The following is a 54,448-nucleotide window of genomic DNA, read 5'->3' on the forward strand; positions in this document are numbered from 1 at the left end:
AGCGCAAACCGGACAGGTAGAGTAAAAATAGGGGTAGAGAAAAGCTTGGGGAAAAGGGCGTCCGGTTAAACGCGGAATGGGTGTCCGGAATCAGCGGAATACGCAGTAGATGGCTTGCTATTCCAATATAGGTCAAACTGTACGGAAATTTCTGGCACGGACTCTCCAAGCATCAGTATATCGAAATCACCAAAATCCACCGAAGTGTTAGCCGCAAAATACTCGTCGCCAATATTCCGTCCGCCTGTGATGACAAAAGCGTTATCAGCAATGAGAGCCTTGTTGTGCATTCGACGATTAACACGATCAAAATCACTGATAAAACCAAATATACGAGCAGAGCGTTCTGCAAATGGATTAAACAGGCGAATGTCGATGTTTGGGTGGCTTGCAAGTTGCGCCATTGACTCATCGTTACGTGACTGCATGTCGTCAAGTAAAATCCGGACACGAACACCGCGCTCTGCAGCTTGGTATAAGGCATAGGTCATGAGCGAACTGGTATTGTCATCGCGATAAATGTAGTACTGCAGGTCTAGACTGTGTTCGGCGCCATAAATAAGCGCCAAGCGCGCTAAAAATGCTTCTTGACCATCGCCCAGCGGATAAAAGCCTGTCAGTTTTGGGTGTTTGTTTATGTACGGGAGTGCCTGGCTAGCAAGTTGTGTTTGGGCGTCGAAAGGTATTGTGTAGCTGGGGAATTTATCAGCTTCGGGTAGGGATGAGCAGCCCCAAAAAGAGAGTAAGCCTAATATAACAGCTAAATAACGAACAAAAATCAACAGATATGCCATAACTTTTCAGTCAGACTCCTTTCTAAATATTATTCGAGATTTTAAGCGGCGTAAGCTTCGTTGACAAATACTATTGATTTTTGAACATAGTAGGATCAGTGAAAAAGCGTTACAAACGATATTGGTTGATTAAAAAGCGATTGGCGATGATTCCAGAGTGTTCTACTGACGGTCACTCAAGGCGGTAGATGAATGCTGTTATGAGCTATTGATCACAAAAAGATACTTTGATGTAAACTTCAATAATTTAATACTATTTGATGCTTTTATTTGATGATTATGCGTTTTTTTCTATATTTCACTTTAAATCCCCCTTCGTGCGGAGCAACTCTCTTTTTTATCGTAATGAAGGGTTAGAGTATGGTGCTTCAAAGGTGTTTCATTGCATATCATGTTGGGTATATTGGAACTAAGCCTTTAATTCACAAAAGAGTAACAACAGTGATAGGTGATGATTTAGACCGTGGTATGTAATTTTAAAAGGAGTTAATGTTATGGCTAAACGAGTATCAAACAAACGTATTAAAGAAATTCTAGATAATGCAAAAGCGAAGAAATAATCCTTAATAGCCTCCGATCAGCGGAGGCTTTTCTTTTCTGTATATCATTACACTACTTGAAACAATGATGCTAGTAGCAAACAGGCCACTCTATAATTAAACCGCTTCATTGTTGTTGGCTGTTGAGATCCCTCAAGTTAATTCTATCTCGACTATGGTGGTGATGGATACACCGAAAGATGAACGAGGCTAAGAGGTAGGGCACGATTAAGTGCCCTAAATAATGGGTGGCGCGGTTATTCGTCACCACCAAAATCAAAGTCGTCGCTACCGCCAAAGAAGCTATCATCGCTGCCAAAGCCATTGTTGGCTAATGTGTCATCGAGTCCCGTATTTTCAAAACCATTGTTATCAAAACCACTGTTCTCAAAGCCGTCATTACCGAAACCTGCATCGCCAAAGCCACTACCACCAAGGTCACTACCACCTAATCCATCAGTGCCAAAACCGCCGGAATTGCCTGTATAGTCTGAGGCAAAGCTTGATGAGTCATCTAAGAAACTACCGCTGTTTTCTTTTGCTCCAGAGTTGGCTAGTGTGTTTTCTGAAAGCATGTCATCCGTAGCTGCATCTTCTGCCGCAGGGTCAGTAGCTGCCATGGTCTCAGCTGCTGGGTCATCATTATTGAATAGCATGTTGCTGATCATATTGCCTGCAACCAGACCAACCGCTACGCTTGCGGCAGTTTGCATAAAGCTACCAAAAGCACTTGGTTGATGAGTTGGTTGAGGCGGTTGAGGGGCAGGGCGGTTACCCCCCATCATTTTGCTTAATGTGCCACGGTTTGCTTCCGTTTTGTGGTGAGCGACACATTTTTCAAGGTATTCATTCTTTTGCTTGAGCTCTTTTAGCGCCATCTCTTGCACAAGAACAGCTTGGGTAAGCTTGTAGATAGCATCATCCTGAGAGCCAATTTCATTGTTGATCAAGCTTTCTGCATCTGTGTCTTTAGATTTGTTTGGGCTTTGCTTGAGCTTGTTGGCGACATTCTGAATCAACTCTTTTTCTTGTGGGGTCATGATTACCTTCTCATTGAGTAGCACATTATTATGCTTTTTATGACCTTCATCCTAGCCTATGGTTCCTGTTTCAATCTGTAACCATAGGTAAATGTTATTGCTGGTTGATTGACTTTTATACAAAAAATCCGGCAAGTAGCCGGATTTTGCATTTAACTGACATTACACTTTTATTGGCGAACACCTTCTACATGCAGTTCGATATCTGCGTAGCTCGATGAGCCCATAACCTGGATACCAAAATCAGCTAATTCAATGCGTGTTGTTCCCGTAAAGCCTGCACGGTAGCCACCCCATGGGTCTTCACCTTCACCGATGAATTTCGCATCAATCGCTAATGGTTTGGTTTGGCCATGTAGGGTCAAATCACCAAAGATCGTCATTTCACCGTTGCCTTTTGGTTCAACTTTGGTTGAGGTAAAAGTCGCGGTAGAAAACTTACCGGCGTCGATGAAGTCTTCGCTGCGTAGGTGCTTGTCACGCTCTGCATGGTTACTATCAAGGCTGGTCGTATCAACATTAACCATCACTTTTGATGCAGACAAATTTTGTGGGTCATAACTAAACGTGCCGTCAAAGGTATTAAAACGCCCTTTGATAAAGCTGTAGCCAAGGTGTTCGACTTTGAAGTTGATTGATGCATGGGCACCTTTGGTGTCGATGGCGTAGTCCGCTGCATTTACAAACCCAGAAACTGATGCCGCAGCCATAAGTCCCATGGCGATGATGTGCTTTTTCATTTACTTTACTCCCAACATTTTTTTTAGAGTGTTGTCTTTATTAATAAAGTGATGTTTAAGTGCCGCAAGGGCATGTAGGCTGGCGAGCCCGATTAGCGTGAAGGCGAGGTAGTAGTGTACCTCACCAGCAATGTCAGCTTGGTTAGGAAACAGTTCGCCCAAAGCAGGTACGGCGAACCAATCAAAAACGTCGATGACGCGACCATCTGCGGTGGAAATGAGATAACCTGAAATAAAAAGACTGAGCAGTAAAAGATATATCAGGCTGTGAGCAATTTTAGCCGCAGCGATCTCCCATGCCTCACCTTCCATGGAAGGCTGCTTCTTTATGTGTTTCCACACCAGTCTGAAAAGAGTCAAAGCCGCGAGGCAGATCCCAACAGACTTATGCCAGTGGGGGACAGGCTTGTACCACTGCGAATAGTAATTAAGATCAACCATCCATAGCCCAACGGCAAACAAGCCAATAACGGTAACTGCTGTCAGCCAGTGAATGAAGATGGATAAGCCATCATATGTTTTTCTTTCCTGGTTCATTTTTGCCTACTCTATGTTACTTATAATGATATTGTAGACACCACTGTCAGGAACATAAGTACTAACAGTTGAACAACAACATCAATTTATTTGAATAACATGCGAGAGAGGGGGGAGTACTGTCGAGGGATAAGGGGATAAGGGGATGAGGGTAGTAATCAGATAGGTGATTAAGCCATTGACAAGAAATAAGCCAATGGCTTCAAAAGCAGGAAATCAGCGAAGAATGTTGTTATCGTGACGCCAGTCCATAATTGTCCACTCGTTCATTTGCGCATGCAATGCTAGAGCGGGATCAGGGTTTACAGCAAAAGGGCGATCGACGGCATCAAGTAAAGGCAAGTCGTTGATAGAGTCGCTGTATCCATAGCTGCCTTTGAAGGCGGTATCTTGTTCGTCAAGCCAAGCTTTCATCCTGATCACCTTTCCATATTGGTAACTGAGCGTACCTGTTGTTTTTCCTGTGAACTTACCATCAACCTGTTCCAGATTGATTGCAATGGCATCGTCGGCGCCTAGCATGTCAGCAATCGGTTTTACCAAGTGCTCACCAGTGGCCGAAATCACCAAAATCTTATCACCTCGGCGTTTGTGCCACTGAATTCGGCTTATGGCATCTTGGTAAAGCGCAGGTTTGATATGGTGTTTAATAAATTCGTCCACCAACACCGAAATGGCTGAGTCATCCATACCGATCATTGGCTTAAGTGTTGCCTGCATGTAGGATTCCATGTCCATCTTGCCTTTGGCATACGCTTGCATCATTTGTTTTTCTTCAACCAGAAGTGTCGAAGGGGCAACACCTTTTTCGACAAGGTAAGCACTCCATAGACTGGCAGAATCAGCCGCAATCAGCGTCTCATCAAGATCGAAAATAGCAAGGTAAGGCATGACGTTAGTTGCAGGGCTATTGGTTACAGAGTTAATGGTTGTCAAACTTCTTTCCTATTATCATTATTTGTTTAAATCATTATCTACTGGCATTCGCTCAGTTTCGATAGAGATTATTCAAGGGTTATGACAGCTAGTTTTCAACTCCGTGTACTTTTTAAGTCAGGTTTTGTATATATCTCGTTTAGAAGGAATGTATGTCAAAAAGCGTTATTGCTAGGGAGAATATATGAAGATGTCTCATTTACTATGAAGTGGATATTCAATTTGCTTGGTTGGTATTACATCTCTTGGCTAACTAGGGTATAACAATGCCATGAAAATACCGAAGAGAATACAGCCTTTAGTTGACGATGGTTTAGTTGACGAGGTGACAAGCCAATTAATGAGTGGCAAAGAGGCTTCAGTGTACATAGTACGCTGTGGTGATACGATCCGTTGCGCTAAGGTGTACAAAGAGACAACTCAACGTAGCTTTAAGAAAGCAGCAGCCTATCGAGAAGGTCGCAAGGTGCGTAATAGTCGTCGAGCACGAGCCATGGAGAAAGGTTCTGGTTTTGGCCGTGAGCAGCAGGAAAAAGTGTGGCAAAGCGCAGAAGTCGATGCTTTGTACAAGCTCGCGGCTGCAGGAGTCCGGGTTCCCGAACCATTTGGCTGCTTTGACGGTGTACTGCTGATGGAGTTGGTCACCGACGAGGAAGGTTATGTGGCTCCAAGGCTGAATGATGTGGTTATGTCAGCAGAGCAAGCGCGTGAAGATCATCAAACTATGATGACCTACGTGGTTAAAATGCTATGCGTTGGTCTAATTCATGGTGACCTGTCTGAGTTTAATGTACTGGTAGATGAAAAAGGTCCTGTGATCATCGATTTACCACAAGCGGTAGACGCCTCCGCCAATAACAATGCAGAGTGGATGTTGGCACGTGATATCAACAATATACGTGATTATTACAGCCAGTTTGCTCCCGAGTTGCAAAATACTGAGTATGCCAAGGAAATTTGGGCTCTGTTTGAGAAAGGCGATTTAACTCCTGAAACGGAGTTAACAGGGAACTTTGAAGAGAGTGACACTGAAGCTGACATTGCAACCATAATGCAAGAAATTGATGCAGCCCGCGACGAAGAGCGATATAGAAGGGAGCGCATTAAAGAAGCCAAAGAAGGTGTAGACGAAAGTAAGTTTAACTGGGCTGAGAGCTAACAAAGTTTGTGTTGATGTTGGTTCAAATGTCTATTTTGTTTTTAGCTTCGAAATCTCACACAAAACGTTTTCATCTCTGTGTCAGCCGATCTTGGCTGACACGGTCTTGTCCTATTCTGACTTGAGCCGATATGCTTACATTGTTATGCATTAAGTTAAATTATTTAAATCGGTCATACAATTCTTCCACCTTCAAAACAGCTGATGTGATCAGCCAGCTTTTGTGTTTGCGGTACTGAATGGGAGACCATCACGATGGTATACCGTGTAGCCAGTTGAATAATAAGCGCCTCGATATGATCGGCGGTTTCAGGATCCAGTGAGGCAGTCGGTTCATCAAGCAGTAAAATTTCGGGATCAAGTACCAGTGTACGGGCCAGACAAAGACGCTGTTGTTGCCCGCCAGAAAGAGAGTGAGCTGGCATGTTAAGGCGATCTTTAACGTCATCCCAGAGTGCGGCATGGTTGAGGGCAGTATACAGTTTTTGCTGTGCAGCCTGTCCTTTTAAGCCACAGACAACGTTAAGCGGTAGTAGTAAGTTCTCTTTAATCGTGCCGGGTAATAACTGTGGGTGCTGAAAAACCATGCCTACTTTCCGTCGTAATTCCGGTAGCCCTTGGGAGGGAATAGCATGAACAGGCCGCGTTTTTCCGTCTAGTAACAGCTCTATTTTCCCTTGTGTTTGGCAATCTTCAAAACAGTCATTGAGTCGATTGAGTGCCCGTAAAAAAGTTGTCTTGCCTGAGCCTGATGTACCGGTAAGTACATGGATTTTATTTTTATAAAAGTTGACGCTCACGTCTGAGATAACGGGCTGGGAACCAAATGATATGGTGAGATTAGATACTTTACCGGCCAATTGGGACGACTGTTTTAACGTCATACTAAATTCTCCATGACGGTTTACGCTGTAAAAGGCCGGCCACTGAAAAAATGGTAGCGGTGAGGCACAAAAGAGTGAGGGCAGCACCAAAGGCCATTTGGAGTTCTGAATCGCTTTGATACTGGGCGCTGTAATAGAATATGGTAAATGGCAGCGCTTCATAACGTTCAAATATCCCCCCGGGCAATCCTGCGTTAGCAACCGCACCTGTCAGCATGATAACCGCAGTGTCTTCAGCGGCTCTTCCCGTCGCAAGCATAACCCCCCCGATGATGCCTTTCGCAGCTTGCGGCAGCAATACAACACGCAAAGTTTGCCAGCGTGACATACCAAGCGAGAGAGCCGTTATTTCAAGTGATGGGGGTAAGGCTTGTAGAGCCGTACGGGTTGCGACTGCTAAGTAGGGAATAATTAGCATCGCGAGGCATACTCCTGATAACACTAAGCAGGTATTGGCTGAAGGAAGTAACCAGTTACGTAGAAATAAGATTAAGGTAAAGCCGAACAGCCCCATCAGAATTGACGGAATACCAGCCAAGATATCAATGCTAAGCGCCAGGATCGTTTTGAACCGTGAACTCGTACTGGTTGCCAGCCAAATCCCGGTTGCTAGCCCGGGTAAAAGTGCGAGAGATAAGGCGCTAGCAACAACTGTCATTGTGCCGATGCAAGCTGGCCAGATCCCGTCCCATATTGGTTCAAGTCCAAGCATCCCTTGAATAGGGTCAGCATCGCCAAAGAAAAGTGAAAGACTGAGGGCTGGGGCACCACGGATGACAATAAATCCAATGAAAAAACTCAGGCATAGCAGCGTTCCGATGGTACAAATAAGGCACCAGAAGTGAAATATCCGTGCCTTCATTTTGCGTCACCTGTATGTGCTTGGATCTGCGCGTGTTCCATTTTTCTGATCAGTAACGTAACAGTGACACTGATCGCGAGTAATACTAAGCCAGCAGCGAAAAGCGAGTTATAAGCAGCGCTGCCATTTTCAGTCGCGAGTACGAGGCCAATATGAGCGGTCAAGGTGCGAATTGAGTCAAATACGCCGGTAGTCAGTTGCGGGGCATTTCCGGCCAGCATTAGTGGAAGCAGGGTATCACCAATTGCTCGGTTAAAGCCCAGCAACGCAGCAGAGGCCATTGCTTTTGTCGTATTGGGCAAGATGATATATAAAATTGTTTGTGTATCGGTAAAGCCCATCGAGGCCGATGTTAGGCGGATCTGATTCTCTAGTGGACGGCAGTGGGTGTCTAACATCATGACCATAACGGGTAAAATTAATAGTACAACCATGATTGCAGCGGCGAGTAGGCTAAAACCAGAGCCACTTCGAAAGGTTTCTCGTATTAATGGTACAAGTAAAAATACAGCGGAAATACCATACACAACTGTCGGGATCCCGGCCATCAGTCGGATAATACGTCGGATCCAAATAGCTATTTTTCGATAACGGCTGAGCAGACAGAACCCCGTGATACCAACCGCAATAGGGAAGGCCAATGTTAATGCCATTAAACCGAGCATCCCGGAACCGATGATCATCGATGAAATGCCATATTGCCCTTGTTCTGGCCGCCAGTTCAGCGATAAAACCTGTGTATCTGTATTAAAGAATACAGGCAAGGCGAACCAGAACAAAAAGCCAAATAGCAACATCATGAATACAAAGACGATGGCAACAAGTACCATGAGTATCCGCTCTGTCGTGATCAGGGATCTCATGGATTAGTTATTTCTTACTGGGATATATCCAGACGCTCGGATAAATTCAGCCCCTTGTGGGCTGTAGATATAATCAATGAGTTCTCGAACTAGCCCTTGAGGCTGGCCTTTGGTATTCATGTAAAGCCGGCGCACAACAGGGTATTCTCCTGATTCACAAGCTTCATTAGTTGGCTGCACATTGTCTAGCGCTGGCGCTTTAACCATGTCATCTATATACCCGACACTGCTGTAGCCAACGGCACCAGGATCGCGTGCGATGGCTGTTTTCATTGCGCCATTAGACGGTACGACATTGGCGTGATTGACTATCGGTGAGTTGTGCAGCAGTTTGTCTACAAAGATGGCGCGGGTGCCACTGGCCTCATCTCGGGTAAATGTGTTGATAATGCGGTCATTTCCACCAAGCTCTTGCCAGTTGGTGATTTTTCCCGCATAGATATCGGCCACCTGTTGCTGGGTTAGTGCCTGAATTGGGTTTGATGGGTTGATGATAATAGCGACACCGTCGATAGCGAAGGGAAAAGAAATTAGTCCGAGATTTACTTCACTGGGTTTCAGCGGCCGACCCGTGTTTCCGATATCAGCCAGCCCTTTTGCCGCTTGCTGGGCACCTACACCGGAGCCCCCACCGGCAATTGTTATACGGATCTCACTGTTGCTCTGCATAACAGCCTTGGCTGCTTGTTTCATTACGGGAATATGCGCGGTTCCTCCGGCGATATTGATTGTTCCGGAAAGCCCTTCGAATCTATCGAGATCAGAAGCTTGTGTGAACGTTGAGGCAAAACACAGGCCACAAAGAAGTAGCTTGCTGAAACCAGGTTTGAGTCGCATAAAATCTCCTTTTTATTGAAACGGAAGCACAGGGAAAGCATTACGGATGAATCCGATGCCGAATACGTAGACTACGCTGACCAATCAGACAAAACAATATGTACCACAAACGAATTTTGACATTACTATTTGATTTAAATCACAATTTTATGGTGGGGAGTGATTGGTGACGGTGGATCACTTCATGATTTCCGGAACTAATCTCAGAGGTTTAATGAACTTGATGTAATGCTTCAGTTTGGGTGTTTTTAAAACAAGTCCATCTGTCATCATCCATGTAAGTAAAGAGGTAAGTATAAAAAAGCGGAGGGGTACAGATTGAGAGGTTTGTCTAAATTGGGAAGGGGGGGAATAAAATCGACGTTCTTGTTGATTTCAAGCAAGTCAATATATCGCTATGGCGAAATTGAGTGATAACTCGTGATGAAACGGCATTGAATCAACATAGTCGTGGAGCGTTCTAACGTTTGTTCCAACAACGGGTATTCATACGAATCGCCCCCAATATTTCAGAGAATGGACTGGTATTCAATAAGCATTTGCGCAGCAGCGCATTAGTCACCATTGGCGCAAGTACCAATGGTGACTAAAAGTCTTTTAATCGGGTTAAGCGATTTGAGACATTTCGCTGAGGATAAATTGTTCTATGCAGCCATCAGTTGCTGCCATGTAATCAGTAAGGTGTTGATTACCCATATGCTGTTGCCATAATTCTCGAGATGTCCAGTTTTCAAAAAACAGGAAGTGGGCTGGGTTCGTGTTGTCTTGATGAAGGTCGTAGTTGATGCAACCTTCTTCGGCACGTGTGATATCAATAAGCTTCAACAACTCTGCTTTTACAAGGTCAATTTTGTCTTCTTTAGCAATAATGTTGGCAACGATAGTTAGCTTGGTCATGTGTCTTCCTCTATTCGAAACTGTGTTTGTTTTATTGATAGCTGTGTTTGGCTATACCGTGTTGATGTAGTGAATATTAGATGGACATTAGGCTTCTGAAAACAGCTCTGCTTTTGATTTATTTTCAAATAATAATTGAGAATGAAGGCTAGGTTTATGCTATCGAGATGAGCGAGCGGAATAATGTTGCGAGTAAGGTGGCAATAAAGGGCTTTAATGCGGCGTCCAAGACAAAAAACAATCTACTCTTAGCCTAACTTTGTGAAATGTAGATGAGATGTATGAGGGGCTGTGATGACTGACAAAAAATACAACATCAAAGTAATGTCAAAGCAGGATTTAGCATTGGCAATTGATTGGGCTGCTGCAGAAGGCTGGAATCCAGGGCTTCACGATATTGAATCATTTTATACAGCGGACCCAACGGGTTTTTTGGTGGGGTATCTAGGTGATGAGCCTATCGCGTCGATTTCAGTGGTTAAATATGACGACAGTTACGGCTTTTTAGGCTTCTACATCGTTAAGCCTGACTATCGAGGCAAAGGTTATGGCTTCAAGTTATGGGAAGCCGGTTTAGCTTATCTGAAAGGTTGTAATGTTGGGTTAGATGGTGTCGTCGAACAGCAAGGAAATTATAAACAATCTGGTTTTAAGCTCGCTTATGGCAATATTCGTTTTGAAGGTAGCGGTGGAGGCGCTAAGCCGGAGGGTATTGGCTTGGTTGACTTGTGTGAACTGCCTTTGAATGAAGTCTTGGACTATGACCACGCCTTTTTTCCTGCTGATAGACAGCGATTTTTACAACACTGGATAAAACAAACCGGTTCATCTGCATTGGGTATTAAGCAGTCGGGCAGGTTGGTTGGGTATGGTGTGATCCGGCCATGCCGCAATGGTTTTAAAATAGGCCCATTGTTTGCTAATGATGCATTATTGGCTGAGGAGCTCTTCCTCGCTTTGAGAGCCAAAGCATCACCGAGTGATAATATTTACCTCGATGTACCGGAAGTTAACTTGCCGGGTGTCGCATTAGCTGAGAAATATAATATGGAGCCAGTGTTTACTACTGCACGGATGTACACGGGTGACATTCCCGCCATTTCGGTGAGTCGTACATACGGGGTAACAACGTTTGAGCTTGGTTAAGTTATTTGCCCAGTTGTAGTGATAAATACAAGGCTGGGCAAATTGTTCTATGTGAATAGGCTGTTTGATTACTGATCTGATGAATGCATTGCTTGCTCAATAGCAACTGCAACCGCGACAGTAGCGCCGACCATAGGGTTGTTACCCATGCCGATCAACCCCATCATCTCAACGTGAGCTGGCACGGAAGATGAACCAGCAAACTGCGCATCGCTGTGCATTCTGCCCATGGTGTCTGTCATACCATACGATGCAGGACCTGCCGCGACATTATCGGGATGCAGAGTACGGCCAGTGCCGCCACCAGAAGCGACAGAGAAATAAGGCTGGCTTTGCTCTAGTCGTTCTTTCTTATATGTACCGGCGACAGGGTGCTGGAAACGTGTTGGGTTGGTAGAGTTGCCCGTAATAGAAATATCCACTTTTTCATAGTGCATGATAGCGACGCCTTCTTGTACATCATCGGCACCATAGCAATTGATCTCACCGCGTGGCCCGTGAGAGAAACGACGTTCAGAGACAATATTGAGTGATCCTGTGTCGTAGTCATACTGGGTTTGGACGTAGTTAAAACCATTAATACGAGAGATTAAATACGCCGCGTCTTTGCCCAAGCCATTTAAGATCACCCTAAGAGGCTGTTGACGGACTTTGTTGGCATTGAGGGCGATTTTGATAGCCCCTTCAGCTGCGGCATAAGATTCATGGCCAGCAAGAAAACAAAAACATTGTGTTTGTTCGCTCAGAAGCCGAGCGGCAAGTTTTCCATGCCCCAAACCGACTTGGCGTTGATCCGCCACTGAGCCTGGAATACAGAATGCTTGAAGGCCTTCCCCTATAAGTTCTGCTGCTTGAGCGGCATTCTTGCTTTCTTCTTTAAGTGCGACGGCTGCACCTAGGACATAGGCCCAAGCGGCATTTTCAAACACGATGGGTTGGGTGTCCTTGACGATGTCGTATGGGTTTACTTTATGTTCTTTACAGAAGCTAAAAGCGTCCTCTAATGAATTGAATCCGTACTGGTTAAGTAGAGGCTGGATTTGGTTGATGCGGCGATCATAGTTTTCAAATAAAGCAGCCATATTGATGTCCTCAGGGATTTATTGGTTTGTGAGTGAGTTGGCTTAACATATTTAGTGACACTGTCACTCTTGATTTAATACAGTGTCAGCAACTATTGATGGCGAGGGTCAATAGTTTTGATCGCCTCATCACAACGGCCATATTGACCTGTAGCTAATTGCATTGCCTCTTCGGCAGGAGTTCCCTTACCGATGGACTCCATCATTTTTCCAAGGTTAACAAAGCTATAACCGATGATTTCATCGTTTTCATCCAGTGCAAGCTGGGTAACGTAGCCTTCGGCCAGTTCCATATAGCGTGGACCTTTGGCTCGGGTACCATAATGGGTACCGATTTGGCTTCGTAGACCCTTTCCTAGATCTTCAAGCCCAGCGCCAATTGGCAAACCGTCTAATGAGAAAGCGGTTTGGGTTCGGCCATACACGTACTGCAAGAAAATCTCACGCATCGCGACGTTGATTGCGTCACATACCAAGTCTGTATTGAGCGCCTCAAGAATGGTTTTTCCGGTGATCAATTCAGAGGCCATTGCCGCTGAATGAGTCATACCTGAACAGCCAATTGTTTCTATTAGTACTTCTTCGATGATGCCATCTTTGACATTGAGGGTGAGTTTGGCAGCGCCTTGTTGAGGAGCACAGGTACCAACGCCATGGCTGACGCCAGAAATTGCGATGACATCTTTGGGGTTAACCCAGCGACCTTCAACAGGAATAGGTGATGATGTGTGCTGTGGCCCTTTTTGAATTGGACACATGTTCTGAACTTCAGTTGAATATTGCATCTTGTTTGCTCACTACTAACGATTGAACGCTTGAGCAAAGAATGGGGGGAGCAGTGATAAACACTAACAACATAGGGCTAGGCACTGCGCAAAGCGAAGTGTCACTTAGGTCCTCGGCCATTCATTGCCGTTGTTGTTAGACGTCATCATCCCCTATGGGGCGGTTAAAGGAGGAGCATCATCTCCCACCAACGAGTAACTCGTTGATGAGGTAACTATACGCCTTTGATGGAAAATTGAACGATCTGAATTGATAATCCTATTTTTCATTTTTGGTAATCGTTTATGGTAAAAGTGAAATGTAAGTGGATATTTCAGTGTTTATCTACAGATCAATTACTTAATTAAAGTCATTAATCATTTCATGGCTCTTTCCATTTGCCCTGACGTAATTTTACAGAAATCGAACATTACTTTTCAGTCGGGGAGGTAATCTAGCGCCATAAAAGAGTGGAGTATAACCATGAAACTACAATTTAGAGCGGAATCAAAGCAATCGGCAGTGTCGGTAAGGCCTTGGAAAAAATCAATCGTTACCGGTATGGTTGCTGTAGCGATTATGTCATTTGGCTTAGCCACACCAAGCGTGGCGGAAGCGAAAGGGCACAAGCATGGGCACAAGCACGGACATCATCACCATAAACATAACCACCATAAAAAACATGTTGTGGTTGTGAAGAAAAAGCCCAAAAAGCATAAGAAAGTTGTGGTCGTACATAAGCGCCCTAAGCACCGCCATTACCATCGTAGCCGCCTTCCGGAAATTGCTACGTTTGCAGTCATCGCTGGTGCCACTTATGCGATTATCGATAACCATTACTACAAGCGACGTGGTGATGACTATGAGTATGTGGCTAAGCCAAGATAAATATAGTAAGAGCCCTGTAAATGAATTGACCCCCAATAGTTGGACACCAATTATTGGGGGTCAATTTAACTGTGGTCTTTATTTATTGGGTTGGTTAAATTACATAGTGTTATGAAGTTGCTATTTTATTTGGCGCATCTAGTTTGCGTGTTTTCATCCAAGCGACGATAGCACCGAGTACAGCAAGCGGGATGATTGGGTCGATCAGTGTGCCGCCTTTACCGAATAACAGGTTCAGCGTCATAATGATGCTTGCACCGATTGCCCAAGCGATGGTTGAGGTCAAGCTCCAGATTTTCAATTGATCAGATAGCTCAGTAATACCCAGGGTACGACTGATGATGTGGAAGTATGAATCGTTGAGATGCGAGAAGCCAACAGGGCCAACGGCACACGCGAGTGCGACAAAAACAGGGTCAAGGCCAAGAGCTTCAACCAGAGGTAATGTCATTGTTGCTGCTACCATCATTGATGCCGTTGCCGAACCTTGGATAAGACGTAGCATAGAAGCGATGGCTAGTGGAACAAGTAGCGGTGGAATACCACTGCTTGCAATCACTTCAGCTACCTGTGGGCCAGCACCAGATGCTTTTAGAACCGCACCCATTGCGCCACCACAACCTGTTACGACAAGGATCAGACCAGTTGTTGATAGGGCATCATCCATTGAGCGAATCATCTCTTTACGGTCGATTTGTGTTGTTAGGCCGTAAAGTGCCATCAGTACACCGATACCCACTGCAACAACAGGGTTACCTACGAGCTCAAGGAATGTGTGGAAGTTGCTGCTGCCTTCGCCAATCAAGGTGTTAGTAAGAATTAGCGCGATTGGTACTAGGATTGGGCCAAATGACAAGAAGTTGCTAGGTAGTTCTTCGTCTTTGGTCTCTTTAACGTTTTCTAGGTTTGCCCAGTCAGCTTCGTTGGTGATCCAGCTCTCGCCGTTTGGTACACGATAATATTCTTTACCCACTTTACGGATGTAGATCAGTGACAACATCATCATCGGGATTGATACAGCCAAGCCCCATAGCATGTATACGCCAAGGTCGACACCAAGGATCCCCGATACCGCAACTGGACCCGGTGTTGGTGGTACTAGTGCGTGAGTGATAAGTAGACCCAATGCCAGCGTCACACCCAAGCCAACTGAAGATTTACCGGTGTTGCGTGAGATAGCACGAACCAGGGAATGTAGCAGCACATAAGCAGAGTCACAAAAAACAGGTATCGCCACAAGTACGCCGGTAAAGCCAAGTGCGAGATCTTCACGTCCTTTACCACAGATCTTGACGAAAGTTTTTGCCATTCGTACAGCAGCGCCTGATTTTTCGAAACATGCACCCATGATCACACCGAAAGCGATAATAAGGCCGATCCCGCCCAAAACGCCACCGAAGCCTGATTTAATGGCGTTAACCAGTTCTGTGGGGGCCATACCTGCAAATAGGCCCATAATTAAACATGCAAGTACCATCGCCAGTGCGACAGGGATACGGGTCTTGATTATCATGACCATCATTGCGGTTATACCAACAATAATGCCTATAATTGCTCCATCCATTTGTCATTCCTTTTAATTGCCTGCTGTGCAGGTTCTATTTCACGTGGATTATAAGGTTTTCAAATTGGCATCTGGGTAATAGATGCTACTAACTGTGTTACTCAGTTCTAATTTCAATAAAATTTTATAGTTATATTTATAGGTAAGGCTGAACCCATTGCAGGCCAGCTTTAGTACCATTTTTAGGGTTATACTCGCACCCGATCCATCCGGTGTAGCCAGATTCATCCAGCACATTGAACAGGTGCGAGTAATTTAACTCTCCTTCAGTTGGCTCATGGCGATTAGGTACTGAAGCTATTTGGACATGGCCGGTGTAGTCAGCTAAATCGCGAATAAGTACGCTTAGATCACCGTCCATTATCTGGGCGTGGTAGAGGTCGAGCTGCAGTTTTACATTAGGGCGATCAACTTGCTTGATAAGCTCTACTGCATCACGCTGGTGTGAAATGAAGTAGCTTGGCATATCACGATCATTCAGGGGCTCAATCATCAGCTCAATACCGTGTTGGGCAAATACATCAGCCGCAAAGCGGATGTTACTGATGAATGTGTCGACGTGTTGTTGGTAGCTGAAGTTGCTATCAACTATTCCTGACATTGCGTGCACTTTTTTGCAGCTCAAAGTAAGGGCATAGTTAAGGGCTGTATCGACACTGGCACGGAACTCATCTTCACGACCCGGAATAGCGGCAAAGCCTCGTTCACCAGCATCCCAGTCCCCCGGAGGCATATTGAAGAGTGCTTGTTCGAAGCTATATTTCTTCAACTCACTAGCCAACACTTCTGCGTCATAGGCGTAAGGGAATAGGTATTCCACGGCTTTGAAGCCAGCACGATGAGCGTGTTCGAAGCGCTCTAAAAAAGGTACTTCGGTAAAAAGCATGGTGAGATTTGCTGCGAATTTAGCCATTACTTGCCTCTCCCTTGTAGGTCTGTGATTTCTTCTTTGCTAAGGTATCGAATTGATTTGCCATCAAGCATTAATGCCAGTTTTGCGGTTTCCTCTAGTTCCTCTGCATTGTCTACAGCATCAATGAGGTCCGTTCCTGTGATGACTGGGCCGTGGTTTGCTAGCAAGAAGGCGCGGTAATCTGCGGCGCGTTTTGCCAACTCTTCGGCAATGCGCGGATCGCCTGGGCGAAGGTATGGGATAACCGGTAATTCACCGATACGCATGACGAAGTAAGGGGTAAATGGCTTAATCGCATTGTTGGTATCTAGCCCTTCCAAACACGACAGTGCCGTCAAGTAAGTTGAATGCAAATGTACTATTGCATTGCACTTATGGTTGTTACGGTAAATTGCCAAATGGAACGCCACTTCTTTTGATGGGCGGTCACCTGAAATGTGGTTGCCATCAATATCAACTACCGATAAACGTTCAGCATCTAGTCGGCCAAATGAAGAGCCGGTTGGTGTGGCCAGGAAGTATCCACTTGGCAGTTTGAGAGAGAGGTTACCTGCACCGCCAGTGGCGTAACCTCGTTCGAACATCGAACGAGCAAGCGTTACCATCTGCTCTCTGAGTTGTTGTTCAGTCATGGTAGAACCCTTGTGCCGTTTCAAAGAAATTAACGTCACCAAAGTTGCCTGATTTCAGTGCCAGTGATAGCGTGCTGTCGATGGCTTTCACCCAAGGCACACCCGGTGCAATCTGAGGGCCGATATGGAAGCCTTTTACCCCAAGGCTTTGTGTGACAACTCCTGATGTTTCCCCGCCGGCCACAATAAAGTTCTGCACGCCATTTTCTTTAAGTTGGTGGGCTAACTGGCTAAAGAACTGCTCAACAGCATGGCTTGATGCCTGAGCTCCGTATTGGGTTTGGATCGCTTTGAGCACTTCAGGTTCTGCGGTGGCGTAAACCATAGGGGCGAAATCTGCATCTAGGTTCTTTAGTACCCACTGAAAGGCTGATTCGCAGTAGTTTTCCTGCTCAAGACAGGCTTTGACATCTAGTGCTAAGTGCGGTGCTTTAGCAGCATAGCTAGCAACTTGCTTGTTGGTCATCACTGAACATGAACCGGATAGAACGACAGTTTTAGCTTGTTGTGGCTTTCCTGCTTCTTTGGCCGATGATTGATCGCTCAAATGTTCCGTCCAGTTTTTAGCAATGCCGGAAGCAAGGCCTGAACCACCAGTGATTAACTTGAGTGATTTTGCAGCTTCTCCCAACGTTTCAAGATGCGATTGGTTGAAAGCATCGACAACGGCGTAACGCTTACCTTTTTGGATTAGGGTTGAAAAACGTTCGGTAACAGGCTGAGCACCTTGTTCGATAGTTTGGTAGTTCACTAAGCCAGTCGCGCCTTGGGATTGAGCATCCATTAAGCGAACAAGGCTTGAATCAGTCATTGGGGTAACTGGGTGATTGCGCATACCTGAATCAGATAGTAGCTCGCCCATTACAAACAGGTGACCGTTGAAGACAGTGCGTCCGTTAACCGGTAGGGCAGGACAGACGATGGTGAAATCTTCGTTTAGTGCATCAAGCAACGCATCAGTAACTGGGCCAATATTGCCTTTTGCTGTACTGTCGAAAGTCGAACAATATTTAAAGTAGAACTGCTGGCAGCCTTGCTGTTGTAACCAGTTCAGAGCCGCAACAGAGGTGTCGATAGCTTCGTGTTCCGGACAAGATCGTGACTTTAAACTGATCACAACCGCATCGGCTTCGATGTCTAGGCTGGTTTCTGGTACACCATTTAGCTGTATGGTTCGCATGCCATTTTCAACCAGAAATCCTGCAATGTCCGTTGCACCGGTAAAATCGTCGGCGATAACTCCTAGTAGCATGATTATTGCTCCTTCTTCGGCAGTTCGATGCCATCGAAAATCTTGATTACGGCGCTGTCATCTTCTTGGCCGAAACCTGCATTGCTGGCACTGGTGAACATATTCAGTGCTGTCGAGGCAAGAGGTAGTGGAAATTTCAGATCTTTGGCGGTATCGGAGACCAAATTAAGATCTTTAACAAAGATATCGACCATAGATGCTGGTGTGTAGTCACCGTCAACAACATGCTTCATACGGTTTTCGAACATCCAGGAGTTCCCCGCTGCATTGGTTACTACCTCATACATTAAATCCAATGGGATATTGGCCCGGGCGGCCAGTGCCATGGCTTCAGCGCCAGCAGCGATGTGAACACCGGCAAGTAGCTGGTGGATGATCTTCACTGTGGCACCCAAGCCGATCTCAGTGCCAATGTTGTAAACCTTACCAGCTGTTGCATCGAGTACTGGTTTGAGCTTGGTAAACGCGGCTTCTGAGCCCGAAGCCATGATAGTCATTTCACCGATGTTGGCTTTTGCTGCACCGCCTGAAACTGGCGCATCAAGCATGATGAGCTGACACTGTTGCAGACCTGCTTCAATGGTTTTTGCATCTTCTGCTGAAATAGTGGCAGATACCATTACTGCAGTGCCGGGCCTGAGTTGTTCTGCAAGTTGGTTATCAAAGAGTACCGCCTTGGCTTGGCGGGCATTCACAACTAATAGCAAGACTGCATCGAGTACTTGGGCGAAGTCAGCACAGTTGTGTGAAACACCTTTTGCACCGGCTTGTTCGAGTTCTTTTAGTGCGTCGGTGCTTAGATCGATACCGTATGTATCAAGGCCTGCACGAATACATGATTTTGCAGCTCCCATGCCCATAGACCCTAATCCAATGACAGCAACTGATTGTACTTGTGGACTTTCCATTTGCCTCTCCGTGTTAATTTTTGTGAATTTCTGTTCGTGTTTGTGATTGTATGATGCTTTTTTGGAAAGGTGAAGACGTGACTTCACACTTTTTAACAGTGAATATGATAAATAGTGTGAATTGTCGATGTGAATATTTGGTTGGATTTTGAGTGAATTAAAGGTGGATTAGTTAATAATCTGAAAAATATGGGAATAATAAAGTGATGTTTTATCAAATGCTCACATTTATTCACAGAGGTGGCCGAGTGGTGCTAAGATGCGTGTAAGCTAACTATATAGAAGAAGCATTATGATTCCGGCAGAACGACAGCGAACTATCCTCTCTTTGTTGGGAAATCAGGCAGTCATCAGCATCAGTGAATTGACTCGCCAACTTGATGTATCACACATGACGATCCGTCGTGATATTGCCAAGTTAGAGTCTGATGGACGAGTAATGTCAGTGTCAGGTGGCGTCCAGTTGACAGAGAGCATTCACAGTGAACTTTCACATGATGTAAAGATAAACCAGCACAGAAATGAAAAGGCCGACATTGGCTTTTATGCGTCACAGTTAATTAAGCCGAACATGACGATTTATCTCGATGCGGGTACCACGACGTTAGAAATAGCCCATCAGTTAAATCATCGAGATGATCTATTAGTGATCACCAATGATTTTGCTATTGCTTACTACCTGATGAACCATGCCGAGTGCAGTATCTACCATACTGGCGGCAAGGTGGATAAGGGGAATCAATCGTGTGTCGGGCAACAAGCGACTCATATACTGCGAGAGATGAACATTGATTTGGCATTTGTTTCTACGTCTTCTTGGAACCAACGCGGGATCTCAACGCCAAGTGAAGAAAAGGTATTGGTGAAAAAAGCCATTATTGCTTCGTCGCAACAAAGTTATCTCGTTAGCGACTCTTCTAAATACGGCAAAGTGGCAACATTCCACGCTATTGATATTGAATGTTTTGACAAAGTGATTACCGACAGTGATTTTCCCACAAGCTGTATTGATGATTTCAATGAGCGTGGTATTACTGTTGATGTTGTTTAACGGGTGTTTTATTTGCATCCCTGTAGTTAAAAGGGATGCAATAATTTCTTATACCTTTGGTTTTCTAGGTAATTAGCCGCTGATAGGCAGGTTGCCATCAGGCTGGAACTGATGGCTTTTTATATAAACAAGACGCATGTCACTAACATATTTAAGCCATTGTCTATACTGATAGTATTCTCTCTTCTTTTCCACCCCAGCTATTTATTGTCGATTGTTTTCATTCACTTTTTAATCATCCTAACTGTATAGATGCGTTAGCATCAATGTATCGATTTTGAGGGGATCATTATGCTTGATTTTGCGAATAGCAGAGCCTTGAAAAGTAAACAGGCTAAAGTGACCACGGCTTCTAACACCATTAAAGATGTCGTTTTAGTGGATCTCGTTGAATTGTATTCTTCATCTGAAATTGAGTTGTTACAACAAGCGCTGCAACTTATTGATAGTGGGAAAAAACGTATTCAATGCTTGAAAGAAAAGAGAAAGCAGGAAGAAAAGCAAAGAGAAAGTGTTGAAAAAACGCTTCACGATGCCGCCTATAGTAAGGCTCTATTAGCGCTTAACGCTATGTCGTTGTCAGAACTGTATATGTTGAGTGTTTGTTTCTCATATTCTTCGACGACGGTGGTAGAGTTGATACAGGATTATGATCATCAACATTATTTGGCATCTGTTCAGAGATGGTTAGATACCGGAGGTCCTGACGAGATGCACTTCGAACAATCTCCAGAAGAAGTACGTGAAGAGTGGCAATGTGGCATAGCGAGCGCAGCGGTTGAAGCCATAAGCTGGCCATGTTTGAAATATCATCGTAATTACCAAGACTCAGTAGTGACATATATGGCGCCACAAGGGACTTCCGATGACTTTCCTCAATCGATCTATAACACCGTCATAGAAAAGAATCAGTCAAATTTAACTACAGATTGCCTCACCGTCATCAACGCAATTGCTGCTTATGAAAATAATGTCGAAAAAGTAAGGAAGATTATAGAAAAACTCGGTCAGTAGCATATACCTAAACAATCTTGGGTATAAAGGGGATATAAAGGCCAGCTTTGGAGGTATAAACGTAAGCTGGCCATATCTTGTTATGGGTTTATTGAGCGGTGTTAGGTGTTTTGACAACGAGGTTATTCTTGTTGTCGCGACTCTTACGGATAAGCTCATCACCCATAATTACATCCTCAGCTTTTGCCAAACGATCATAAAGTAACACGTTAACCGTTGCAGCAAGGTTCATACAGCCTACAGTTGGTACATATACAACCGCGTGTGCTTTATCAACAACTTCTTGCGCAATAGTGCCATCTTCTGGGCCAAACACATATAAAGCATTATCAGGGTGTTTGAATGCAGGCAAAGCAATGGCACCTTCTGCAAGTTCGACACAGACTATTTGGGTATCGGAAGGGAGATCATCAAGCAGTGATTGCACGTTTGTCAGCGGAATTTTACTCGACACGCTTTTTGTGTCCGTTTGAAACTTTGCTGCCTTATCGTAACGCTGGCCGGTATATGATACTGAGTCGACACGATAACAGCCTGCTGCGCGCATTACTGCACCAACATTTGTTGGGCTTTTAGGGTTACTTAGTCCAATACTGACTCGGGTGTTTTTCATTGGTGATTTCCGCTGACCTTATATTAAGCGCGGTATATTAACAGAGAGGCTGAATGAGGGGTAGTTGGGCTTATTTAGCTGTTTCCAGTGATTAGTAAAAACACTCTATATCGTAAGGTTTTTGTACATAAATACAGCAAACGATACCTTTTAGTATGGCTTAGCAGTAGTAAACGTAGGCTAAGTCACTAAATCATAATAATTTACTGTCTACACTGGATGTAACTGATTGTTTATGGAGGGAGCCATATGACTATTCAACCGCTAAGCAGTGATAAACTGTATCGCGCCTCAGAGCTAAATGGCTTGCCTGAAGATTGTAAGTCGACGAAAAATCTTACCCCACTTGATGAGATTGTTGGTCAAGAACGCGCCCAGAAGGCCGTGGAATTTGCCATGTCGATCAAGGAGAAAGGGTATAACATCTATGCCATTGGCCGTAATGGCCTTGGTAAGCGTACGATGGTGCTGCGCTATCTCAACCGTCATGACCCTAATGGTAACGGTAACGCACTTTATGATTGGTGTTACGTTGCTAATTTCGAGGAAGCCCGTATTCCTAAGGTACTTAAATTGCCAGCGGGGAGCGGTCATGCATTCAAAAAAGATATCGAAAAGTTGATGACGCGTTTGGTCAAGGCGTTGCCTTTGGCTTTCGATAATGAAATGTATTACAGCCGCTCGGAAAAGCTCAAAAACCAGCTGACTGAGAAGCAAGAGAGTGCATTATTGACACTGACCCAAGAGGCGAAAGATCACAGTGTCAGTTTGTCCGTCACAACCACCGGTGAGTACCAACTTGTTGCTTTAAATGGCGAAGAGCCTCATACCGAAGAAACATTTGCTCAGCTGACAGAAGAAGAGCAGGTGGGCTTTGAAGATACGATCAATGAACTGGAGCGAAAGCTACGCAATATTGTTCGTCAGCTAACTGAACTGGAAGAAGAGTTTTCCGAAAAGATCCAAAAGCTTAACGAAGAAGTGGCACTCGATGTGGTATCACACTTTATAAAGGCACTTATGAAAGAATATAAGCCTTTGCCTGAAGTTATCGCTTACCTGAAAGCAATGCAGGCTGATATTCTTGAAAATCTCGATATTTTCTTGGAGGAAAGTGAAGAGCAGGTTGCCCTTGCCTATGCTGCGTTGGATAAAAAAATGCCACGCCGCTATCAAGTCAATGTGTTAGTAAACCAAGATGATTCCAAGTTCCCTATCGTGGTAGAGGAAAGCCCGAACTATCACTCGATATTTGGTTATGTAGAAAATGCCACTTATAAAGGTACGGTATTTACTGACTTCTCGCTGATCCGTCCTGGTAGCTTACACCGTGCCAATGGCGGTGTGCTGTTGATGGATGCGGTTAAAGTCCTTGAGCGACCTTATGTGTGGGACGGACTGAAGCGTGCGTTGCGGTCTCGCAAGCTGAGCGTGAGTTCTTTGGAAAAAGAAGTGACGCTATCAGGAACGATCTCACTCGATCCTGAGCCGATCCCGCTTCATGTTAAGCTCATTTTGTTTGGTGACTACCAAACATACCAGCTGCTCCAGCATTATGATCCTGAATTTAGCGAATTGTTCCGTGTTACAGCTGACTTTGAAGATGAAATGAACCGTACCGATGAATCGGAAGCGCAATACGCCAAGTTCATTTCCAGCATCGTCAACGATAACAAGATGTTGCATTGTGACCGTAAAGCCATTGGCCGGATCATCGAATACAGCTCTCGCCAAGCAGATGATCAGAACAAACTGTCGTTGCATTCGGCCGACATTGCTAATTTGCTGCGCGAGTCCAATTACGTCGCGAAGTCATCTAATGCCACTATGATCAGAGCAAATCATGTTGAATTGGCTTTGAGCAATCAAGAGATGCGGGTCAGCCGACTTAAAGATCATGTGATGCAGACATTCACCAACGGCACAACACTGATCGACACTGATGGTGAAGCGGTTGGACAGGTCAATGCTTTGTCGGTGATTTCAACCTCGGATTACCAGTTTGGTTCGCCGAACCGGATCACTGCGACGACATCTTATGGGGATGGTGGCGTGTTTGATATTGAGCGCAGTGTTGATCTTGGTGGCCGAATTCATTCAAAAGGGGTGATGATTTTATCGGCGTATCTGGCATCGGTGTTTGGACGTAATAAGCGGATCCCACTCACTACGCACCTGACGTTCGAACAGTCTTACGGTGGCGTTGATGGCGATAGCGCATCAATGGCGGAACTGTGTGCCATTGTGTCGGCTTTCTCACAAACCCCACTCCGTCAGGATGTGGCCATTACCGGTTCAATGAATCAGTTTGGTGCAGCTCAGCCAATCGGGGGGGTGAATGAGAAAATTGAGGGTTTCTTTGATGTTTGTGGCATCAAAGGAAGAGCGCCAAATCAAGGTGTAATTATTCCTCAGTCCAATGTTCATAATTTGATGTTGCGAAAAGATATTGTCGAGGCTGTTGAAAAAGGTGATTTCAAAATCTGGGCAATTCGCCATGTGACAGAAGCGATTGAAATATTGATGGGACAGGCTGCCGGTCAAGCAGGTTTGGATGGTACCTATCCTGTCGACAGCATATTGGGTCAAGCGCAGCTAAAGCTCAATGCTTTAAGGTAGCGAGTTATTAGCTATTGTCAAAAAAGACCGCCTCGGCGGTCTTTTTTATTGGTGTCGTATTTGATGTGGTTTTTGGTATAGCTTTAACTGCTTTACTTATTTGGTGCCGCGCGTTGGCTCCCGAAGATGTTTATCAGCGTACCGACAATGATCAGGCTTCCACCGAGTAGTGTCCACACTGATGGTAGTTCGTTAAACAGCAATACCCCGAGTAGGATTGAAAAGACCACTTGAATGTAGGAGCAGGCGGTTGCTTTGCTTGCTGCCTCTGTCTGCATTGCTTTGGTTAAGCACACTTGGCCAATCTGAGTGAAAATACCTATCAACAACAATAATGTAGCCTCAAATAATGTAGGCATCTGCGCCTCACCACCAAGAAGGATCAATGATAACGGGAGCGCAATGAACGGAAAGTAAAACACGATAACTGAGCTATCTTCACCTTTGCTAAGACGTTTTACGATGGTATACGCGACGGCACTGAAAAACGCACCAAGCATCGCGATACCTACGGCAAAAGTAGGGAGTTCGACAGCATTGCTGGCGAGCATATTAGGCTTCACGGTAATGATCAGTCCAAGGATACTCAAAGCGATACAGATGATGGTCGACATTTGGATCCGCTCTTTAAGAAATAGCAGAGCTAATACCGCGGTAAATACTGGGTGCAGGTATTGCAAGATAGTCGCTTCAGCCAAAGGTAGGTGAGCAATGGCGTAGTACACGCATATTAAGCCTAAGGTACCAACCGTTCCTCTCGTGATAAGTAATGGCTTGTTATTACCCCATACTGGAATTTTCTTGCGCTTAATATCGAGGTAGCTGATCACTAGTGAAATAAGTGCCCTTGCCGCAACGATTTGGAAAATCGGCATGCCAGTCGCACTGACTAATTTGACGCATGCCGCCATGAGGGAGAAACCCAATGCAGATAACAACATATAGCGCAAGCCAACAGGAAGTTGGTTAAAAACGGAATTTTTAAGCAAAGAAGGGTATAGGGTTTTAAGCATTGACGGAATTGAAACCTCAGTGTTTTAAGTGCAGCAGAAAAATGTCACCACAAATGATAATGGTAAGCGGTGTCATAATTTTGCCTGAAAACCATATATAACGCATTAGATATGTGTGATACCAATCTGGATAAGTAGTTGATCAAATATTTATGTAGGTTGGTATGATGAATGGCTAGAGGTAATAAAACACCCTCCCAAGCAAAGAGGGTGTTTCGGTATGATGGAAAAGGCGTTAACGTGCCAACTTGTGATGGGCGCGCGAGAAGTGGCCGGCACAGAAGGCGCCAACAATCGACAACTCACCCGCTAGGCAAAGGGCTGCACAAACCTCAGACAAAGCTTGAGAATGACCAGCACCATGTAAGCCCAGTAAGTCCAAACATGATTTTTGGCTAGGAAGAGATGTGCCGCCGCCAACGGTTCCTACCATAAGGTTTGGCAAGGTGACGGAGGCATATAAACCACCGTGTTGATTGACCTCAATACGGGTAATCCCCACCGCAGACTCCGCTACGCAGGCGGCATCTTGGCCGCAGGCAATGTAGAAGGCAGCGAGGGCATTGGCATAGTGGGCGTTAATACCGATACTGCCGCTGAGCGTGCCACCGATGGTATTCATGCGGGCAAATTCGGCCATTTTTTCGGGCGTGGTATGCAGCATTTTCTCGACCAGTTCTTTATCGATATTGACTTCGGCCGTCACTTTTTTTCCGCGTACACCGCGCAAGGTTTGTGCTGTTGCTTTCTTGTCCCCAGAAAGGTTGCCATCGAGGAAGGCTTCTAGCGGTTTGATTGGAGAGTGGTGCAAGATATGTTCGAACACCGCGTTGGTCGAAATCGTCACCATATTCTGGCCGGACGCATCGCCTGTAAGGTATTCAAACACCAAGTAAACGTGGTTGCCTTCAATGTTGACACTGATATCGGTCAATTTACCGTGTCGTGTGGTCGATTCGGCAATACGACGGAATTCATCATATTGGGTGACAACCCAAGCGACAAATTGCCCGGCTTGCGCCAAGTCATAAAAAGCAAAACAAGGGGTACGAGTGACCCCTTCGTTAAGCAGCATGGCACTTGCCCCGCCAGCTTGGGTGATAAGCTGAGAACCACGGTTATACGAGGCAACAAGGGCGGCTTCGGTTGTGGCGAGTGGCACGTGATAATCATTTTGGGCAAACAAGCCGTTGACACGAAGTGGCCCAGCAATACCGACGGGCATTTTGACCGTACCAATGAAGTTTTCAATATTTTTGTTATAGCAGAGCATTTGCTCTTGTGTGTGTCCATCGAGCAGTTGTGCTTTGGCTTCCTCGTTATCGAGCATTTGCCAGCGTCGCTTAACCGCCTTGGGGGTAAGGTAAGGTGTTCGCGGCTGCTTTTTTTCCGGCTTGGTAAAATTTGAACCAAGGCGTTGCTGGAGCTCGTCAGCAGTGAAGTCATTGACCACGGTTTTCATGTGGTCTTGTCGATGGAGATTTAGTTTTGGCATAGCAGTACTTCTTAGCTAATGACTGCGGCGGATTGTAACCTCCTAATATCAAAACACTACTCCTGCCAGTTTGGAAATTCAGGTGCAGACAGAAATCATTCAGGTTTTTCTTGTTTGGCGATATTGAGGAATGTTGTCATCCCGCTGATATCTAAGTAACCGTCAGATTTCTTATGGGTTCGGAGGTATTGATAGCCAGTCACAATTGTTAACAGTTTATCTGCTTCAGTATTGCTGATTTTTTTACCGTTCACATGCTCAAAAGCAGCATTGAGTGCTGATTTGTCGACAACTTCAGCCTGACGGTACAGATAGCCGCAGCCTGTCGCTAACCATTCCAGAGAGCAATTGGCCCGCATAGCGATCTGATTCGCCTTCACTAAACTTGGCTCGCTGCCTTTTAGGTATTTGCGGATTAAAGCTTCACTGATCTCTACCCGGCGGGCGAAGCCACTGATGCTTTCTTCGCCGATCAGGGTTTTTAGGCGAGCGGAAAAAGTCATTGTTCGTACTCCAGTTCGAAGGATTGGAGTTATAGCATTGCCTCCTATTCAGAACAAGCCTAGGATGGAAAGCGTTTTTTGAGTAAACGGAGTTAAGTGCAGATGGTGGCAAAAGTTGAACTCACCCCGAAAGGGCCACAGTTTTCCGAGTTAGTTCAAGGCTATTGGCGTCTTGCCGATTGGCATATGAGTCCACAGGAACGATTGAGTTTCCTGAAACAGCATATTGAGTTAGGGATCACGACGGTTGATCATGCTGATATCTACGGCGGTTACGCATGTGAGCAGTTGTTCGGTGAAGCGCTTTCGATTGACCCAAGTGTACGTGACCAAATTGAGATTGTGACGAAGTGCGATATCAACTTGTGTACCGACCTTGTGCCTGATCGTAAGATCAACCATTACGACACCAGCAAGCAGCACATTGTTCATTCAGTGAACAACTCTTTGTCTCGCCTTCAGGTTGAGAACATCGATGTTTTACTGATCCACCGTCCGGATGTATTGATGGATGCCGACGAGGTAGCTGAAGCCTTTGTTGAGTTGAAAAAGCAGGGTAAAGTGAACCACTTCGGTGTATCGAACTTCACGCCTTCTCAGTTTGATTTGCTGCAATCTCGCTTAGATGCACCATTAGTGACCAACCAAGTTGAGATCAATCCACTTAGCTTTGAAGCAGCGCATGACGGTACATTGGATCAACTGCAAATGAAGCGTGTCAAGCCAATGGCATGGTCATGTTTGGGCGGCGGTGCAATTTTCTCTGGCCAGTCAGAGCAGCAAGTCCGGGTACGTAACGAACTAGAAGCGATCCGTGAAGAAGTGGGCGCGCAAAGTATTGATCAAGTGATTTACGCGTGGGTTCGTCGTCTGCCGTCGAACCCAGTACCTATCATTGGCTCAGGTAAAATTGAGCGTGTACAGGCAGCGGTTGATGCATTGGGGATTACATTGACTCGAGAGCAGTGGTATCGCGTGTGGGTTGCATCTAAAGGTCATGGTGTGCCATAGAGCCCGCATGCCTTGATTAGGCTGATGAACTAAATGTTCTTTCAGCTTGAATGAATTAAGCCTCTGTCTATACGTAGACAGAGGCTATTTACTGAAGGCCTAGTAACAGCGTTTGTAACTTTTTTTCTGTGCACACTCCGCAGTTTTCAATGCATCCTGTAGGTTTTCATCATGCGGGTAAGCATCGACCAGTTCACGGAATGTCTCCACTGCTTTATTATTTTGCTTCTGGTTGTAATACGCCCATCCCTTAATTTCAGCTAGTCCGACTTCCTTGCCATACGCTTGCTCGAAATTTTCACTATGATCAATGACATACTGATAATCCTGTTTTTCGTAAGCATTGAGAATCGCTTTAGTTTCTCTTTGCTTGGCGTAAAGTATTTTCTGGCTTGGGTCGGCAAGGTTATTGGCAAGGAATTCAGCATGTTGCTCAAACCCAGCTTTGTTAAGTGCCAAGGTGTAACCATACTGGGTTGTTTCGTACTGCTTATTGCCACTATCCATTTTTTCTAGTGCTTTTTCGAACGAACGCTTAGCCGTTAAAGGGCGATCCATTTCGTACCATTGCCAGCCAGCTAAAGCATGCTGTTCGGCACTGAGTGATTTGTTTTTATACAGTAACTCAAGGCACTGTTGTGGGTCTGATTGGCATGCTTTAGCCAACTTTGGTGATTGGCTGTTAGCATCCAGTGTTTTCAAGCTTGGATAACGCGAAGACCACAGTTGCTGATAGCGTTTTGCTTCATCGATTTTACCTAATTGTTGGAGGCTTAGGATCTTGCCTTCAATTTGCTTGCGGCTTGGGGTTTCTGTCCAGCCTATTGATTTATCGAACCATGCGAGTGCAGTACTGTATTGCTTGTTTTTTAGGTGTTGCCAGCCTAAAAGCTCAGCCCCCGTCGCATCTTTCTTTTGTGAGATTAATTGGCTTGCTGAGTGGGTTTGATTTGCATTTAAGCGTTGTTGACTCAACCTGGCAAGGTTGGCCTGGTAGGCAAGCTTTTCGTAATCAACAGCATTGTAACTGCTGCTATTTTTGTATCGAGTTAGAATATCGGAACTGGCATAGGCGTTGGTCCAGCCAAGTGCCTTTTGGGTTGTCGACAAACCATGCTTTGGGCAACCTGATAAAAGATTTGATAGTTTTTGTTTTGAATTCGGCCCATAACCAGATTGGGTTTCTTGTTGAAGATCTAACCACGCCCATTGAATGCGCGAGCAAGTCACCCATTGTGGATTTTCCCGCAGTAACTGATTGGATTGGGTGATTTGCTTATTGGCAATGGCTGTTTCGAGTTGAGCCAATGATGAACGATAATGGATCTCTTCACTTAAAGATTCTGAAATTGGTTGATTCCCAGCAGCTTGCTTGGCGGCTTGCCAGCCTTCTTTATTCAGCGTGTCCCAAATTGGGCTTTCATCAAAATGTTTGTACTGTTGCTGTGGGTTGACTTCAACAGAAACATCGCTTTCCAATAGTTTGATATAGGTTTGCTCTGAAGCCATGGCTGGGGCCACAACAAGGAGAGCTAAGGGTAGGGCTTTCATTGGCAATACCTCTCGTGAAATGCAATATGGGAGAAAATAATTAAGCTTGATGAGTAGTAATCATCACTACTGTTTGGATGAGGGAGCGCACTTCGATGCTTGTAGGTTTCCTGACTGAGCTGAACCAATGTCGCGACAGCAGTGGCACCGTTTGGTGCTCTAAAAGGTGCCATTTGTCCGTCTTCGACATCAACCCAAGCTTTGTTGTGCTGGAACAGCCAGCGGCGGTAGTTGTCATTCACGGCATCGTCGTAGCCACCCCAGATGAGGTACAGAGGGATACGATAGCTGGAATAGCTAAAACGGCTTGGAAACTGTTCAGAGGGCTGCCAACTATTATCTCGGTACTCCAGCCAGTCAGTAGGAAGTTGATATTGGCCGTACCGGTTACTGTCTAAGATTGATAAGCCACCTTGGTTCAGTGACGCCCAAACCGTATTCATTTTTGCAAAATCATTGAAAGCAGGATAAACCCAATAAGAAGGGTTAACGGTGGTTGAGCTGGTTTTTTCAAACCCGTATTGGGCTGGTAGAAAGGCCTGTTGGCCACCAAGTGTTACAAAGTGAGAGGCTTCCAACTCATTAATGATGGATTTGGCCTGTTGTTGGTACTGATGCTCAGGCCAAAGCTGGTGTCCCTTGAGCAGTGCCCAAGCAATGAAAATATCGCCGTCACTGGCATTGTTGTTATCTGGGATATGCGGTAATGATGGTTGCCATTTCCATGCAAACAATGGGTCATCTTGACGTTGTAAATGGTTTTGAGTCCATTGCCAAAGTTGTTTGAAAGTTTGATGGTCATTGAAAAATGCCGCCATTAGCATGCCATAGCCCTGGCTTTCGCTATGACTGATACTGCCATTGCCGTTATCAACGACCCTACCGCCAGGGTTAATGAATCTATCCTTGTAAGAACTCCATAATTGCTGATCAGCTCGGATATTGCAGCCGTGTACTTTGGCTGCAACTTGTGAGCTGGTGAGCAGTGGAATGATGGCCATAACCAAAGGACTCAATTTCATAGCGGCTTCTCCAGTTGGCGGTGGATAAGCAAAGTCAATGGTAGCAATAGCAATATCAATACAATGGGTAAGGAGTAGGGGTAGGCGATGAAGCCAGATCGAGCAAGTTCTTTATCGGCTTCCACACTGCGGGTTGCGAGTTCGATGTCACCGTGAGCGACGGATTTCTGCCGGTTGAGATACATCATCATCTCTTGATTGAAAATAGCGTCGCTGTCAGCATTGAATATGATATTACGCCAACCGTTGTTCGCTGTTGTTAGCCTCGCGAATTGGTCGAACTGGCTATCGGCTTGCCAGTACGCTTGCTTTGTACCGTATTGATAGAGGGTATTGGAACCGTTGGGCTCGAGATCATAAGTGGATTCTCGACTTGAAAAGGCTGTCTGACCATTTTGCATCTTTGCCATGCTATTGATCAGAGTATGACGAAGTGATGCTAGCAGACCGCTATTTTCATTCGCGCTCTGAGGGTTAACCCCAAGGGTATTGCCGACGTTGAAAGTGAGGTTGATAGGGCGTCGCTGGGTGTTGTTTTCCGTAACGAGCAATTCGGTCATTGGACGCTGAGCTTCCCAGGTGATATGGCTAAGCAGTTGCCATATAGCTGTGAGTTGGCTTTCCTCGCTGTAATTAATTGTAAGCTGTGTTTCACGCCCATTATTTGCGGTCATGAATAACAGTTGATCGGCGGGCAGTTGCTGATCAAACTTAGTGACGTAATTAACCCATGCACCCAAGCGAAGGACTGAGCTTTTCTCAATGTGGGCAATGAATGGCATAGGAGCTGCGCTATAGCTGTCTGTTTGTTCAGGACCGTATAGCTCGACACTGACTTTGTTTAGCCCTGGACGAAGCTTATTCATCGGAAAAGATAAACGGTAATGCTGCGTTTCCCGCCAGCGGCTGGCACGTAATGGCATGCTATTGGCGTAATCGCCATTGACTCGAATAACCATCGCGGCTTCACCCGGTACAACCGAAGGGTGGGCAAGCAGCAAATTGATATGGGCTTTCTCATCGGGACTGAACAATGAATTTGCCGGCATCACCAAAGGCAGTACTAAGGGCGCTTGGCCGAAATTCTGTTGGGGGGTAAATTGGGAAATGGTGTATTCCCCCTTGCTCTGAAGCTGGGCTTTACCCGGTTGTTGATATCGGCCAACGACAGCGAATTTGTAAGCAGGAAGGGGGTAGCTGGGGTTGGCAAAATAGGCTGCGGCCTCAAGTAACTCGTTTTCGTCCCTACCCGAAACAATCAGCAGCCATTGGTTTGAGCCTTGTTGTTGAACTAGGCCGAGGTAAGGTCCTTGGATCCCTGCAAGGTGAGCACTGGGCAGTATGTTCATAGTTTTAAATTGTTCAGGCAAACCAAACACTAACTGTACTTTGCTGCTAGGTTTATCCAACTCGTCTTTAGAGTCGGGTATGCCTTGTGTTTGTTGATCGAAGTATTGATACAAATATGATTTACTGCCGCTGCGTAAAGTCCACCCCTGAACAAGTTGGCTTGCGATAGAAAGGGCGGCTTCAGTATTCCCCGGTATTTGGCTGACAAGCTGAATTGGCTTGTCATGTAGCTGTCCACTCATGATTAATGCAGAAAAGTCCGCCAGTGTTGATTCTGCCGTCGTCTTTGTGAAGTCGAGTTCAATGTAAGACTGCTGAGCCAGAACCTTAGTGACGGCTTCGGATGCTTCGAGCCGTTGTTCAGCAAGGCTTAATGACGCAGGGAGTTGATGACGAACCGAAATTGTCATGATATTCCCATAACGCTCTAGCAACGCTTGGGATAGGTTAACAACGATTTGTTGTGATATGCCATTGGGCTGTAGTTGTATGTTAGCGATAGGCTTGTCACCAAGATTAACCCACAGGTGGGCTAAATCTATGTTTCCCGAGTGGGTGAGTGATAACGCTACTTTGATGTTATTGACTTGTTGATCCTCTAATATGGTGAGTGGAAAACTGAGTTTGTCCCACTGACCACGCAGCGTTGAATCTTGCCCCTCCGGCAAGATGAAGCTAAGAGGTACATTGACCGTTTGAGCAAGGCTTATGGCGGAGAAAAGTAGGCCATAAATGAGTATTAGATAGCGTTTCATTGGCGTACATCCTGTGTTTTGCTTTCATTTTGCTCTGATGGGTTGTCGGCAATAGAAGTGTGGCGCGACACCGAGAGGGTATAGGTCAAGCTTTTAAAGCCGAGCTTGAAGAAGTGTGCGATAGCGTGGATCACGCCTCGACGTTGTTGCTGTTCAAATGCTCTTCGTTGTGACCATTTTTCACTGTCACCAAATGTTAGAGCGGTTAACGCTTGCCATGCTGTCGTGCTGCTTTCCAAAACCTCACAATTTGCAGTTTGTCCGTTAGAAAGGTAATTAACGCGATGTACACGTAACGCTATTCGTTGTGGCTTGAGCTTTTTCTTCCCATTTTTAGTCGTGCCCGGCTGCTCAATAAAACAGGTAAGTTCCACAATATCTGCAGGCTGAAGGTTGCTATTGAGAGACTTGATGGTCAGGTGTGCGCCGTTCATTGATGTGTCATCGATAATGGTTTGCGCAGTGCTATCTCCAATGGTAACAAACCCTTGACGGCTGCATGAGGTACGAGGCTCAGCACGGCGTTGCCTTCTTTCCACTAGTGCTCCAAGGCAAACGAGGCACATCATCAGGTTGAACGTGTTGAATACCAAAACGACGGCCAGTTGCCCCTGTTCAGCGGAGTAATGATAAAAACGATACAGACCGAGCCCCTCGGCAAAGCCAATGATGGCAGTGATAACAATGACCACTGGCATTAAGGGAGAGAAGTGGGTGTGGTTTGTGGTTTCCCCTTTAGGGGTGACCGCAAAACTGGGCTTACGGGGGTTGATTATCGCGGATAACACAGGAATGGCGAGAAAAATGGCCAAAATGGTTTCATAGAATTCAGAGAACAAAGTATTTCGATTATTACCAAATAAATGCTGGGTGATCAGAATACTGATCACTAGGTGTGGTACGGCATAGGCTATGAAGTCATTGGCATTACCGACAAATATCTGCAAATCGAAAAGTAAGTAACAAAGCGGTGCGATCAAATAGATCATCCTGAAAATAGGGAAAAACCAAAATAACGTCGAATTGAGGTAGCACAGTTTCTGTGGCAGCGTTAGACCACGCTTCAGGAGCGGATTGTTGAGCATCAATATTTGTAACATGCCCTGCGCCCAGCGAGTCCGTTGAGTCACATAACTGCCAAAAGTATCCGGTGACAATCCGGCGATCATTGCCTTGTTTATGTATGCGCTATCCCAGCCTTTGGCATGAATGTCCAGCGCTGTATCGGCATCCTCGGTAATGGTTCGAGTGGATATTCCACCAATATCATCAAGTGCCTTGCGGCGAATAACGGCAGCCGAGCCACAGAAAAAACTTGCGTTCCAGAAGTCCAGCCCTTTGAGAATACCGTTGTAGAACATCTCATTTTCTGAAGGCACCTTGTTCTCAATACCTAAGTTTCTCTCGATTGGGTTTGGGGTAACAAAAAAGTGTGGAGTTTGGACAAAGCCCAAATTTGGCTGTTGCTGAAAGTGGCCTATGGTACTTTTCAAGAAGTCTTTAGCAGGAACATGATCCGCATCGAGGATGAGGATCAGATCCCCGTTGCTGTGAGAGAGTGCATGATTAATATTGCCAGCCTTGGCATGGTTGTTTTCTGCGCGGGTGAGATAGTTCACGCTTAGCTGCTGGCATAATTTCTTAAGAGAGTTTGAACGATTTCGAGCTGCGTTAGCTTGCTCTGGATCCGGGTTGTTGAGTTTTTGGGCTGTACCGCCATCATCAAGTACCCATATGTTAACAATACCTGGGTACTGTAATTGTGTCGCTGCTGCGATGGTCGGGCCTACAACCCGAAGAGATTCATTGTACGTAGGAATAAAAACATCAACAGTGGGCAGAGGTTTATCTTCATTGATTGGAATGATTGCGCGGTCACGATGCTTGGCATTGACAAAAATCCCTAACAGATAAATGGTGATGCCATATATTTCGGTCACGAGTAAGGCGAGGGCAAATGGCATATCCAAGCTACTCTCCCACGGCAATGTTTGGTCGTAACGCCACCAAATATAGCGGATGGAAATAAAAGCACCGGTTAGTAGCATCAACAACTGCAAATAAGGTTTGTTGTTGGCCGTCATGCCCATTAGTACAATGAAAAAGGCACTGGCCGATAACCATAAATGGGTTTCCATTGAGACTTGTACGGTTGCCAGACTGAATATGGCGAGAATAAGAATGCCGGCTGCGAGGCACTTCATCCATGATACTGCATTAAAAAAACGCATCGTTAGAACTCCTGCAGGTAAAAACTTGGTTTTAAATCATCTAACCACGTGAGGCCGTCTTGGTTTTCAGGTGTGCAATAATGAATAAATACAGAAAGCCACTTTTCTATTTTGCGGGTGTGCTGCTGGGCGTAGGTGCATTTATCACCGTTTGGCATCACATTGACCCAGCGTTGGTATGGGCCAATATCATTGTATTTTCGTTCTGGCGCTTTGTTCGGCAGTGAAAAAGCGAATTGTGCAGGTGGCGCCTCAATGGGTTGATTAGTGACGATTTGAATAATCAAATTTTCGCCGCGTTGGTAAGTCTTATTTTCTAATTCAGACCAATACCAAACGTCTTGGTTACGCCGTTGTCGGTAGTTTGATATCAATGTCATGCCATCGGGATAGATGGGGAGTTGGTAATCATGAATGGACACAGGATCGTCAAAGCTGTGGCTAATATGCTCCTGATTAGTGAGCTGGCAGCCACTTAATCCTAAAGCGCCTACTGCGAGGCAGAGTGTATTGAGTGCCTTCATTGGAGTCTCCTAGAGTAACAGTTACCTTGGAGCTGCAATTTAATGACCAGATTGCTTTACATCGTCACCCAGAAGAATGTATGTGAAATAAGTTTCTGAAAGATAAAAAAATCCTAGTAAAGAAATTCTTATCAAGAGGCATTTCATTTTGTGAAATGCAACTGATGGATTAGTGCTGTTGCATTATGCTTCTCAATGTGAGGTTAGATAATGCGGTATTAACAATGAGTAGATTGGGATTTTGATTAATAAAGTAGATTGAGAATAAAGGTATTAGGGTAGCGCTTCCCCTTTACCCTTTAAGTAAAAGGGGTAAAGCGCTACAACGAAATGACGATCAGCAACTGCTTACCACTTGCCAACATTTTCCATGGATACCCAAGGTTCAATAGGGGGTAATGCTTCGCCTTTTTGCAATAATTCTATAGAAATACCATCCGGTGAGCGCACGAATGCCATATGGCCATCGCGCGGTGGACGGTTAATTGTCACGCCACCTGCTTGGAGGTGAGCACAAAGATCGTAGATATTATCGACACGGAAGGCCAAGTGTCCGAAGTTTCGGCCGCCAGCATATTCCTCAGGATCCCAGTTGTAGGTTAGCTCAACCAGCGGTGCGCTAGTTATTTTCGCATTTTCGGCATCACCAGGCGCTGCAAGGAAAACCAAAGTGAAGCGACCTTTTTCACTTTCTTTACGATTGGTTTCGACTAAGCCCAGTTTGTTGCAGTAGAAATCTAGCGATGCATCAAGATCGCTGACTCTTACCATAGTGTGTAGATATTCCATGTTACTTCCTGTTATTGAACGCTATTGCCTAGCGCCAAGTTACTATTCTAACAGTAATTCTGCAACGGCTTCACCGACGCTGCTGGCCGATTGGGGGTTCTGTCCGGTAATCAGGCGATCATCGATTACAACGTTATTTGCCCAGGCTTCAGCTGCAACAAATGTCGCATTGGCCTGTTTAAGTTTGTCCTCTAACAAGAATGGTACGACGGCAGTAAGCCCTATAGCTTCTTCTTCTTCATTGGTGAATCCAGTGACTTTCTTGTTGGCAATTAGGTGGTCGCCGTTGGCATAGGTCATATTGACTAAAGCCGCTGGACCGTGGCAAATTGCGGCTAAAATACCATTATGTTGATAGATAGCAATGGCGACTCGATTAACATGCTCATCGTCAGGAAAATCCCACATGGTCCCGTGACCACCAGCAAATACGATGGCCTGATAGTCAGAAGGCATGACGTTATTGAGCGAGTGACTGTTTTTTAAATGATCAACCAGTTTTGGGTCTGCAAGAAATCGCGCGTTGAACTCATCTTCTTCATCCCAGCTTTTGGGGTCTACCGGTGTTTCTCCACCAGCAATTGACACGATATCTACGTCAATACCTTTATCGACCAAGGCAAAGTAGGGGTGAGTTAACTCTGAAAGCCAAAATCCAGTCGTTGTACCTGTGTTTCCTAGCGCTGCATGGCTGGTTAGGACAATTAATGCTTTTGCCATAATGTTACTCCCTCAAGCAAGAGTTGAAACGTACAGCGAAAGCATAGTATACCCAGCTACCTCTAGGTGCTGTTATCGCTACACTTTAACTAGGGACGACATATTGAGGCTCCAGAATCATGCTAGAACGTAAGTTGACCATTTTTTATGACGGTGCTTGCCCGAGCTGTGTCGATGATCGCAATTGGTTTACACGGCGACTGAGCCGCCCAGACACGGTTGTTTGGTGTGACATTACAGGAAAAGATGATTATCTAAAATCACTGGGAATAGACCCATACCTCGCTGTTAAAGAATTACATGTGATGGATATAAACGGTGAGATCCGAAAAGAGCTGGATGCCTATATTCTGCTATTCCGACAGGTATGGTACCTGCGTCCCCTTGTATGGGTAATGGCGATTTCATGTGTGAAAGTACGACTATCTCGTTGGTATCGAAAAACCGTTGATCGCCGCTTGGAAGGGCAGGGGCGAATGGATATTGATAAATGATGATTAGCGCTTTTGCGTCAACCACATTGAGCTGTCATCCAAAGTTTGTTTTTGTCTATATCGTTTGCGCAGCGAGCATGATTGAATTACATAGCCTTTTTCAACTGGACTGTTAAGCTAGTCGAATATTCGTTTATCATTTCAAGTAGGGAAGCTATGTCAGCTACTCGTAAATATCATGGGTGGAAAACACCACAAAACTTTTTGATCTTAATTTCAATTATCGTTCCGGTTGCATTTTCAAGTTGGCAGGCGCTACTCAATAATTTCGTAATTGAAGAAGCGGCTTTTACTGGGGCGGACATCGGCTTGTTACAGAGCGTACGAGAGATCCCTGGCTTTTTAGCATTTACTGCAGTCTTTGTTCTTATGTTCATCCGAGAGCAACGTTTTATGATTCTCTCGCTCGTAATGTTGACATTAGGGGTCGCCATTACCGGCTTTTTCCCATCGGTGTCGGGGTTGTTGATGACAACCTTACTGATGTCTACTGGCTTTCATTATTTTGAAACACTCAAACAGTCGTTATCTTTGCAATGGTTGAGCAAAGAGGAAGCACCAGAAGTTCTCGGGAAATTGATTTCAGTTGGCGCTCTGGCATCCTTGTGTACCTATGGTGCGTTGTGGCTCATGCTAGAGCAGTTTGAACTGTCATTTAAGTGGGTATATTTGATTACCGGTGTAGTAGCTTTTGCTATTTTGGTTTTTGTTGCTGCGGCATTTCCGCAATTTAAAAGTGAAACGGTACAGACGAAGAAATTGGTATTTCGTAAACGTTATTGGCTCTATTACGCACTGACGTTTATGAGCGGCGCCCGTCGTCAGATCTTTATTGTCTTCGCTGGGTTCTTGATGGTTGAAAAATTCGGTTATTCCGCAGCTGATATCACCTTGCTATTTTTGATTAATTACCTGTTTAACTGGCTATTTGCAAAAAAAATCGGACGGTTTATCGGGCGAGTGGGAGAGCGTAAAGCTTTGGTGTGTGAATATGTGGGCTTAATCGTGGTGTTTGCCGGTTATGCCATCGTAGAACAAGCTGAAATCGCAGCAGTGTTGTATGTTGTTGACCATTTATTTTTTGCTTTGGCGTTAGCAATGAAAACGTACTTCCAAAAAATAGCGGACCCAGCCGACATGGCTTCTACTGCAGGTGTTGCATTCACTATTAACCATATTGCTGCCGTCGTGATCCCTGTCAGCTTTGGCTTACTTTGGTTAACATCACCGTCTTCGGTGTTTTTTGCTGGAGCGGCAATGGCTGGGGTATCACTGTTGCTATCACTGAATATCCCGGCGAAGCCAGAGGAAGGGAATGAAGTTAGGATGCTAGCTTGGCGCTAATTACCCAAGTCAATGGGGAAATTGACACGCTATGGCAAGGTCGGACTTGAGCAATACGCATAAGTTTTGCATCATATATTCAAGTGATTTCGAAATACCACAAGGTAATGAATATGATTTCTAAATGGGCAGTGCGCTTTTTTCAAATGGCGGAGTTAGTTGGTTCATGGAGTAAAGACCCTTCAACACAAGTCGGTGCTGTTATTACTAAGGGCAACCGCATTGTTTCTGTTGGTTTCAATGGTTATCCCCACGGCGTATCTGACAGTGCAGATACTGATGACCGTGAAATGAAGTTATTGAAAACACTTCATGCTGAGGAAAATGCGATTTTGTTTGCCAAGCGTGATTTGGCAGATTGTGATATTTGGGTAACGCATTTTCCGTGCCCAAACTGTGCTGCCAAAATTATTCAAACAGGTATCTCGACAGTTCATTGTCCTGAACAGACTGAAGATTTTCTGTCGCGTTGGGGAGATAAGATCCAAGTGAGTAAAGAAATGTTTGAGCAGTCAGGTGTACAGGTAAACTGGCTACCGTTGGATGAGCTAGAAAAAAAAGCAAATTAAGCAGAAAACCAAACTAATAACAGAGAGGCTGCGAGTGCAGCCTCTTTTTCGTTATGCTCTTCACCTCCAATCATATAGAAAAGCAGGGCGGGGTGTTCACTGCAATGGGGAAGGCAGCTGGCATTATGCCGAAGAGCATGAAATTACTTGGGGATAAATGGCTATGAACAGGATTAGCAACAAACTATCCCCAGAAATTGTGGATAACTGCTTATTACCTGATCAATGGATATAGTCAATAGGATGCTTAGGAAAATGTCATAGCAATCAACGCTATTATGTTTTGTATATATATTTTGATGCTATGTTAATGGCTGGTTTGTTGTTTTGTTATAGTGTTTAATTCTGTTTCAAACGGCGAAATCGCTTGTTTACTCAGGTGTTCCACATTAGTATCTACGCCAAATTTTACCTTTGTGGAGAGACTTGAATGGACTTGATCGTCGAAGTGCTGGGCTGGACCAGTGTCGCTTTTTACATATCACTGACTATTTTTAACAGTATGAAGGCGACACGTTTTGCGGCGTTTGGTTCTGCTGCGAACGATACAGTTTGGGCCTTATTGATGGGCTGGTATCCAAAGGTAATTCTTAACCTCGCAGTCGCAAGTATCAATACATACCGCTATGCGAAAGATTTCATGAGTGTATCCAAGACACTGCTGATTGCGTTGGGTAGCGTAATGGCTGTGGGTATTGGCTACATTCTATATGTTGCAGTGTCTTCATTTATTGCAGAGCCGACCTTAGCTGTAGGTTTCCAGTTCCTTGATTTGGGTATTATTCTAACAGCCATTTATATGACGAGTTTACGCAAGTACCGTGTACTGATGTTGATGTCTGGTTTTGTCGGTATGGTGGGTTACTATGGCAACCCTCAGATGATGATTATCAAAGCGCTGGTGATTGGTATCATGTCTTACAAGCTATATAAAAATCAGGATGACAGCGCACAAGCTGTTGCGACTCAGTCTTAATCTGATGTATTGATGAAAAAAGCCCCGGAACGGGTTAAGTTCCGGGGCTTTTTTTATGGATATCGCGTTATGAAATTTAAAATTCAGCGTCGACTTGGAAGGTCATTGGCTCATTGGTGATAGGGTGGTTTAACTCTAACAACTCGGCATGCAGGTGAAGACGGGTGGTTTTAACGCCATACAAGTCGTCACCCAAAATCGGCATATTCAGGCCTAGCGAGTGGGCGCAATGCACGCGTAGCTGATGGGTTCGGCCGGTTTTCGGATACAAATGTACTTTCGTGTGTTTGTCGCTGCGGCTGATAACTTTCCACGTGGTTTCAGCCGGCTTACCGTGCTCATGGCATACAAGCTGGCGTGGCCTGTCATCCAGATCCCCGCGCAATGGCAGGTTAATCAATCCATGATCCGCCTCTAATACGCCATCAATCATGGCTGTATATCGTTTTTTGACGGTTCGCTGGATAAATTGTTTCTGTAGGCTTTTGTTGGCTCGCTTTGAAATAGCAATGACCATCAAACCCGAAGTTGACATATCTAGACGATGAACTATCAATGGCCCCGTTGCATCAGGGAACTGTTGTTTCATCCGTAGATACACGGAATCTTCAATGGTTTTACCCGGTACAGATAGAAACTCAGCTGGCTTGTTGACCACCGCCATATCTTCATCTTGATAAATAATTTCAAGGCTTTTTCCCTCTGCAGGATTCGTTAGCAGCGGATTGTCGTCAAGTTCGATACCTTCAAGCATATGGGTCAGAATTGGCTGGCATTTACCCTGACAAGCCGGGTAGTAGTGTTTGTGCCGGCGGATTTCAGATTTTGGTGAGCTACCCCACCAAAACTCGGCCATTGCGAGAGGTGTCATGTTGTGCTTAAAAGCAAACTGCAACAGTTTTGGCGCTGCACACTCACCGGCCCCTGCTGGTGGGACACCTTGGGCAGTGCTAATGAAGAGTTCACCAAGGCACTTTTCTTCCCCTTCACTGTTTAGAAAGCAGTATTGTTCGAACAACTTTTGCTGTAATGAAGAAGAGAAGTTACGGCGTTGCTCAACCAAAGGCGAGATCACATTCTGTAACAGATCAAGCAGCTCTTGCTTTTGGGCCACTTCAGCTTCCCAATAAAGTTTGAGGTCGCGCAACTGGAGCTTCTCGATCACACTTTCTTGGCTCAGTTGTGTTTTTAACTGATTACGTACTTCAGGGGCAAGATTGGCGCTGTCAGCACGTTTAGCTTTGCGTACTTTCCTGGCTTCGACCATGTTGCTACGATGCGCCGCAAGCGCTTCATTTGAGGCCAGTTGAGCTTCCTGCAACGCCTGTTTAGCAGTAGCGAGATCTGGATTTGCTTCTAATTTTTTAATCTGCTGACTTAACTCATTGAGTTTATCTTGGCCGCTTAGAAAAAAGCTGCCTTCTGCGAGCATATCGAACACAGGTGGAACAAAATTAGGCAGTAAGTTTTGATTTGCTACTTTTCCGGAAAAAGCCGAAAGAAAACCGACTTCTCCTTGTTGATTCTTAACCAGTAACACACCAAACATTTTCCCGATAGCGTTATCGGTATCACCATCTAGGCCAAAATTATGCTGCCAATCAGTTTGTGTCTCAAGATGCTGTTGTAGTTGTTCTGCGGCGACAAGGCACAATGGATGTGGCTCGTAGTAGAACGGGTATGTAAAACGCTCGGGCAACTCAAAGTGCTCGATAGAAGAAGTAAAGGGCGTAAAACAATGTTCCGTGGCGTGCATAAGCTGATCTATGGTGAAGTAATCATGTCCTATCTGTTCTGGTATGAGGTTGATAGGGGTTAAGGGCGGCAATTCTACCTGTTAGTCGAAAGGAGATCATCTTCGGAGATGAATTTCATTAAAAGTGATTGTAAAGTCGCATAAAGCTATGCGTCGCATTGCATTTCGTGGTCGTACATTTAACTATGCTGATTCGTTCACTATTGGTAGCAGTATTTTGATATTGTGATAGATAATTTTGAGTAATAAATTGTTGCTTACTGTTGCTATGAATTGTCAAGATATTGTAAATACGCTGAATGCGGTTTAGATATGGTCTAATCTATTTTAGAACGTTGACAGTTTAATCTCTAATGCCGATTGAATCGGTAGTAGATTTAATTAGGGCAGTTTTCTCAGTGGATAAAATTTTAAGAACAAAAGATGAGATTGAGCGTCATCTCCTTTTTCCTGGAGAGGAGCAGCATATTGCTTTATATCAGAATCTTGTTCTTAAAAGTGCATTTCAACCCATAGTTAAAGCCGATGGTAGTGTATTTGCTTACGAAGCATTAATGAGGGTATACGACTCAAACGGTGATTTAGTCAATAATGGAGACTTAATCAAACATTACCGAGGCCACCCTGTTCATTTAATTAATATTGACCGACTTGCCCGGGTCATCCACCTCAGAAATTTCTCGCTCTCTAAGCTAACCACCAACTTGTTTATTAATATGATGCCAGTCACCATCTTATTTTGTGAGAATGAGGGGCTTGTTGACTCTATCTTGTTACCTCGAATTTATGAACTGGGTTTAAAGCCAGAACAAGTTTTTATCGAGATCATAGAGCATTACACAGACGATGATATCGCTTTGGAGAGAGCTACTCGCCACTTGAGCCAGGTCGGTTTGAATATTGTCATTGATGATTTTGGGATTGAAGGGTCTTCCGAACAGCGCGCTCGGTCCGTGTCACCCAACGTAATAAAAGCAGATAGTTCCTTATTGGCAGAATACCTAAAGGGGCACACTCAACCGCTTCTAAATGTTTTTGCGTTGTGTCGAGAATTGGGGGCCAGTCTCATCGTCGAAGGGGTTGAAGACTTAAGAGGGTATCATGCAGCAATATCATTAGGGGCTGATTACCTTCAGGGCTTTTATGTTGGGCTCCCGCAGTTTAAGAGCGCGACTAGCCAAGCAGTATTAAAGGGTTGCCAAGAATTTAACAAAAGCAACTTTGACCAACCCAATTAAACTACCTGGGCTGGCCTGTTTATAAATAATCTATCAGCCTTTATCTGCAATCCCTCCTTGAGTTAAGTGGTGGGGTTCTAGTAGTTCTTCTAATTCACTTCTGCTTATATCTGTTTTTTCTATTGCTACGTCAATGATATTTCGTCGTTCTTTATAAGCTTTCTTTGCAATTTCAGCGGCTTTTAGGTAACCAATGATCGGGTTTAGTGCGGTAACAAGAATTGGATTTCTGGCAAGAGCGTCATTAAGCGTATCTTGTTTAACGCTAAACGTATTAATTGCTTTATCAGCCAGGAGTATCAGTGATTTTGCCAAAAGCTCGATACTTTGTAATACGTTATAGGCAATGACGGGCAGCATGACATTGAGTTGGAAGTTACCCGACTGCCCGGCTATAGAAATTGTTGTGTCGTTGCCCATCACCTGCGCGGCAACCATGGCTGACGACTCAGGAATAACCGGGTTTACTTTTCCTGGCATGATCGATGAACCTGGCTGCAATGACTCTAATTCGATTTCACCAAGACCAGCTAGCGGGCCAGAGTTCATCCATCTTAAGTCATTACTGATTTTCATCAGAGCGACAGCGGCTGTTTTGAGCTGCCCGGACAAACTGACAATTGCATCTTGGCTACTGAGGTTATAAAAGAAATTATCGCTGACCGTGAAATCGACTTCTGTCGATACGGATATGTTGTTGACGAAGATTGCTGGAAAATCTGGTGCTGAATTAATACCGGTACCGACAGCGGTTCCGCCTTGGCCTAATGCGACCACGTTATCCAGAGCCATAACGATCCCTTGGCGGGCCTTAGATAATTGTGTTTTCCAACCTTCCATTTCTTGGCCCAAGGTCACGGGCATAGCGTCCATTAAATGGGTTCTGCCGGTTTTTGTTATATGCCCAATGGCGGCCACTTTCTTATCAAGTGTGTCTATGATGTGGTCAAAGGCTGGGAGCAATTGTCGGTGGCTGGCAAGGGCAGAGCTGACTTGTATCGCTGTTGGGATAACATCGTTGCTGCTCTGTCCCATGTTTACGTCATCATTGGCACTCACTTGTTGACCTAACTTCCCTGTGGCTAAGGTTGCAATGACTTCGTTGGCATTCATATTAGAGCTTGTTCCTGAGCCTGTTTGAAAGATGTCGACGGGAAATTGCTCTAAATATTGACCATCGATGATCTCCTGACAGCTATCGATAATGGCATGGGCCTTATCAAAATCCAGCAGCTCTAATTCAAGGTTACTTCTTGCTGCAGCTTGCTTAATGAATGCCAATGCTTGGATGAATAGGCTGGGCATAGGGATGCTACTAACGGGAAAGTTTTCAATCGCGCGCTGGGTTTGCGCGCTATAAAGGGCTTTTAATGGGACTTTCACTTCCCCCATGCTGTCAACTTCAGTTCGGTATCGCGATGTCATGTGTCCCCCTACGGAAACAGAAATGAAGGTGTTATCGACAAGCTTAGATGTAATACCAACCTACATAAATATTTGATCAGTCTTGCAGGTTAAAATCGCTGTTCTCTGCGTTAGAGATTTTGTAATTAGAGCCACTAGTTACTGCAATATCTGTCTTGATAAAAACGGTTTTTCCAGTGCAAATACTTGATCAACGACTTAGCCAGATTGGTATAATTCGTGAAACCGAGAGAATTTGCTGAGAATTGACTTGCATAGCTGCAAGTGCCGTTAGAATCCAAGAAATGAAGCGTGGTGTAAGCCATTAAGGATTCATACTTAGGATAAATAGTAAAAATAGCGTGATGTTATTCACATCTTGTTCGTTGTGTAAGCAAGTAATTGCGAGCACATTTGGTATTATGCGTTTAGTGTTCATAGTTACAGGTGGATGATATGAAAGTGATGTCAAAATCTCTGTTAGCGGTGCTTACAGTGTGTAGTTTTTCTCTGCCTGTCTATGCTGATCCGGTTGAACGTTCTGTTTCACCGGAGTTGACAGTACCAAAGGCAATGAGGTTACTCCAAACCCATGGTTATCATGATTTTCGTAAGATAAAGGTCGAGCGAGATGATCATGAAATCGAAGTAGAAGCTAGAAATGCCGATGGTCACAGAGTCGAAATTGAAATGGATCTTTTTAGCGGGAAAATTCTAACCGTTGAACGCGACTAACGCACAGTTATAAGTTTTGTGAAAGCCGCGTATGGTTTCTTCAATCAGAAGCCATACGCGGCTTTTGTCATTTTAATATGTGATACCAATCTGGATAAGTAGTTGATCAAGGATTTTAACCTGCAAGACTGATCAAATATTTATGTAGGTTGGTATGAGCGTTTAACTCAGCAACTTAGGTGTACTAACATTGTGCAGCTGCATGCAGCCACGGTGTACTTTTCTGATACCTCACACGATGAAGAAGGCTCAATTTTACTGGAGTCCATTAGTACTGAAAATTGGCCAACTGGTAGCTCAATATTTAATGGTTTGTCTCCTCTATTGATAGCCACAATGCCTTTACTGCCTCGGCTAAACACCAAGTGATCTTCACCCATGGACATCACAGCCATAGGCAGAGACTGCATCAAGTTATGAAAGCTGATCATTTGAGTGAGTACTGAATCACTCCATCTATCTTTCCATCTAGGTAAGCCGTTACTGTTAGTTATTTTGCTTGTATCTAGATCACTATAGATCAACGGAACACCACCGTCCCTTCCCAAAATATAACAATAGGTGAATATTTCATTTTGCTCAGTCATTACTTGATCTAAGAATACATCATTGTTCGGAATATCATGGGTGATGGCAAAGGTGATCGCTCTATCATAGGCCAATGCCTGTCCTACTGAATACGGGTTATCAAGTTCGGCCATGGGTTGGCCTTTCTCAAATACATTGTACATGGCATGAAAAAGTGGGAAATCGTATGCCCCTAAACTTGTCCCTTTTAAATAAGGCGCTAAGAAAAGCTCATACTCTTCTTTTGTTGCACCTCCATCAGTGATGATTTCACCAAAAATATGGACATCTGCACTCACTTTTTTGTCCCAGACCAATTGAATATGTTCAAGTGTTAAGTGCTTAGCAGCATCAATGCGAAAGCCTTTTATACCTAATCGTTTTAAGCTATTAATATAACATTTCTGTTGTTTTACTACATTCTGGTTACATTTTAGCGTCGGTAAACCGGGATCTTCACTACTACCACTTATCCTGCCGTGCTGAACTTCCCATGGATCTGTCCAGTTTTGGATTGGAAACGCTTTGATAAAATCCCGCTCAGAGAATAAGGGTTTAGTGAGATCTCCAAATAATTTGAGTTTTTCATAATTTTCTGCTGACTGTTGATATTCATCTAATACCTGATTAGATGGGAAGTTCAGATCATGCCTAAGGTGTGACTCATTGGCCATGTGATTGAAGACAACATCAACATAAACATGCACGTCATACTCGTTCAATACTGCTGTCATCTTACGGAAATCTTCAGTGTTACCTAGTTGATTGTCTATCACTCGATAATCTTGCGGTTGGTAGCGCTGCCACCACTCTGTGCCGCTTTCATGTTTGTATGATTTCAGAGGGGGAGAGACAAGAACGGCCTTGTAGCCTGAACTTGCTATTTTTTTAGCATACTGCGTGACTCGATTGTACGGCCAGTCGAAGGCGTGAAGAATCACATTGGTCGCTTTGATTTTCGTCTGTGTAGTATTGCTGGTTGTCATGGTTAGTGTCCCTTCAATGAACTAAGGGCAGTCTATCGCTAGTTGATGAAAAAGTATTCAGCTCTCCGAGTAAAAAAAGGGGAGTAGGAGAGGGGGAGTAGTCTGACCAGTGTTGCTATAATGTGTGAGAATCGCGCCAACTGTAAACAACATAAAATATTGTTGGTGTTTCTTTGTTATTTGGTTTATTGATGGTTCTACCACTAGGGATGAGGTGGTAGTAGATGATGAAAAAAACATCATTTTAATTGTAGGAAAAGAATATTTTTGTAGGTATTCACCAATTTTCACTACAAGCCTATTCTAAACACTCATTGGAATATGGTATATATGACCGCGATTGCTTACTAACAAGGAGGTACACCATGGCTGGTGTTTTAGGAATGATTTTGGCAGGTGGCGAAGGTTCACGTCTGCGTCCATTAACAGATACGCGAACTAAACCTGCGGTGCCATTTGGTGGCAGTTACCGCCTTATCGATTTTGCACTCAATAACTTTTTGAATGCTGATCTTATGAAGATTTATGTTTTGACTCAGTTCAAATCTCAATCTTTGTATGTACACATGAAGAAAGGCTGGAATGTATCGGGGATCACAGGGCGTTTTATTGACCCTATTCCAGCGCAAATGCGTATGGGTAAGCGTTGGTATGATGGTACTGCTGATGCCATTTATCAGAATATGCGTTTTATGCAGTTAGAAGAACCTGACCAGGTTTGTATTTTTGGTAGTGACCACATTTATAAGATGGATGTTAAGCAGATGCTTGATTTCCACTTAGACAAGAAAGCCGATCTAACCGTTGCTGCGCTGCGAATGCCTTTAAGTGAAGCAAGCTCATTTGGTGTTATCGAAGTTGATGAGAACGGTTGTATGGTTGGCTTTGAAGAAAAGCCAGAGAACCCTAAGTCAATTCCTGGTGACCCTGAAAATGCTCTTGTTTCTATGGGCAACTATATTTTCGAAACAGATGTTCTTTGCAAAGAACTTGAAGAAGATGCTGTTAACGAAGAGTCAAGCCATGACTTTGGTAAAGACATAATTCCAAAGCTTTTCCCACAGGGCAAAGTCTTCGTTTATGACTTCATGACCAATATTATCCCTGGCGAGAAAACGGCGGGCTACTGGCGTGATGTAGGTACGATTGAGTCTTACTGGCAGGCCCACATGGATCTTCTTTCTGAAGACGCACCATTCTCTTTATATAACCGCCAGTGGCAGCTTCACACTTATTACCCACCGTTGCCGCCTGCAACGCTGCTAGATAGTGACGATTGCAAGGTGGATACTAATAACTGCATGATTTCAGCGGGTAGTTATATCCGTGGTGCTAAAGTGTATAAATCTGTATTGGGTTTCCGTACCAATGTTGATCAAAATACGTTTATTAGTGAATCAGTTATTCTTGGTGACGTAAAAATCGGTGCAAACTGTTCAATCCGTCGCGCAATTATTGATAAGAATGTGATGATTGCACCAGGGACGGTTATTGGCGAGAACCTAGAAGAAGATAAGAAGCACTACCATGTATCTGACGAAGGAATTGTTGTGATACCAAAAGGAGCAAAAATTGGTTACTAGAAAGAAATCTAACTCTAAGCCACAGCAAATCTTGTTTGTTGCTTCGGAGGTAGACGGATTGGTCAAAACGGGAGGCTTGGCGGATGTTGCCAAGTCACTGCCAGCAGCCCTAAAGGAACTAGGGCATGATGTGCGTGTGGTGATGCCTCTTTATCGTAAAGTACCTAATGGTGCAGAAGCGGTTGAATTGCTTGATACTGAATTACAAGTACCGACTCAACCACAGGCCGTGCCGTATAAAGTAAAACAGTTGCAAAATGGTGATGTACCTGTTTATACCGTTGATGCCCCTGTGTATTTTGACCGTCCTGAGTTGTATGCGGAAAACAATGAAGGGTACCGTGACAATGGTGAACGATTTGCTTTCTTTAGTGCAGTTGCCTTGGATATGTGTGCAAAATTGGGTTTCAAACCTGATGTTGTTCACTGTAATGACTGGCACACAGGACTTGTTCCGTTTTTGCTGAAAACTCGTTATGCCGATGATACGTTTTATGCAGACACTAAAAGCGTGATCACCATCCATAATGCGGTATTCAAAGGGACATTCAATTACGATCAGTACAGCTTGATCCCGGAACTTATTCAAAAGCGCTACCTTCAGCTAGAAGATGGCGCTGCCAATATTAGCATGCTTAAAGCCGGTGTCGCATTTGCAGATAAAGTAAATGCAGTAAGCCCAAACTATGCGAAAGAACTGCTGACTGAGATTGGTTCTCACGGTATGGCATCTGATTTCCAGCATCGTTCAGGTGTGCTTTACGGCATCGTCAATGGTTGTGACTATGGTGATTGGAGCCCGGAAACTGATCCGTACATCAAGCAGCGCTTTAAAGCCAATAAAGTCAGCCTAGCCCGCGGCAAGAAAGCGTGTAAACGCGACTTGCAGCAGCAGGTAAACTTGCCTCTGGACGATGTGCCTCTATATGGTATGGTGTGTCGACTAACTGAGCAAAAGGGGATTCAGTACCTTTTGCCAGCGCTTCGTGACTTCTTGGTCAACGACGTACAGATTGTATTGGTTGGTAGTGGTGACCCTAAATTGGCTGACGCACTGCGTGAAATTAGTGCGGATTTTTCTGATAAGTTTGCGTTTATCGAAGCCTATGACAACCCATTAGCACACTGTGTAGAAGCTGGATCGGATTTCTTTTTGATGCCTTCTCAGTTTGAGCCTTGTGGCTTGAACCAGATCTACAGCCTTGCTTACGGTACTTTACCTATTGTGCGTGGTGTCGGTGGTTTGAAAGATACGGTTATCGATTACGATAACACGCCTCAGGTTGCGACAGGCTTCATTTTTGATGCTCCAACGCCTGAAGCGCTGCTTATCAAAATGCAGCGTAGCTTATTGCTTTATTGCCAACGTCCTCAGGAGTTCAAGCGTCTGCAGCAAAATGCGATGGCTTGTCGTTTTGAGTGGAAAGACGCCGCAGAGCAATACTTGCGTATGTATTCTGGTGAAGAAGAGCCCGTTCTTGAAAAAAAGCCGTTTGAGTGTGCCTGATTATTAGCTTAGGTATGCTGTAATGTTGATAAAGCCCTCGCCTATGCGAGGGCTTTTTTCGTTAGCATTCTTCGTCTATACAGCACTCGTCCTTTAGAAATGCTATGACACCATCCAGGTGCTCATATTCTGCAACGCAATACAAAGTCCGACCTTCACGGCGCTGGGTAAGCAAGCCAGCAGACACAAGACTTGATATATGGTGAGAGAGCGTAGACCCCGGAATAGCGAGCTTTTCCTGCAGGCTACCGACTGGTGTCCCTTGGTAACCAGCACGAACAACAGCTTTATAAATGCTCAGGCGAGTAGGGTGTCCCAACTCTTTTAGTGCCTTTGCGACAACGTCGATTTCCATCGTTGGTCATTCCAGAAATAATATTAATTTCGATACTACTGGAACTATATCGCTTGCGCCAGTTAAAGCGCAAATCATGGTGAATGTGAATCACTCACAGAGTAGTCAGGCAATTTGTAATGGATACAGGTAGACAAATCCTACCCATTTTCTGACGTTCTGTTATCATCTATACGTTCATTTAATGAAGATAGGAGATAAAGATGATTGTATTACATACCCACTCGGCAAAGACAGTGACGGTAAATCAATAAGCGAATAGCAGCTGATAGTAACGATGTAGCATGCTCAGCAAGACGAAACGAACCGCTTTACTACCTCCTTTTCATTGCCCGGTGTAACTAAATCCGGGGTCTATTAATATTTGTTTGACCCTATATTCTCTTTGATACGCATTATCAGAGTCATATTATGTGAATGGCTTGTGCGTGGGGAAAATAATGAATTCTATTATTACACTTAGCCAGCTTGGTTGGCAGCCTGTATTCCAACAACAATTAACACTAGAAGATTATGAGCAGGCCAGTATTGCTCGTATTTTGGCGCATCACCGTAACGGTTATGTCTTGCAGACCGAGCATTGTCAAGCCACACTTGAAATTCACCATTCTCTTCCAGCAATGACGGTAGGGGACTGGTTACTGGTCGACAGCGATAACCGATTTATCCGCCTGTTAGAACGGGTGTCATTGTTTAGTCGCAAAGCTGCCGGTGCTAAAGCAGCAGAACAGTATATCGCTGCCAATGTTGATTCGTTATTCATTGTCTGTTCGCTAAACCATGATTTTAATCTCAGTCGAATCGAACGTTATTTGGCCATTGCCCGTGAAGCCAACGTTGAGCCTGTGATTGTGCTCACCAAAGCTGATTTATCTGATGACCGTGATGATAAACGTCAGCAGGTACAAGATCTCGATCCCATGTTGATCGTGGAAGTGATTAATGCACTTGATCCAACCGCTTATGCAACTCTCGAATCATGGTGCCGTAAGGGTAAGACGATTGCATTTATGGGATCATCAGGTGTTGGCAAGTCGACGCTTATCAATACCTTGATGGGAGGCTCGGTACAACAAACGGGCTCGATACGTGAAGATGACAGCAAAGGGCGTCATACGACAACTTCGCGGTCATTACACTTTATGCCATCAGGTGCAGTGTTAATTGATACTCCCGGAATGCGTGAGTTACAGTTGACCGACTGTGAAAATGGTGTGGTGGAAACTTTCGCCGATATTGAAGCGATCAGCAAACAGTGCCGGTTTAGTGATTGTCAGCACCAATCAGAACCTGGTTGTGCGATTCAACGTGCACTAAAAACTGGTGAGGTAGATCAACGCCGCGTACAGAACTACTATAAATTGTTAGCTGAACAGGCCCGAAACAGTGCAACATTGAGTGAATTGCGGGACAAAGACAAACAGCTTGGCAAAATGTACCGTTCTGTACAAAGCCATAGTCGACAGCGGAAGAAAGGTTACTAGTTTTTGAGCTAGTGTGGTATTGCAAAGCCTTACTGTAACGTTCAGTAAGGCTTTTTGTTTTTAGCGATTAAATCATTGATAATAAACAAAAATGTAACCGCTCTCTTTGATGCTGTTTACCGCTTTATCTAAATGCTCGAATGGAATCGCGAAGCAGCCTTCGCTACGCCCTAGCATGCCATTATTTTTCATAAACTCACCACTAACATAGTCAGCACCATGAACGACAATGAATCGGCTTCTGGCTCTATCATTGATACCAATTTCTAGTCCATCTATACGAAGTGAGTATCCATTAACGCCAAAATAAGTTTCTCCGGTTCTAAACATACCGACTGAAGATTTATGTGAGCCATAAACATTAGAAAACGTTTTCGGGTAACGGTAGCCAGACTCTTTGGCATGGGCCACTAAGCTTTGATGCGTTATCTGTCTTCTTTCTAGATCAACAATGAATAGTCGTTCTTTCTCCGATGGTAGCGTGTAATCGATAATCGTCAGGCTAGAAGGTGATATTCCAAGTTTATTAGCGCGCGACATAGCATGCTCAACCAAACTGGGCTTGAAATAAGCATGTTCAGATATAGCTATCCCGTTATAGTCACTCCCTGAGGAGCAGCCGAATATAGAAGCAATGAAGATGAGCAGGCCTATAATATTTAGATATTTCACGTTTCTCACTGTAGTAATTAATATCCATGGTTGCCATAGGGGAGCTGCAATTAAGGTTCAGCCTTAAATTAAGCTATCGCATACTATGAGCGACAATTTTTTGGCATTGTTAAATGTTGAATGTGTTTGAAAGAAACGTTTGCAATGGCATTGTTGTCCATAAATACCAAACAAGGCACAGTGCATTTCACATTGTGCCTTGTTTTCAAACGGTTATTACTCAACGAAGCATCTTGGGCTTAATTGGGTATAGAAAATCAACAGACCGGAGAGGTTTTAGCTCGCTTTTGATGTCTGCTCGCCCAGTAGCCAGCCAATAGAGAGCCGGAAATATTGTGCCAGACTGAGAATATGGTGCCTGCGATGGCTGATGCTGGTGAGAAGAATTTCATTGCCAGTGCTGTCGCCAGTCCTGAGTTTTGAAGTCCGACCTCAAAGGCGATGGTTCGACATGTCGATTCATTGAATCCGAGTAAACGGCAACTGTAGTAGCCAGCAGTGAGCCCTACAGCATTGTGTAGAACAACAGCCAGTGCCACCATCGGGCCGACTTGGCTTAAATTGCCGGCATTGAGCGCGACGACAATTGCAATGATGAATACAATGGCGATCATTGAGATCAGTGGTAGAAGTGTATGAACTTTTGCAACGGTTTTTTGCGCAAAGCTATTGATAAGCAGGCCTATGCCGACCGGAATCAACACTATTTTCACTAGGCTCATCAGCATGGCATTAACGGGGACATCAACGGTTTCGCCAACGAGTAGTTCGACAAGTAGTGGCGTGAGAATAACCCCGAGTAAGGTTGAAATTGCTGTCATTGATATTGATAGGGCAACATTTCCTTTGGCTAGAAATGCCATTACATTGGACGATGTTCCGCCTGCGACACTACCCACTAGCACCATACCCACAGTTAATTCGGTACTGAATCCCAGCAAGGTGCTGATCAATAGAGCCGTGAGAGGCATGATGAGAAATTGCAGGACAACACCCACTCCGACCGCTTTTTTATGCTGGACAACATTGAGGAAGTCCTTGGGCGACAAGCTCACCCCCATTGCCAGCATAATTATGGTCAGTAAAGGGACGATTTGGGTTTTTAGCCCAACGAATAAACTGGGAGATAAATATGCTAATACCGAAAATGTGACGGCCCATAGCGGAAATAATTGGGTGATTCTTCCTATCATGTTGACTTCCCAGGGTGAGATCACGAACGTTTTCTGACCAAATTCTGTAAGTTTGACCGGCAGATCGATTTATGATCTTATACTCC

At 44.7% G+C, this 54,448-nt stretch carries 50 protein-coding genes and 1 riboswitch; of the genes, 16 read left to right on the forward strand and 34 right to left on the reverse strand.

Features of this window, described 5'->3' with window-relative positions:
* Nucleotides 1-65: 65 nt before the first annotated feature.
* The 5 genes from NHN17_RS14550 to NHN17_RS14570 form a co-directional block, all read right to left on the reverse strand.
* Nucleotides 66-794 (reverse strand): phospholipase D-like domain-containing protein, encoded by a 729-nt coding sequence (locus NHN17_RS14550; protein WP_373689568.1) that lies wholly within the window; start codon nucleotides 792-794, stop codon nucleotides 66-68.
* Nucleotides 795-1,590: 796 nt separating this feature from the next.
* A complete protein-coding gene (locus tag NHN17_RS14555; RefSeq protein ID WP_255043294.1) occupies nucleotides 1,591-2,373 on the reverse strand; it encodes a DUF2076 domain-containing protein in 783 nt (260 codons plus the stop codon).
* A 170-nt stretch (nucleotides 2,374-2,543) separates the two neighbouring features.
* Nucleotides 2,544-3,113 carry a YceI family protein gene (locus NHN17_RS14560; protein WP_255043295.1) on the reverse strand — a complete coding sequence of 190 codons (570 nt, stop codon included), beginning with the start codon at nucleotides 3,111-3,113 and terminating at the stop codon, nucleotides 2,544-2,546.
* Nucleotides 3,114-3,650: a cytochrome b gene (locus NHN17_RS14565; protein ID WP_255043296.1), complete on the reverse strand. Its 537-nt coding sequence runs from the start codon at nucleotides 3,648-3,650 to the stop codon at nucleotides 3,114-3,116.
* Between the two features lie 216 nt (nucleotides 3,651-3,866).
* Nucleotides 3,867-4,586, reverse strand: a complete 720-nt coding sequence (locus tag NHN17_RS14570; RefSeq protein WP_255043298.1) for an HAD family hydrolase — start codon at nucleotides 4,584-4,586, stop codon at nucleotides 3,867-3,869.
* A 271-nt stretch (nucleotides 4,587-4,857) separates the two neighbouring features.
* Between NHN17_RS14570 and NHN17_RS14575 the strand changes: the two genes are divergently transcribed.
* Nucleotides 4,858-5,745 (forward strand): PA4780 family RIO1-like protein kinase, encoded by an 888-nt coding sequence (locus NHN17_RS14575; protein ID WP_255043299.1) that lies wholly within the window; start codon nucleotides 4,858-4,860, stop codon nucleotides 5,743-5,745.
* A gap of 173 nt (nucleotides 5,746-5,918) precedes the next feature.
* Here the strand turns inward: NHN17_RS14575 and NHN17_RS14580 are convergent, their stop codons facing one another.
* From NHN17_RS14580 to NHN17_RS14600, 5 genes are all read right to left on the reverse strand, one after another.
* Nucleotides 5,919-6,629 carry a phosphate ABC transporter ATP-binding protein gene (locus tag NHN17_RS14580; RefSeq protein ID WP_255043300.1) on the reverse strand — a complete coding sequence of 237 codons (711 nt, stop codon included), beginning with the start codon at nucleotides 6,627-6,629 and terminating at the stop codon, nucleotides 5,919-5,921.
* Between the two features lies 1 nt (nucleotide 6,630).
* Entirely contained in the window at nucleotides 6,631-7,491 is an 861-nt protein-coding gene (locus NHN17_RS14585) for a PstA family ABC transporter permease (RefSeq protein WP_255043301.1), read from the reverse strand.
* Nucleotides 7,488-8,354, reverse strand: coding sequence for a PstC family ABC transporter permease (locus NHN17_RS14590; RefSeq protein WP_255043302.1), 867 nt, complete (start codon nucleotides 8,352-8,354; stop codon nucleotides 7,488-7,490). The genes NHN17_RS14585 and NHN17_RS14590 overlap by 4 nt, the downstream gene beginning before the upstream one ends.
* Nucleotides 8,355-8,357: 3 nt before the next feature.
* On the reverse strand, nucleotides 8,358-9,191 hold the full coding sequence (locus NHN17_RS14595) for a phosphate ABC transporter substrate-binding protein (protein WP_255043303.1): 834 nt from the start codon (nucleotides 9,189-9,191) through the stop codon (nucleotides 8,358-8,360).
* 606 nt (nucleotides 9,192-9,797) lie between these two features.
* Nucleotides 9,798-10,088, reverse strand: coding sequence for a putative quinol monooxygenase (locus NHN17_RS14600; protein WP_255043304.1), 291 nt, complete (start codon nucleotides 10,086-10,088; stop codon nucleotides 9,798-9,800).
* Between the two features lie 294 nt (nucleotides 10,089-10,382).
* On the opposite strand from NHN17_RS14600, the gene NHN17_RS14605 reads away from it, so the two are divergent.
* Entirely contained in the window at nucleotides 10,383-11,234 is an 852-nt protein-coding gene (locus tag NHN17_RS14605) for a GNAT family N-acetyltransferase (protein ID WP_255043305.1), read from the forward strand.
* A gap of 68 nt (nucleotides 11,235-11,302) precedes the next feature.
* On the opposite strand, the gene NHN17_RS14610 is transcribed toward NHN17_RS14605, so the two are convergent.
* Both NHN17_RS14610 and NHN17_RS14615 read right to left on the reverse strand, forming a co-directional pair.
* Entirely contained in the window at nucleotides 11,303-12,316 is a 1,014-nt protein-coding gene (locus NHN17_RS14610; RefSeq protein WP_255043306.1) for a GGGtGRT protein, read from the reverse strand.
* A 92-nt stretch (nucleotides 12,317-12,408) separates the two neighbouring features.
* Nucleotides 12,409-13,101 carry an iron-sulfur cluster assembly scaffold protein gene (locus NHN17_RS14615; protein WP_255043307.1) on the reverse strand — a complete coding sequence of 231 codons (693 nt, stop codon included), beginning with the start codon at nucleotides 13,099-13,101 and terminating at the stop codon, nucleotides 12,409-12,411.
* A gap of 130 nt (nucleotides 13,102-13,231) precedes the next feature.
* Nucleotides 13,232-13,296: riboswitch (Fluoride riboswitch) on the reverse strand.
* Between the two features lie 268 nt (nucleotides 13,297-13,564).
* Here NHN17_RS14615 and NHN17_RS14620 point away from each other — a divergent pair.
* Nucleotides 13,565-13,969, forward strand: a complete 405-nt coding sequence (locus NHN17_RS14620) for a hypothetical protein (RefSeq protein ID WP_255043308.1) — start codon at nucleotides 13,565-13,567, stop codon at nucleotides 13,967-13,969.
* A gap of 109 nt (nucleotides 13,970-14,078) precedes the next feature.
* Here NHN17_RS14620 and NHN17_RS14625 read toward each other — a convergent pair whose 3' ends face one another.
* The 5 genes from NHN17_RS14625 to ltnD form a co-directional block, all read right to left on the reverse strand.
* On the reverse strand, nucleotides 14,079-15,533 hold the full coding sequence (locus NHN17_RS14625; protein ID WP_255043309.1) for a GntP family permease: 1,455 nt from the start codon (nucleotides 15,531-15,533) through the stop codon (nucleotides 14,079-14,081).
* Nucleotides 15,534-15,669: 136 nt separating this feature from the next.
* Complete coding sequence (otnI, locus tag NHN17_RS14630) at nucleotides 15,670-16,446, reverse strand: 2-oxo-tetronate isomerase (RefSeq protein ID WP_255043310.1); 777 nt, start codon at nucleotides 16,444-16,446, stop codon at nucleotides 15,670-15,672.
* Entirely contained in the window at nucleotides 16,446-17,078 is a 633-nt protein-coding gene (otnC, locus tag NHN17_RS14635; RefSeq protein ID WP_255043311.1) for a 3-oxo-tetronate 4-phosphate decarboxylase, read from the reverse strand. Before otnC ends, otnI begins: the two co-directional genes overlap by 1 nt.
* Nucleotides 17,071-18,330 carry a 3-oxo-tetronate kinase gene (otnK, locus tag NHN17_RS14640; protein WP_255043312.1) on the reverse strand — a complete coding sequence of 420 codons (1,260 nt, stop codon included), beginning with the start codon at nucleotides 18,328-18,330 and terminating at the stop codon, nucleotides 17,071-17,073. The genes otnC and otnK overlap by 8 nt, the downstream gene beginning before the upstream one ends.
* A 2-nt stretch (nucleotides 18,331-18,332) precedes the next feature.
* On the reverse strand, nucleotides 18,333-19,238 hold the full coding sequence (ltnD, locus tag NHN17_RS14645; RefSeq protein WP_255043313.1) for an L-threonate dehydrogenase: 906 nt from the start codon (nucleotides 19,236-19,238) through the stop codon (nucleotides 18,333-18,335).
* Between the two features lie 292 nt (nucleotides 19,239-19,530).
* Here ltnD and NHN17_RS14650 point away from each other — a divergent pair, with 292 nt between their 5' ends.
* The gene (locus NHN17_RS14650; RefSeq protein ID WP_255043314.1) at nucleotides 19,531-20,289 is read left to right on the forward strand and encodes a DeoR/GlpR family DNA-binding transcription regulator; all 759 of its coding nucleotides are present in this window, start codon (nucleotides 19,531-19,533) and stop codon (nucleotides 20,287-20,289) included.
* 291 nt (nucleotides 20,290-20,580) lie between these two features.
* Nucleotides 20,581-21,303 carry a hypothetical protein gene (locus NHN17_RS14655; RefSeq protein WP_255043315.1) on the forward strand — a complete coding sequence of 241 codons (723 nt, stop codon included), beginning with the start codon at nucleotides 20,581-20,583 and terminating at the stop codon, nucleotides 21,301-21,303.
* An 88-nt stretch (nucleotides 21,304-21,391) separates the two neighbouring features.
* Here NHN17_RS14655 and NHN17_RS14660 read toward each other — a convergent pair whose 3' ends face one another.
* Nucleotides 21,392-21,916, reverse strand: a complete 525-nt coding sequence (locus NHN17_RS14660; protein WP_255043316.1) for an RNA methyltransferase — start codon at nucleotides 21,914-21,916, stop codon at nucleotides 21,392-21,394.
* Between the two features lie 249 nt (nucleotides 21,917-22,165).
* Between NHN17_RS14660 and NHN17_RS14665 the strand changes: the two genes are divergently transcribed.
* Nucleotides 22,166-24,535, forward strand: a complete 2,370-nt coding sequence (locus NHN17_RS14665; protein ID WP_255043317.1) for a Lon protease family protein — start codon at nucleotides 22,166-22,168, stop codon at nucleotides 24,533-24,535.
* Nucleotides 24,536-24,627: 92 nt separating this feature from the next.
* Here NHN17_RS14665 and NHN17_RS14670 read toward each other — a convergent pair whose 3' ends face one another.
* The 3 genes from NHN17_RS14670 to NHN17_RS14680 all read right to left on the reverse strand — a co-directional run bounded on the left by NHN17_RS14670 (nucleotide 24,628) and on the right by NHN17_RS14680 (nucleotide 27,546).
* A complete protein-coding gene (locus NHN17_RS14670; RefSeq protein ID WP_255043318.1) occupies nucleotides 24,628-25,548 on the reverse strand; it encodes a DMT family transporter in 921 nt (306 codons plus the stop codon).
* 235 nt (nucleotides 25,549-25,783) lie between these two features.
* Entirely contained in the window at nucleotides 25,784-27,043 is a 1,260-nt protein-coding gene (locus tag NHN17_RS14675) for a hydroxymethylglutaryl-CoA reductase (protein ID WP_255043319.1), read from the reverse strand.
* Between the two features lie 95 nt (nucleotides 27,044-27,138).
* On the reverse strand, nucleotides 27,139-27,546 hold the full coding sequence (locus NHN17_RS14680; RefSeq protein WP_255043320.1) for an XRE family transcriptional regulator: 408 nt from the start codon (nucleotides 27,544-27,546) through the stop codon (nucleotides 27,139-27,141).
* A 102-nt stretch (nucleotides 27,547-27,648) separates the two neighbouring features.
* Between NHN17_RS14680 and NHN17_RS14685 the strand changes: the two genes are divergently transcribed.
* Complete coding sequence (locus tag NHN17_RS14685; RefSeq protein WP_255043321.1) at nucleotides 27,649-28,557, forward strand: aldo/keto reductase; 909 nt, start codon at nucleotides 27,649-27,651, stop codon at nucleotides 28,555-28,557.
* Nucleotides 28,558-28,656: 99 nt separating this feature from the next.
* Here NHN17_RS14685 and NHN17_RS14690 read toward each other — a convergent pair whose 3' ends face one another.
* From NHN17_RS14690 to NHN17_RS14720, 7 genes are all read right to left on the reverse strand, one after another.
* Nucleotides 28,657-30,108, reverse strand: a complete 1,452-nt coding sequence (locus NHN17_RS14690; RefSeq protein ID WP_255043322.1) for a tetratricopeptide repeat protein — start codon at nucleotides 30,106-30,108, stop codon at nucleotides 28,657-28,659.
* A complete protein-coding gene (locus NHN17_RS14695) occupies nucleotides 30,105-31,130 on the reverse strand; it encodes a family 8 glycosyl hydrolase (RefSeq protein WP_255043323.1) in 1,026 nt (341 codons plus the stop codon). Before NHN17_RS14695 ends, NHN17_RS14690 begins: the two co-directional genes overlap by 4 nt.
* Entirely contained in the window at nucleotides 31,127-33,235 is a 2,109-nt protein-coding gene (locus NHN17_RS14700) for a cellulose biosynthesis cyclic di-GMP-binding regulatory protein BcsB (RefSeq protein WP_255043324.1), read from the reverse strand. The genes NHN17_RS14695 and NHN17_RS14700 overlap by 4 nt, the downstream gene beginning before the upstream one ends.
* Nucleotides 33,232-35,466 carry a UDP-forming cellulose synthase catalytic subunit gene (gene bcsA, locus NHN17_RS14705; RefSeq protein WP_255043325.1) on the reverse strand — a complete coding sequence of 745 codons (2,235 nt, stop codon included), beginning with the start codon at nucleotides 35,464-35,466 and terminating at the stop codon, nucleotides 33,232-33,234. Before bcsA ends, NHN17_RS14700 begins: the two co-directional genes overlap by 4 nt.
* Before the next feature lie 2 nt (nucleotides 35,467-35,468).
* Nucleotides 35,469-35,990, reverse strand: coding sequence for a hypothetical protein (locus NHN17_RS14710; RefSeq protein WP_255043326.1), 522 nt, complete (start codon nucleotides 35,988-35,990; stop codon nucleotides 35,469-35,471).
* 348 nt (nucleotides 35,991-36,338) lie between these two features.
* Nucleotides 36,339-36,779, reverse strand: a complete 441-nt coding sequence (locus NHN17_RS14715; RefSeq protein WP_255043327.1) for a VOC family protein — start codon at nucleotides 36,777-36,779, stop codon at nucleotides 36,339-36,341.
* A 42-nt stretch (nucleotides 36,780-36,821) separates the two neighbouring features.
* Nucleotides 36,822-37,499, reverse strand: coding sequence for a type 1 glutamine amidotransferase domain-containing protein (locus NHN17_RS14720; RefSeq protein ID WP_255043328.1), 678 nt, complete (start codon nucleotides 37,497-37,499; stop codon nucleotides 36,822-36,824).
* Nucleotides 37,500-37,618: 119 nt separating this feature from the next.
* Here NHN17_RS14720 and NHN17_RS14725 point away from each other — a divergent pair, with 119 nt between their 5' ends.
* The 4 genes from NHN17_RS14725 (at nucleotide 37,619) to NHN17_RS14740 (ending at nucleotide 40,882) form a co-directional block, all read left to right on the forward strand.
* On the forward strand, nucleotides 37,619-37,993 hold the full coding sequence (locus NHN17_RS14725) for a DCC1-like thiol-disulfide oxidoreductase family protein (protein ID WP_255043329.1): 375 nt from the start codon (nucleotides 37,619-37,621) through the stop codon (nucleotides 37,991-37,993).
* A gap of 156 nt (nucleotides 37,994-38,149) precedes the next feature.
* The gene (locus NHN17_RS14730) at nucleotides 38,150-39,337 is read left to right on the forward strand and encodes an MFS transporter (protein ID WP_255043330.1); all 1,188 of its coding nucleotides are present in this window, start codon (nucleotides 38,150-38,152) and stop codon (nucleotides 39,335-39,337) included.
* 113 nt (nucleotides 39,338-39,450) lie between these two features.
* Nucleotides 39,451-39,906, forward strand: coding sequence for a dCMP deaminase family protein (locus NHN17_RS14735; protein ID WP_255043331.1), 456 nt, complete (start codon nucleotides 39,451-39,453; stop codon nucleotides 39,904-39,906).
* Between the two features lie 430 nt (nucleotides 39,907-40,336).
* A complete protein-coding gene (locus NHN17_RS14740; RefSeq protein WP_255043332.1) occupies nucleotides 40,337-40,882 on the forward strand; it encodes a hypothetical protein in 546 nt (181 codons plus the stop codon).
* A gap of 76 nt (nucleotides 40,883-40,958) precedes the next feature.
* Here the strand turns inward: NHN17_RS14740 and NHN17_RS14745 are convergent, their stop codons facing one another.
* Complete coding sequence (locus NHN17_RS14745; protein ID WP_255043334.1) at nucleotides 40,959-42,638, reverse strand: pseudouridine synthase; 1,680 nt, start codon at nucleotides 42,636-42,638, stop codon at nucleotides 40,959-40,961.
* A gap of 398 nt (nucleotides 42,639-43,036) precedes the next feature.
* Here NHN17_RS14745 and NHN17_RS14750 point away from each other — a divergent pair, with 398 nt between their 5' ends.
* The gene (locus NHN17_RS14750) at nucleotides 43,037-43,876 is read left to right on the forward strand and encodes an EAL domain-containing protein (RefSeq protein WP_255043335.1); all 840 of its coding nucleotides are present in this window, start codon (nucleotides 43,037-43,039) and stop codon (nucleotides 43,874-43,876) included.
* Between the two features lie 33 nt (nucleotides 43,877-43,909).
* Here NHN17_RS14750 and NHN17_RS14755 read toward each other — a convergent pair whose 3' ends face one another.
* Nucleotides 43,910-45,301, reverse strand: coding sequence for a class II fumarate hydratase (locus NHN17_RS14755; protein ID WP_255043336.1), 1,392 nt, complete (start codon nucleotides 45,299-45,301; stop codon nucleotides 43,910-43,912).
* Nucleotides 45,302-45,736: 435 nt separating this feature from the next.
* Between NHN17_RS14755 and NHN17_RS14760 the strand changes: the two genes are divergently transcribed.
* On the forward strand, nucleotides 45,737-46,015 hold the full coding sequence (locus tag NHN17_RS14760; RefSeq protein ID WP_255043337.1) for a PepSY domain-containing protein: 279 nt from the start codon (nucleotides 45,737-45,739) through the stop codon (nucleotides 46,013-46,015).
* A gap of 167 nt (nucleotides 46,016-46,182) precedes the next feature.
* Here the strand turns inward: NHN17_RS14760 and NHN17_RS14765 are convergent, their stop codons facing one another.
* Complete coding sequence (locus tag NHN17_RS14765) at nucleotides 46,183-47,568, reverse strand: alpha-amylase family glycosyl hydrolase (protein WP_255043338.1); 1,386 nt, start codon at nucleotides 47,566-47,568, stop codon at nucleotides 46,183-46,185.
* Between the two features lie 365 nt (nucleotides 47,569-47,933).
* Between NHN17_RS14765 and glgC the strand changes: the two genes are divergently transcribed.
* A complete protein-coding gene (gene glgC, locus NHN17_RS14770; RefSeq protein ID WP_255043339.1) occupies nucleotides 47,934-49,151 on the forward strand; it encodes a glucose-1-phosphate adenylyltransferase in 1,218 nt (405 codons plus the stop codon).
* Nucleotides 49,141-50,658 (forward strand): glycogen synthase GlgA, encoded by a 1,518-nt coding sequence (gene glgA, locus NHN17_RS14775; RefSeq protein WP_255043340.1) that lies wholly within the window; start codon nucleotides 49,141-49,143, stop codon nucleotides 50,656-50,658. Before glgC ends, glgA begins: the two co-directional genes overlap by 11 nt.
* Before the next feature lie 61 nt (nucleotides 50,659-50,719).
* Here glgA and NHN17_RS14780 read toward each other — a convergent pair whose 3' ends face one another.
* Entirely contained in the window at nucleotides 50,720-51,013 is a 294-nt protein-coding gene (locus tag NHN17_RS14780) for an ArsR/SmtB family transcription factor (protein WP_255043341.1), read from the reverse strand.
* Between the two features lie 440 nt (nucleotides 51,014-51,453).
* Here NHN17_RS14780 and rsgA point away from each other — a divergent pair, with 440 nt between their 5' ends.
* On the forward strand, nucleotides 51,454-52,497 hold the full coding sequence (gene rsgA, locus NHN17_RS14785; protein WP_255043343.1) for a ribosome small subunit-dependent GTPase A: 1,044 nt from the start codon (nucleotides 51,454-51,456) through the stop codon (nucleotides 52,495-52,497).
* Nucleotides 52,498-52,569: 72 nt separating this feature from the next.
* Here rsgA and NHN17_RS14790 read toward each other — a convergent pair whose 3' ends face one another.
* Both NHN17_RS14790 and NHN17_RS14795 read right to left on the reverse strand, forming a co-directional pair.
* The gene (locus NHN17_RS14790; protein ID WP_255043344.1) at nucleotides 52,570-53,037 is read right to left on the reverse strand and encodes a murein L,D-transpeptidase catalytic domain family protein; all 468 of its coding nucleotides are present in this window, start codon (nucleotides 53,035-53,037) and stop codon (nucleotides 52,570-52,572) included.
* Between the two features lie 389 nt (nucleotides 53,038-53,426).
* On the reverse strand, nucleotides 53,427-54,362 hold the full coding sequence (locus NHN17_RS14795; protein ID WP_255043345.1) for a bile acid:sodium symporter family protein: 936 nt from the start codon (nucleotides 54,360-54,362) through the stop codon (nucleotides 53,427-53,429).
* Nucleotides 54,363-54,448: the final 86 nt, after the last annotated feature.

It is taken from the genome of Photobacterium pectinilyticum (assembly GCF_024357955.1).
In the GTDB taxonomy this organism is placed as follows: Bacteria; Pseudomonadota; Gammaproteobacteria; order Enterobacterales; family Vibrionaceae; genus Photobacterium; species Photobacterium pectinilyticum.

What these genes read in the sequence shown, in the direction of transcription:
- NHN17_RS14760 (WP_255043337.1), top strand. Translation starts at nt 45,737, where the DNA reads ATGAAAGTGATGTCAAAATCTCTGTTAGCGGTGCTTACAGTGTGTAGT.
- NHN17_RS14675 (WP_255043319.1), bottom strand. Translation starts at nt 27,043, where the DNA reads ATGCCAAAACTAAATCTCCATCGACAAGACCACATGAAAACCGTGGTC.
- NHN17_RS14690 (WP_255043322.1), bottom strand. Translation starts at nt 30,108, where the DNA reads ATGAAAGCCCTACCCTTAGCTCTCCTTGTTGTGGCCCCAGCCATGGCT.
- NHN17_RS14780 (WP_255043341.1), bottom strand. Translation starts at nt 51,013, where the DNA reads ATGGAAATCGACGTTGTCGCAAAGGCACTAAAAGAGTTGGGACACCCT.
- NHN17_RS14710 (WP_255043326.1), bottom strand. Translation starts at nt 35,990, where the DNA reads ATGAAGGCACTCAATACACTCTGCCTCGCAGTAGGCGCTTTAGGATTA.
- NHN17_RS14590 (WP_255043302.1), bottom strand. Translation starts at nt 8,354, where the DNA reads ATGAGATCCCTGATCACGACAGAGCGGATACTCATGGTACTTGTTGCC.
- otnK (WP_255043312.1), bottom strand. Translation starts at nt 18,330, where the DNA reads ATGCTACTAGGAGTTATCGCCGACGATTTTACCGGTGCAACGGACATT.
- NHN17_RS14600 (WP_255043304.1), bottom strand. Translation starts at nt 10,088, where the DNA reads ATGACCAAGCTAACTATCGTTGCCAACATTATTGCTAAAGAAGACAAA.
- glgC (WP_255043339.1), top strand. Translation starts at nt 47,934, where the DNA reads ATGGCTGGTGTTTTAGGAATGATTTTGGCAGGTGGCGAAGGTTCACGT.
- NHN17_RS14605 (WP_255043305.1), top strand. Translation starts at nt 10,383, where the DNA reads ATGACTGACAAAAAATACAACATCAAAGTAATGTCAAAGCAGGATTTA.
- NHN17_RS14625 (WP_255043309.1), bottom strand. Translation starts at nt 15,533, where the DNA reads ATGGATGGAGCAATTATAGGCATTATTGTTGGTATAACCGCAATGATG.
- ltnD (WP_255043313.1), bottom strand. Translation starts at nt 19,238, where the DNA reads ATGGAAAGTCCACAAGTACAATCAGTTGCTGTCATTGGATTAGGGTCT.
- NHN17_RS14680 (WP_255043320.1), bottom strand. Translation starts at nt 27,546, where the DNA reads ATGACTTTTTCCGCTCGCCTAAAAACCCTGATCGGCGAAGAAAGCATC.
- NHN17_RS14700 (WP_255043324.1), bottom strand. Translation starts at nt 33,235, where the DNA reads ATGAAACGCTATCTAATACTCATTTATGGCCTACTTTTCTCCGCCATA.
- NHN17_RS14555 (WP_255043294.1), bottom strand. Translation starts at nt 2,373, where the DNA reads ATGACCCCACAAGAAAAAGAGTTGATTCAGAATGTCGCCAACAAGCTC.
- NHN17_RS14610 (WP_255043306.1), bottom strand. Translation starts at nt 12,316, where the DNA reads ATGGCTGCTTTATTTGAAAACTATGATCGCCGCATCAACCAAATCCAG.
- NHN17_RS14790 (WP_255043344.1), bottom strand. Translation starts at nt 53,037, where the DNA reads ATGTCGCGCGCTAATAAACTTGGAATATCACCTTCTAGCCTGACGATT.
- NHN17_RS14655 (WP_255043315.1), top strand. Translation starts at nt 20,581, where the DNA reads ATGCTTGATTTTGCGAATAGCAGAGCCTTGAAAAGTAAACAGGCTAAA.
- NHN17_RS14670 (WP_255043318.1), bottom strand. Translation starts at nt 25,548, where the DNA reads ATGCTTAAAACCCTATACCCTTCTTTGCTTAAAAATTCCGTTTTTAAC.
- NHN17_RS14745 (WP_255043334.1), bottom strand. Translation starts at nt 42,638, where the DNA reads ATGCACGCCACGGAACATTGTTTTACGCCCTTTACTTCTTCTATCGAG.
- NHN17_RS14615 (WP_255043307.1), bottom strand. Translation starts at nt 13,101, where the DNA reads ATGCAATATTCAACTGAAGTTCAGAACATGTGTCCAATTCAAAAAGGG.
- NHN17_RS14595 (WP_255043303.1), bottom strand. Translation starts at nt 9,191, where the DNA reads ATGCGACTCAAACCTGGTTTCAGCAAGCTACTTCTTTGTGGCCTGTGT.
- otnI (WP_255043310.1), bottom strand. Translation starts at nt 16,446, where the DNA reads ATGGCTAAATTCGCAGCAAATCTCACCATGCTTTTTACCGAAGTACCT.
- NHN17_RS14650 (WP_255043314.1), top strand. Translation starts at nt 19,531, where the DNA reads ATGATTCCGGCAGAACGACAGCGAACTATCCTCTCTTTGTTGGGAAAT.
- NHN17_RS14730 (WP_255043330.1), top strand. Translation starts at nt 38,150, where the DNA reads ATGTCAGCTACTCGTAAATATCATGGGTGGAAAACACCACAAAACTTT.
- NHN17_RS14575 (WP_255043299.1), top strand. Translation starts at nt 4,858, where the DNA reads ATGAAAATACCGAAGAGAATACAGCCTTTAGTTGACGATGGTTTAGTT.
- NHN17_RS14550 (WP_373689568.1), bottom strand. Translation starts at nt 794, where the DNA reads ATGGCATATCTGTTGATTTTTGTTCGTTATTTAGCTGTTATATTAGGC.
- NHN17_RS14735 (WP_255043331.1), top strand. Translation starts at nt 39,451, where the DNA reads ATGATTTCTAAATGGGCAGTGCGCTTTTTTCAAATGGCGGAGTTAGTT.
- NHN17_RS14725 (WP_255043329.1), top strand. Translation starts at nt 37,619, where the DNA reads ATGCTAGAACGTAAGTTGACCATTTTTTATGACGGTGCTTGCCCGAGC.
- otnC (WP_255043311.1), bottom strand. Translation starts at nt 17,078, where the DNA reads ATGACTGAACAACAACTCAGAGAGCAGATGGTAACGCTTGCTCGTTCG.
- rsgA (WP_255043343.1), top strand. Translation starts at nt 51,454, where the DNA reads ATGAATTCTATTATTACACTTAGCCAGCTTGGTTGGCAGCCTGTATTC.
- NHN17_RS14660 (WP_255043316.1), bottom strand. Translation starts at nt 21,916, where the DNA reads ATGAAAAACACCCGAGTCAGTATTGGACTAAGTAACCCTAAAAGCCCA.
- NHN17_RS14695 (WP_255043323.1), bottom strand. Translation starts at nt 31,130, where the DNA reads ATGAAATTGAGTCCTTTGGTTATGGCCATCATTCCACTGCTCACCAGC.
- NHN17_RS14715 (WP_255043327.1), bottom strand. Translation starts at nt 36,779, where the DNA reads ATGGAATATCTACACACTATGGTAAGAGTCAGCGATCTTGATGCATCG.
- NHN17_RS14560 (WP_255043295.1), bottom strand. Translation starts at nt 3,113, where the DNA reads ATGAAAAAGCACATCATCGCCATGGGACTTATGGCTGCGGCATCAGTT.
- NHN17_RS14755 (WP_255043336.1), bottom strand. Translation starts at nt 45,301, where the DNA reads ATGACATCGCGATACCGAACTGAAGTTGACAGCATGGGGGAAGTGAAA.
- NHN17_RS14665 (WP_255043317.1), top strand. Translation starts at nt 22,166, where the DNA reads ATGACTATTCAACCGCTAAGCAGTGATAAACTGTATCGCGCCTCAGAG.
- bcsA (WP_255043325.1), bottom strand. Translation starts at nt 35,466, where the DNA reads ATGCGTTTTTTTAATGCAGTATCATGGATGAAGTGCCTCGCAGCCGGC.
- NHN17_RS14620 (WP_255043308.1), top strand. Translation starts at nt 13,565, where the DNA reads ATGAAACTACAATTTAGAGCGGAATCAAAGCAATCGGCAGTGTCGGTA.
- NHN17_RS14795 (WP_255043345.1), bottom strand. Translation starts at nt 54,362, where the DNA reads ATGATAGGAAGAATCACCCAATTATTTCCGCTATGGGCCGTCACATTT.
- NHN17_RS14565 (WP_255043296.1), bottom strand. Translation starts at nt 3,650, where the DNA reads ATGAACCAGGAAAGAAAAACATATGATGGCTTATCCATCTTCATTCAC.
- NHN17_RS14720 (WP_255043328.1), bottom strand. Translation starts at nt 37,499, where the DNA reads ATGGCAAAAGCATTAATTGTCCTAACCAGCCATGCAGCGCTAGGAAAC.
- NHN17_RS14685 (WP_255043321.1), top strand. Translation starts at nt 27,649, where the DNA reads ATGGTGGCAAAAGTTGAACTCACCCCGAAAGGGCCACAGTTTTCCGAG.
- NHN17_RS14585 (WP_255043301.1), bottom strand. Translation starts at nt 7,491, where the DNA reads ATGAAGGCACGGATATTTCACTTCTGGTGCCTTATTTGTACCATCGGA.
- NHN17_RS14740 (WP_255043332.1), top strand. Translation starts at nt 40,337, where the DNA reads ATGGACTTGATCGTCGAAGTGCTGGGCTGGACCAGTGTCGCTTTTTAC.
- NHN17_RS14580 (WP_255043300.1), bottom strand. Translation starts at nt 6,629, where the DNA reads ATGACGTTAAAACAGTCGTCCCAATTGGCCGGTAAAGTATCTAATCTC.
- NHN17_RS14765 (WP_255043338.1), bottom strand. Translation starts at nt 47,568, where the DNA reads ATGACAACCAGCAATACTACACAGACGAAAATCAAAGCGACCAATGTG.